Here is a 57,671-nt window from a genome sequence, read left to right as displayed (position 1 = left end):
CAACGCCCTGTACGGCTCCATTTATGGCAACGGCGGTTAGTGTGGCGTTGGTGCAACCGACTCCCGTGGCGATCGCCATTCTTCTGACTTTAGGCTTGGGCTTAGCTTTGCCCTACTTGGTCATCAGTCTCACCCCTGCTTTGCGACGCTTTTTACCCAAACCAGGAGCCTGGATGGAAACGTTGCAGCAGATATTGGCGTTTCCGATGTATGGAGCAGTGGCTTGGTTGGTCTGGGTATTGACTTTGCAAGTCGGCACGAACGGACTAGCGATCGCCCTAGTTGGCATCATTTTGATTGGGTTTGCGGCTTGGCTCCATCAGAAGACTCAAGTCGCTAGAAGCGTTTGGCGGCGGGTTGGATTGGTTGGCTCACTGGCAGCGATCGCGATTGTCCTTACCCTGACACCGCTAGTCAACAGCAGTGTTCCATCCTCTTCATCTACTCAATCTGTTGATCCCAGTAGTGCCAATAGCTCAGTTTGGGCAGCCTACACTCCTAGCCAACTAGACCAGTTGCGCCAATCTAAACAGCCTGTGTTCATTAATTACACTGCCGCCTGGTGTATTACCTGCTTGGTCAACGAACGGATTGCCCTTAGCCAGCCAGAGGTGCTTGCTGCCTTTCAGCAAAAAGGAGTGGCGTTAGTGAAAGCGGATTGGACTAACCGAAACGCAGAAATTACTCAATCACTGAGCAAGTTTGGGCGTAGTGGTGTACCGCTTTATGTCCTTTATCCCAATGGACTAGAGCAAAGCGAACCCGTCATCTTGCCACAGGTGCTTACCCCAGACTTAGTGCGGGATGCCGTTGCAAGTGTTTCTGTGTCATTATAACCAGTGTGAAATTCACCTGTGCTAAGCCCAATTCTAATTGTTATCTTCGATTTCAGTCTATGCCCTGAGTTAACAAGGAAATAACCATGAAATTGAGTCGTTCACAGATTCAAACCCAATTCTTAAGAGTGGCATTAGTGGGTGCCGTTGCTAGTGCATTCGCAGGAGTCAGTGCTGCGATCAGCGCTTCTAAAGCTCAGTTAACCTCCCAACCTCAATCTGCTGCCTCTGTTCGGCTGCCCATGCAAATTGCCGCCGCACCCGTCCGAGTTGGGCAACCTGCGCCCAACTTTACTGCAACTGACAGCAATGGCAAGACGCACCAGTTAAGCAACTTTAAGGGCAAAACGGTGGTGTTGGAATGGACAAATCATCAATGTCCTTATGTTCGTAAACACTACGAGTCCAGCAATATGCAAAAGCTGCAAAAGCAGGCGACTGGAAAAGGAGTTGTTTGGCTGTCGGTGGTTTCTTCGGCTCCCGGAAACCAGGGATTTGTGGATGGCAAAAAAGCCAACGATTTGAGCAAGAGTCGCAAAGCATCTCCAACTGCTGTATTGATCGATGCGGATGGCAAGCTGGGTAAGCTTTACAGTGCCCGCACCACGCCTCATATGTTTATCATTGCGCCAAATGGAACGCTGTCATACATGGGCGCGATCGACAACAACCCTTCCAGCGAGCCTAAGGATGTGGGCACTGCAAAAAACTACGTTACCTCTGCGGTCAATGCCGTGTTAAAGGGGCAAAAGGTTGATCCTGCGGTGACCCAACCTTATGGTTGCTCAGTCAAGTACAAAGGTTAGAAATGAATAGGGTAAGGGCGATCGCCTTAGCTGGTGGTGGGCTCATGGCGCTGACTACTCAGTTAGCCATGAATACCGGTTCGATCGCCCAACTCAGCAACGCTCAATCTAGCACTAGTGAAGCCGCTTGGAAGCTGCTGCAACAAGCGAAACCAGGCTATGTCGTGTTGATGCGCCATGCCGAAGCGCCGGGAACGGGCGATCCCGCCAACTTCCAGTTAAAAGATTGCTCAACCCAGCGCAATTTGTCGGCATCAGGGCGCGCTCAAGCAGCAAAGATTGGTCAAGCATTCCGCGATCGCGCCATCCCAATTGCCAAAATATTTTCAAGCCAGTGGTGTCGCTGCTTAGATACAGCTCGACTGCTCAATTTAGGAGCTGTAGAACCCTTTCCCGCCCTCAATTCATTTTTTCAAAATTCCAATCGGGAACCTAGGCAGACTGCAACTATCAGACAATGGATTAAAAACAAATCCAGTCAAAAGGGCGTGAGCATTTTAGTCACCCACCAAGTCAATATCACAGCACTTACCAACATTTTTCCTCGGCAGGGCGAATTGATTGTGCTCAATACAACTGCCGATGGAACAATTAAGGTGGTTGGACGAATCTAGGGACCTTAGGGCACTGTCCGTCAGAATGACTTGACCAAGCAGTTGCCCTGAACCGATCCCTTGCTTGAAATGGACTTATTTCTTCTTCGTTGTGGTTTTAGTCGCTTTCTTTTCTTCTTTTGCGGGTGCAACCTTTTCCTTAAAAGATTTACCTGCAGAAAACGCCGGAACGGTCGTTGCTGGAATTTTAATCGGTTTGCCAGTGCTGGGGTTGCGTCCTTCTCTGGCTTGACGTTGACGGGCTTCAAAAGTGCCAAAACCAACCAGGGTAACCTTTTCCCCTTCCGCAACTGCTTCCATAATGGCATCAATAACTGCACTTAAAACCGCATCAGCATCTTTCTTGGTGATCTCTGCTTTTGCCGCGATCGCATCAACTAACTCGCTTTTGTTCATAATAAACCTCGTACTGTATCGAATAGCCTGCAGCGATTATAGTGTAGCCATTTCCAAATGAACCTATTCGCATGAGATAGATTAGAAAATTAAGATTAAAGATCTTAATCTATTTGTCTGTATGTCCCGCCATTGCGCAGGTTTAGGCTATCACCCTCCAGTTTTGACACTCAAAGGCGCGATCGCCAAAAATACACGAGATAATTGAACAGCTACGCATAAAGTGCGATCGAAGGAAAAGAGATGGACGTTAAAGCCGCTGTTGCCTACGAACCGGGCAAGCCCCTCGTTGTAGAAACAATTCGCTTAGAAGGACCAAAAGCAGGGGAAGTGTTAGTCGAGATCAAAGCAACGGGAGTTTGCCACACCGACGCTTATACACTTTCTGGCAAAGACCCAGAAGGCTTATTTCCCGCCATTTTAGGGCATGAAGGAGCCGGAATCGTTGTAGAAGTAGGCTCTGGCGTAACCAGCCTCAAACCTGGCGATCATGTGATTCCGCTATACACGCCTGAATGTCGCAACTGTGCCTATTGCTTAAGCCGGAAAACCAACTTGTGTCAGGCAATTCGGACGACTCAAGGAAAAGGACTGATGCCGGATGGCTCTAGCCGCTTTTCTAAAGATGGCACGATGATTCACCATTACATGGGCACCTCTACCTTTTCCAACTACACAGTGCTGCCTGAAATTGCCCTTGCCAAAATTCGAGAAGACGCGCCCTTCGACAAAGTTTGCTATATCGGTTGTGGGGTGACAACGGGCATTGGAGCCGTCATCAACACCGCCAAGGTAGAAGCAGGCGCAAATGTGGTTGTCTTTGGCTTAGGCGGTATTGGCTTAAATGTAATTCAAGGATGCCGCATGGTTGGGGCAAACAAAATCATTGGTGTAGATATCAATCCTGATAAGAAAGCGCTGGCAGAAAAGCTAGGGTTAACTCACTTTGTCAATCCTAAAGAGGTGGAAGGTGATTTGGTCGCTCATTTGGTAGAACTCACCGACGGCGGGGCGGACTATAGCTTTGAGTGCATCGGCAATGTTGATTTAATGCGGCAAGCCCTGGAATGCTGCCACAAAGGATGGGGCGTGAGCGTCATTGTTGGCGTTGCAGCAGCGGGAGCCGAAATTAGCACTCGCCCATTTCAATTGGTTACTGGACGGGTGTGGAAAGGAACTGCCTTTGGGGGGGCCAGAGGTCGAACAGATGTTCCAAAAATTGTGGATTGGTATATGGATGGCAAAATCAACATTGATGATTTGATTACCAACGTGATGCCAATCGAGCAAGTCAACGAAGCATTTGACCTGATGCACAGCGGCAAGGGCATTCGCACGGTTCTGACGTTTTAGTCTCCGTCAGGTTTGCGGCTTAAATTCAAATTAGATATCAACTTATCAGGGCTTTCTAAGCGGCGTTGCTGAATCGGGGATGGAATTTGTAGGGGTTCTTTAACGCCGTCTAAGCTAGCATCAGCCCTCATACCAGTGAATAACTTCATGTCTTCTCCTCATGACCTAATTAGCCAGACCCGATGCTTTGGTGGCATCTTAGGCTTTTACAAACACTTTTCCTCTAGCTGCCGCAGCGAGATGAAGTTTTCGGTCTATCAACCACCTCAAGCAAATTCTCATCCGCTACCAGTCCTGTACTATCTGTCAGGATTGACCTGTACCGAAGAAAACGTGATGGCAAAGTCGGGGGTGCAACAGTATGCGGCAGAGCATGGGCTAGTGCTGGTGGCTCCCGATACCAGTCCACGCAATACAGGCATTCCGGGTGAAACCGATGACTGGGATTTTGGGGCAGGTGCAGGATTTTATGTGGATGCTACAGTTGCGCCTTGGAACCAGCATTACCAAATGTATCGCTATGTAGTAGATGAGCTACCCGCGTTGATTGCTGAACACTTTCCAGTGCAGCCCGATCGCCAGGGGATTTTTGGACATTCCATGGGGGGGCATGGAGCGCTGGTGTGTGCCTTGAGAAACCGCGATCGCTACCGTTCTGTTTCTGCCTTTGCACCGATCTGCGCCCCCATTCAGTGCCCCTGGGGACAAAAAGCCTTTACTAATTACCTGGGCAAGGATTTAACCCCATGGCGCGACTACGATGCTAGCGAACTGGTGCTAACCGCCAACTTTCCGGGCTCAATCTTGATTGACCAAGGGACAGCAGATAAATTTCTTGATAATCAACTCATGCCAGACGTATTTGAGCAGGCTTGTAAAAAGGCTCGACAGCCTCTCGTTCTACGCCGTCAGGCGGGCTACGATCATAGCTATTACTTCATCGCTAGCTTTATTGCTGACCATATTCGCCATCATGCGACAGCACTGTATGCCTGACAGCGTGTGTTGAGCGTAGTCGAAACCATCAACAATGGCTTTAGTATTTACGTTCTTGGGGTTGAAATTGGGTGATGACAACGGGCCTGTATTGAATATCGATGCCTGCGGGAGAATAGTAAGTGAGGGTATGTTTGAGGAAGTTGGTATCGTCGCGATCGGGGTAGTCTTCTCGCGCATGAGAACCCCGACTCTCCTTGCGATTTAAGGCGGAAGTCAAGATCATTTCACCCACAATCATCAGGCTGCGAAGTTCTAAAGCTTCGATGAGTTCAGTGTTCCAGTCTTTGCCTTTATCATCCAACCGCATCTGGCTATAAAGCTGCTGAATGTCTTTCAGCTTGGCAATCCCTTCCTGCATGATTGATTCTGACCGAAACACGCCGCAATACTGGGTCATGCAGTCTTGATATTGCTGCCGGATTTGAGCAATCCGGTAGGTGCCATCTTGATCGATCAACGATTGGATTTGGTCAGTAGCTTCGGTGAGATAGTGCGTTTCATCAAGATCGGGCAATTTGCGGTTTTGCACATAGGCCGCGATCGCGGCTCCCGTTCTGCGCCCATACACCACACATTCCAGCAGGGAATTGCTGCCCAGTCGGTTTGCCCCATGCACCGACACACATGCTGCTTCTCCCGCTGCAAAAAAACCTTCCACCAACTCATCCGCGCTGCCGCGTACCCGACCATCAGTGTTGACCGGAATGCCACCCATAGAGTAATGCACCGTTGGACGAACGGGCATCGGCTCATGCACTGCATCGATTCCCAGCAGGCGATGGGCTTCTTCCCAACAAAACGGCACTCGGCTCATGATCTTTTCCTTGCCCATGTGGCGCAGGTCTAGATAGATAAACGGTCCACCCGCGCTGCCATCCGAATTAATCCCACGCCCTGCTCGAATTTCTCGCGTCATCGCCCGTGAAGTGATGTCACGCGGGGCTAGCTCCATTCGGCTGGGTGCGTAATCTTCCATGAACCTGCGCCCTTCATGATTGATCAGATACGCCCCTTCGCCCCGCACCGCTTCCGAAATCAATACGCCCACTGGATACAGCCCCGTGGGGTGAAACTGGACGAACTCGATATCTTCTAACGGCAACCCGGCTAGTGCCGTCATTGCCAGCCCATCCCCCGTGGAAGCGTAGTCGTTGGAGGTGGTGTTGTAAACGCGCCCGTAGCCGCCGGTGGCAATCATGATGGCTTTGGCACGGGCGATCGCCAACTGCCCGTCTAGCAAGTGATACATGATCACACCTTTTGCCTGCCCATCTTCCAAGATCAGCCGCGTTACATACCATTCGTCGTAAATGGTGACTCCAAACTGCATCAGGTTACAAAAGAGTTCATGCAGAATGGCATGTCCGGTTTTATCGGCGGCGTAGCAGGTGCGATTGTGTGAATGTCCACCAAAGGCGCGTTGGGCAATGCGTCCATCGGCAGCGCGGGAAAATAGCACGCCCATGTGCTCCAAATCAATCACTACATCGGGCGCTTCACGCGTGAGAATTTCAACCGCGTCCTGGTCGGCGAGATAATCAGAGCCTTTCACCGTGTCGAAAGCGTGAGCTTCCCAGCTATCGGTTGGATCGGCATTTTGCAGAGAGGCTGCCATACCGCCCTGTGCTGCCACGGAATGGGAGCGAATGGGGTGGGTCTTGGCAATTAGCCCGACGCTCAACGTCGGATTAGTGCGAACAATTTCCAGTGCGGCGCGAGATCCGGCTAATCCGCCACCAATAATAATTACGTCGTGTTCGATCATGCGAGAAAAGGAGTAGGAGAGTAAGAAAGTCAAAAGTAGGGTGAAAACGACAAAGTTCCCTGCAGAAAATAAGGGAACTTTGGATAGTTAGTGCCTATCGAGTGGCATTGATGACTGCGCAATTCGTGAAACGTTAGCGAAGCTTTCCATAGGACTCCCTACGGGAATCGCTTTCAGTAATGACATCATCCCGTGACTTGAGCCGCTTGCTGACTAGGAGTCGCGATGGGTGTGGTATTTGTGACTTTTTCTATAACAGGGTCAACTTCCGTCAGTTCAATATGATTCAAAAGAGTTGTGACGAATGCAAATAGCAGAAAGGGAATCGTCAATACCAAGATTAGCCCTACGATCGCGATCGCATAAATTGGTTTACTCGCCCCCATTAATGCCATGGCAGCAGACAGACTCAAGAAAATGACCATTAACCAAACAATAATCTGACCATAAATATCACCAAAAGAGAGAGTGCAGTTCATCCGGTACTTTGATAGGTTATTCATAACTGCCTTGAAAGTTTTGTTGTTAGTATTGCTGACTTTAAATCTATTAGCTTCTAAGTTAAGACGGTAACGTCAGAGAGAGAGATTTTTTAAATTTACTTTAAAGCGTTCGCAACATAGCTTCACGTTTCGTGCCAATTTTTAGGTCTAGGAACGTTGCTAGAAGTAAAAATACACATTACGGGTATCGCAGCTTATCAAACTCACCAGCATTGAATTAATCAACATTTAATAATTAGGTTTATGTCTCTTCTACCGTCTTTTGTCATTGTGTTTGATACGAGTGCTCTATTAGTTGGCAAAACCCGCGAGTGGCAGCAATTTTCTCAATTAGGGGAATGTTTGGTGTCTGAGGGATCGCTAGAAGCAATGAATGTCCTCTGCGATCGCGCGCCAGAACCCGCGATTGAAGCCACTGCTCGTGAGTTTGTCCGATTTTATCCCACTAGCGGCTGGCAGGTCAGCTTGGCGATCGCAGAGCATCCTTCCCTAAAACCTGCTGACGGGCATAGCCTCAGCCAACGGGCGCGATTATCCTTGGATGTGTTGAAGTGTGCCTATGGAGTAGCACGCCGCCGTCGCGATAGTTTGGTGATTGTGGTTGCTAATGACCAACCCATGCTGCAAAAGCTCCAAGAATTAAACACAAAAAATCTATATGGAATTCCACTAGCAGCTTTAGTGCAGTGGAGTCGGACTCAGCGCCGCCCTGTTGCTGTCGCCCATTACCTGCAACTGACACGATCGCCTGAAACGGTCGCCACGCTTGCGATTAGCCGCCAAGCTGTTAGCCCTAGATCATCTACTTACAAATCTACAGGTCGTTTAGCTACGGCTCCCGCGCCAGTGGTCTCCCGTTCTGTTCGTAGAACTCCGGCTCGTCGCCCAGCGCACTGGTCGCGTCTATTGGCAAATATCGTGAACTTGATCATAATCGTGACCGTGGGTGCGATCGCCTGGCGGTTTATTAGCCCTAGTAGCTTTAATCCAGTTTGGCAACAGCTCCCAATAGTAGGGAAATAGGTCTTAACGCGATGTGCAACTTTTTTCAACGGTCCTTACCCCAACCCCTATCCCAGAGTCGTAGAGGGGCTAAAATCACTGCCAGAATAGTGTTTCAGGGTGTTTTGCTCCTGCTGTTGGTGGGAAGCGTATCATTGGATTTTGGTGGCGACATGAGCGCGATCGCGGATGGTATGCCGTCTATTAGCCCCATTACCAGTAGTGTGCCTGCAAAGATGAGCACCAAAACAACTGCGAAACTGCCATCAACCATTGCCAACACCCTACGAAAAGAGTTGAGCAAGCAAACTGGCGTTTCGGCTAACAAACTGCAAATGGTGCAATCTACTCCAAAAACCTGGTCAGATGGCTGCCTGGGACTGGCTAAAAACGATGAAATTTGTTCTCAAGCGTTGGTTCCAGGCTGGCAGGTTGTGTTTTCCAACGGCACCCAACGCTGGGTGTATCGTACGAATGCCACGGGAAGAGTCTATCGGCTGGAAACATCAGCCCTTAAATGAATGCTGCTGGATGTTGGCAAGGTAAGGCTATGACGCAATTTGAAAACTGTGAGCAGATTCCCAAGTTACCACCTGAATATTCCCAAACTTATCAAAAGCTAAAGCAGCATGTGACTGAGATAAATCAGGCGATCGCTCAGAGGACTGATGTTGCTAGCCTGAAAGCGTCTGTAGCAGACCTGCAAGTCTTCTTCAAAACACATATTCGGATGCTGAACTCAGATGAGTTAGATGCAGCCTTGGCCCATCAAGTTCAGTCTTTTAACGTGGAAATTGACAAACAACTGCGTTTACTGAGCATGGATGTGATGTTCTTGCAGGCGGCAAAACAGGCATCAACCGCTGACCAACGCCTAAACCAGATGCGCGATCGCCTCACACTCTTGCTGCGATATTGTGACGGCTTGCTAGAGGAAAGATGACGTTGTGAGCAGGGCGATCAGTCTTTATCTTGTTCTTTCACCATCAACTAATGCTCACTCCTTGCGTCTATGCCTTGCCACTCATAGCTTCTGCTTCGTCCTCAAAAGAGTCGCCGCCAAACTCTGCCAGGGTAATCAGGAACCGCAGCGCTTTAACAGTGTAGGTTGCACAGTCGTAAGGCGTACTTTCGTAAAAGTGTCGCCACGCTGCCGCTTTAAATTCGTCGTAGCGGTGACCATGTTCAGGATATTGATCGAGCCATGATAGCCGCACCGCATGACCAATCAACACATCCAGCGCGATGGTTTCTTCAATGTATAGGTCGGGGTTGCGATCTCCAAATGCAGCCAACTCCATCAGCGTTTCAATATTCACCTGGCGATATTCAGGAGCCTGAATTTTGTTTAACAAATGCTCCACCCGTAGGGCAAAGTTTTTTTCACCCGGAGTCATTTCTGCCAGCACAGGCTCACTTTCTAGCCGATTGCGCCGTTCAAGTTTGTCACCAATTACTAAACCTTTACAGTGTTTCAACATATTCCAGACGCTAGGGTAAAAATTTGCAGGCACCCGATTCAGCGACCCGTCTAATTGGCGTTTGTGCAGCCAATATTCTCCCGCGGTTTGGGCTTCAGGATGCTCGGATTGCACTCCCCAGTTAATCTCGTCTTGTTGCTGGGAGACCCGCAGCGATTCTTGCTGAAAAAAGGACTGGTTAATATTGTCGTAGCCTTTAAGTACCTGATATAGCCGCGTCTGAATTTCGTGAGGACTCAATTGCATTAAGCGCTCATAAGCTTCATCTTGGGTCAGTTGAAACTCCCGTGCAAGCTCTGCGGTAATCAGCAAAATCAAGAACCCCACTCGCAGGGTTAGCAAACCATCAAACAAAGCAGGTTCCGCTTTGATAAATAGGCTGAGATAGACCAAAATCTCTTGGGTTAACACGCGATCGCGAATATCTTCCCGGCAAAACTCCCGCAGTTTTTCCATAATTTCCTGGGGCGCTAGGGGGCGCGTGATTAAAGAATCTTCACTGTAGGCACGCCCTACGGCAATCTGCTTCTGTCGCACCAAAATATCCGTCACCACATCCGCAAAATTGATGGTCATCTTGTCATATAAGCCAGCAACCCCCCGCAAAACTGCCCACAACTTTAGGCGATCGGCTTTGAAGTAAACTTCGTTCAGCAGATCTTCTACGCTCACTTTACGGGCTGGCTGACCTAATCCCGTATCAAAGTCGAATCCATGCAGCCGCGACAAACTGCTCAACAGTTCATATTGCTCATACAGATTATCGGACTGGCGCAAACTTTGGAGCAGCGGTGCCACATCGGTTTCAGACTCCAGCTTGAACTCTTGAGTAATGCTGAGGGAAAAATTTCGGTCTGGATTGAAAGCTAAGTAAACTTGCGTGGGAGCCGCATCTTGCACCGAAGTTTTGGAAAAAGAAAAGCTGTGCAAAAAGTCCATCCGCTCCGTGCAGGCAGTCAGCATCAACTGATTCAATCGTCCCAATCTTACCTGCACCCCATTGCAACTTCCTTCTTGAAGTTCCTTGATCAGCATCAGGATGGGCAATCCTTTGTCAATTTCGTCTTCTCCTTTGAGCATGGTGTGGTTTAACAACAGGGTCATAGTGGGACGACCCAACTGATTCCAGTGGCGCTGAATATGAGCAATTTCAGAACGAATTTGACTGACGAGAAAGTGAGGATCGAGAGAAAGGTAAAACTGTTGCTGGTCGAGCAGGGATGGCAAAAAAACCGCGGTTTCTCCCGAAACACGGAAGATGCGAGAAGTGGTCAATCCCCGCAGCCGCCGCCAAGGGCGACCCGTTAGCCCTAATTTATCGTTGCGTCCAATTTGGGTATAGGCATCTGCCAACTCGGTAGCGCGCCGTACTTGAATCGGCTCAATCTGTTTGGGAGTTTGGGTGTCAATTCCGTAGGCCGCGAGCCGAGACTGAAGGGCTTCGTCTTCTGATAACAGGGCAATTTGCACAATCGGCTTCCGCTGTTGTCGCACATGCAAATGGCGACCGAGAGGATCAATATCGCCGACCGATATTAATCCTTCGCTCAACAGTTGCCCTAGAAGATACAAGCTCTGTGCCCATACCAGGGGAATATTTTCATTGGGAAGACGGGGCTGGCTCTGAGGGTTTTTCCGCTCAGGTTCCACCAGGTCGTTAGGCACAAAGTAGAGTTCTGGCAGCAATCCTACGCCGTCTCGCTCCACTACTACCGCTTGCAGTTTGGCTTGATACTCACTGATTTGCATTTGGTCGCCCCGAAAGACGCTATCCAGCAGTAGATAGGTAAAGAAAAGAGGCCATTCACACTCGATGTGTTCAAACTGCTTTAGTTCCCAGGGTTCGTAGTGTAGACGGGTCGTGTCTTCTAAGACCGTTTGGTGCCCATCTCGTAAGAAGCGTTTGCAGCCGTAGCGTCCTTGCAGTTTGTCGATGATTTTGTTGCGAGTGCGATCGCATAATTCCAAATCATCTACTGCAAACGCCGGAAACCCAATGATGCTTAAAGATGCAGCATCCACTTCCTTAGAACTGGATTCTCTAGGCAACAGCGATTCCAGAGTGATTCTGGCGCGGGCGATTTCATCGGGTAACACATGAATCACCGAGGACTGGCCTCCTTTGACCCCGTACAAATTCAGCCCGTTCATTGCTTCTAGGGCTGCCTTTGCCATGCCCACAGAGCTAGCATTTAGCTCTGGATTACCGTGGTTAATTTTGTTGCCTCGCTCCCAGATTCCGTAATCTGGGGTGCGATAGGTTCTACCAATGTAATAAACCAGATTTTGAATGAAATTGACTTCATCATTGTCAAAAATAATGTGTAGCCCCGATGCGGTCATCTGCGCCAGCATCAGGAGAAAAACGGAGGTTGCATCCAATTGCAAGTGCCCCCAAGCATCGTCATCTACCACAACATCGCCTGTTTGGGTGTCATATTTGGCGTGCAGTGCATCTAGTAAGGATTGAGTTTCCTTAAAGGCTTCCACTTTATGAGCTTGGCGCATCATGGCAAACAGTAGCCCTCGCATCAACTTGATGACGCTGTGTTCTAACTCAAATGTGCGTCCGCGATCGTCGTCCACTTTGCGATAGGCGAGTGCCAAGCCCCACACCGCTAAAATGCTATACACGTTGTCTCGCACCCAAGCATCGGTGTAGTCACCGTGAGCGTTGACCGCAGTACTAGCCGGAAGCAGCCCAGTTAGTGGGTTTTGGCGCGTCAAAATGATTGTTTTGATCTGCTCATAGTAATGATTGAGCCGAAGTTGGAGATCAGAAGTTCTCATTGAGATTCCTATACGATCGCGATTGTTTAATTATTACTTAACTTGAAAAGCCTAACTGTAAGCAGCTTGACTGCAAATTATTCTGATTCTTGTCTAATCTTCGCTTGGAATTCACCGTGTTTTTACTGAGATTGCCCTACGTCGTTGAACACATAATCAAGACAAATTAATTTTGACTTCCATGTATAGTCACAGGAGCGAAAGTAAGTTCTGGGGCAGTTGTGAAACCCTGATTTGCTAGCTGAGTGTACCCTGTTCTGAATCCTCAGAATCTTAACCTCTAAGGAATATTGAGTATTTTTGATTGAAAATAGTGGTGCTTCTGCTTAATTTCTTGATTCAGAAAATTCGCCATTTTAGGCCGAAATCTTGCCTCGCTTTTAAACTGTAACGGTTTGCAACGTATAATAGGGTTCATGTCAACTCTAAAGAGACTCTGAAGGGACTACATGCGTGTTGCGATCGCTGGAGGCGGATTGGCAGGTTTAGCCTGTGCAAAATATTTGGTAGATGCAGGTCATACGCCGATTGTGCTAGAGAGCCGTGATGTTTTAGGCGGCTTAGTGGCAGCTTGGAAAGATGAAGATGGAGACTGGTACGAAACCGGGCTGCATGCCTTTTTCGGAGCTTACCCCAATATGCTGCAATTGCTCGACGAGTTGGGCATTTCTGATCGTTTGCAGTGGAAAAAACATCAGCTCATCTTCAATCAGCCTGAAACTGGTGTGTTGTCCTACTTCAACGTTCCTGATATTCCTGCACCGTTTAACGTCATTGTTTCTATCCTCCGCAACAACGATCTGCTGACTTGGTATCAAAAAATTCGGTTTGCGATCGGGCTGGTTCCGGCAGTGGTGCGGGGGCAGCAGTACGTGGAAGACATGGACAAGTATACGATGTCTGAGTGGCTACGCCTCCAAGGGATTGATGAGGGAGTGAACACAGACATTTTTATTGCTGCCAGCAAAGCACTGACATTTATTAATCCTGATGAAGTGTCGTCCACTATTCTGCTCACTGCACTCAATCGGTTTTTGCAAGAGCGCTATGGCTCCAAGATTGCCTTTTTAGACGGCTCACCTACCGAGCGGCTTTGCCAGCCCATAGTGGATTACATTACCCAAGGCGGGGGTGAGGTTCGGCTCAACGCGCCTTTGAAAGAACTTGCTTTGAATACTGATGGTACGGTTAATCACTTTGTGATTCGTGGCTTAAATGGTGCCCCCGATGAAAAACTGACAGCAGACTGTTACGTGTCCGCCATGTCGGTGGATGTGATGAAAGCTTTGATGCCAAGACCTTGGGCAGAGATGCCCTTTTTCCAGAAACTCAATGGACTGGAAGGCGTTCCGGTGATTAATTTACATCTGTGGTTCGATCGCAAGCTTACCCATGTTGATCAATTATTGTTTTCCCGGTCTGACTTGCTCAGCGTCTACGCCGATATGAGCAACACTTGTCGGGAATACGAAAATCCTGATCGCTCCATGCTAGAACTGGTACTGGCTCCAGCAAAAGATTGGATTGATAAGTCGGATGAAGAAATCATTGCAGCAACGATGGATGAATTAAAGAAAGTTTTTCCAAATCATTTGGCGGGTGAAGACCCTGCCAAGTTGTTGAAATCAAAAGTGGTTAAAACTCCTCGATCAGTCTATACGGCAATTCCTGGTCGGCAAGCCTATCGACCCACTCAAACAACCCCGATCGCTAATTTCTATTTAGCGGGTAGCTACACCTTCCAACGGTATCTGGGCAGTATGGAAGGTGCCGTACTTTCTGGTAAGCTGTCAGCGCAGGCGATCGCAGGCGGCTCGCTCGCAACTGATAGTTCTACAGGCAGCAATGCCGAAAAGCCTCTTGTTAACGTTTAGATTTCAAGAAATGCTTGGTAGACTCGGTTAATCTTTATAGCCTTCTCAAAACTCTTGATGAAAACTTTCGTTAAGAGTATATAACTGGCTGATAAGGATGATAAATGTTCATTTTCCAGTAGGGGTAACTGTATCCTTGAACCGCCTTAACCTGCAATGTTCGTCAAGCGTTCCTGGGGACATGCTGAAACTGCCTGATTATTCTCGCGTTAAATCGCTGGCATCCGTTGAGGATTCCTATGAAATGTGTCGCCAAATTACGGCGAAGTATTCCAAAACGTTTTATCTTGGCACAATGCTGATGCCGGAAGAAAAGCGTCGAGCGATTTGGACGATTTATGTGTGGTGCCGTCGTACGGATGAGTTGGTGGATGGTCCTCGCGCCAGTTTTACCACCGATGAAACTTTAGACGCTTGGGAGCAAGAGCTAGAATCTATCTTTGCGGGGCATCCCATTGATGATCTAGATGTAGCGCTAATAGATACTCTGAGCCGATTTCCGCTCGATATCCAGCCCTTTCGAGACATGATCGCAGGGCAGCGCATGGATCTCTATCGCTCCCGCTATGAAACATTTGAAGAACTGAATCTTTATTGTTATCGAGTTGCGGGAACGGTTGGATTGATGACGACTCCAGTCATGGGGTTTGACAGCTCACTTTGCACTACACCCTGGGATCTATATCAAAAAGGCACGGTTGACCCTACTGAACAGGCGATCGCCCTAGGTATTGCCAACCAACTGGTGAACATTTTGCGTGATGTGGGTGAAGATGCCCGGCGGGGACGGATCTATATTCCATTAGAAGACCTTGCGCTATTCAATTACACTGAAGCCGATTTGATGAATCAGGTTGTGGATGAACGATGGCGTGAACTGATGCGTTTTCAAATTCAGCGGGCACGTAAAGTCTACACATCGGCAGAATCAGGCATCAACTCGCTCAGCGTCGATGCTCGTTTTCCGGTGTGGGCAGCGCTAATGCTTTACAGCGGTATTTTGAATGTGATCGAGCGGAATGGCTATGATGTGTTCCGCAAGCGCGCCTATGTTCCGTCTTACCAAAAGATGCTGTATTTACCGATCGCCCGGTTAAGAGCCGCTGTTTTGTAATTGCCGCTTTATTTCAATCTCGTTAATAGGTCTAAAGACGCTATTGAATTGGAGAGTGAAAATCTATAGAAGCAATTCTTTGGTGTTTGTGAGCATAGGAAGGTGGGCACAAAGCATTACTCCTGCAAGTAGAGATCATCTAGCAAGACTGATTTGTACGTCAGAATGAGTAATGGGAATACTTTTATCCCTATTTTTTACTCCCTATTTTCTGAATTAATGGACTGGCAAGAACTTTATGGCAATTGGGTTTTGATTCCCGAGCGCCCCATTGCAATCATTCATTTTCTAGGCGGTGCGTTTGTAGCAACGGCTCCACAAGTTACCTATCGACGATTGCTAGAACGTTTGGCAGCGGAGGGCTATGCTGTGATTGCTACCCCGTTTATCAATACGTTTGACCATGCAGCGATCGCCCAAGCGGTATATCGCAACTTTGACCGAGCCGTGGAGGCGCTTAGTGAAACTCGTTTTCGCAGCCGCTATCTGCCAATTTATGGCATGGGTCATAGCATGGGTTGCAAGCTGCACCTACTAATTGGCAGCCTCTACAAAGTGGAGCGGGCAGGAAATATTCTGATTTCCTTTAACAATTACGCCGCACGAGATGCAGTGCCTCTGGTTGAACAGGTGACATCTGTTTTTGCTCAGTTCACCTCTGCCTTTCCAGATTTTTCGTCAAATCTTTCTGTTGAATTCACTCCTTCTCCCCTAGAGACCAATCAAATTATTTCCCAGCGCTATCAAGTGCCGCGCAATTTACTTGTGAAGTTTAGCAATGACACGATCGACCAAACCAGGAGTTTGACAGAGGTCTTGCAATTACGATTTCCAGCAATGGTGTCTGTTCAAAAGCTGACGGGAAACCATTTAACACCGTTGGGTCCCGACGTAAACTGGAAAACAGGCGATAGCTTTGCGCCGTGGGATGCGATCGCCCAATGGATGCGGCAGGAAGTATATCGAGAATTGCATCAGTTGGAGCGTGTTGTTTTACGCTGGCTCAATCCACTTGAAACTCGATAGTGTGGGCGATCGCATCTGTTAGCCTCTGTTATTGAACATCAATCATTTACCTAGTTAGGTTAAGTCATTTCGTGGGATGCTTCAGAGCCGCTTTCTCAGGAATCATGCTGTTTTTGCTAACCGCTGGACTGTGCTGGTTTTCAGCATATTTGGTACAACTAAACCCCTTGCTCAGCATCTTGCTTCTTTTGCTGGGCAGCTTGGGTGTAGTGCTAGCAGTAGACATCATTCAGGCTCAAATTTTTCCGTAGCATTTCCAGAGTCTTGTGTTAAGATTTTTGAGTCCAATCTCGATATTTGCTAAATCTATGGATTTTGAAGCGGAAACGAAGCAAGGTGGATTAATGGATATTGAAGCAGTTCAAAGAGCATTAAACCGCTCTAGAGCGTCTGTTTATCGCTATGCCAATACCGACGCAAGTGATCCTAATCCACTGTATGATGCAAAACGCTTAAATCCAGAGTTCCGCAAGAACCAAGACGATCTGCTGCTATTTCACCCCAATGAAGTCGCTCGATTTGCAAAAGACGTTCTTAGGATTAAGCAAGTCACTATCGAGGTGCGAGAAATGCCCAAAAACCAGACCCAAGAAGTGTTAGAAGCGATCTTGGTAGAGTTGCAAGGGATTCACCACTACTTAAAAGAGCGATCTTGAACCGTATAGATATTTGCATCAAGGTACTGATGAAAATATGACAATAAACGATCTGAATGATACCAAATTAAATTGGAGTAGTTACAGATCAGATAAACTGAGGAATGTAGAGGTGAGAGTCTAATCATGGCTGGTGTCAGCGCAATCGTAATTAAAGAAAGTCTCGAGGAGTTAGGCACCCGCTTGCGAACGGTTGAACAGCCGATAGTTAAAGAACGATTGCAAGTGTTGTACTGGCTCAAACGAGCGCAAGCACCGAGCATCAGCCAGATCGCGGTTGCAATTGGCAGGCATCGAGGCACGGTGCAAAAGTGGTTAGCGCTGTATCGAGCACAAGGATTAGAGGCATTGCTGGTGGTCAAGCCAACGCCAGGAGGAGGCAACCGGATGATTCCAATGTGGGCAGAAGTTGCCTTAGCAAAGCGATTGCAGGAACCGGACAATGGGTTTGACAGCTATGGGGAGGTGCAGCAGTGGCTCTTGGAGAGTTTAGGAATAGAAGCCCAGTATCATGCGGTCTACCAGATGACCCGTTATCGGCTCAAAGCCAAGCTAAAAGTGGCTCGTCCCCAACACCTCAAGCAGAACCGAGCACAACGAGAGGCATTTAAGCAAACCTTGCAGACGACCTCGATTTGTTGAGCCAATACGCTCGGCAAGTGCGCCAGGATAAACGACCTATTCGCTATTTTGCTGGGGATGAGAGCCGCTTTGGGCTGCATACCATTATCGGGCGTTTGATTACAGCCTTTGGAGTGAAACCCATTGGCTCATGGCAACGGGTGTTCAAAGCATTCTGGCTCTATGGCGCTGTGGAACCTGCCACCGGAGAATCCTTTTTCTGGCAGTTCTCCCATGTCGATACCGAGTGCTACCAATGCTTCTTGGATGAGTTCTCCAAGGCTTACCCCGATAGTCTCAATATCCTGCAAGTGGATAACGGACGGTTCCACAAAGGCAAAGCGTTGATTGTGCCACAGAACATTATCCTGGTGTTCCAACCGCCTTACTGTCCGGAGTTAAATCCAATTGAGAGGCTATGGGAATATCTCAAGGCGGATCTCAAGTGGGTTTCGTTCAAAACGCTTGACCAACTGCAATCCAGAGTAGATCAACTCTTATCCCAGTTAACCCCTCAAGTGATTGCTTCTCTCACGGGCTACCCCTTTATCCTCAATGCACTATCTGTCATTGAAACCATTTAAATTGGTATGACATACGTTTCCAGTTCTTAAAAACATCAAAAATCCGAGCAATGCACACTTAAATTATTAAATCTAGGAATGTGATGTACTAAACTTAGAGCAAATCGCGCACGTCGATAACTTTGCCTGTAACGGCTGCGGCGACGACCATTGCCGGACTCATGAGTAGAGTGCGACCAGAGGAAGAACCTTGGCGACCCTTGAAGTTTCGATTAGAGGAAGACGCGCTAAGTTCGCGACCTTGCAGTTTGTCGGGGTTCATGGCAAGGCACATAGAGCAACCTGCTTCGCGCCATTCAAAGCCTGCAGATTCAAAAATAGTGTGGAGTCCTTCGGCTTCGGCTTGCGCTTTCACCCGCTCTGAACCGGGAACGACAAACGCTTTCACACCAAGGGCAACGTGGCGACCTTTGGCAACTCTAGCGGCTTCACGTAGGTCAGAAATCCGTCCATTGGTGCAGCTACCAATGAAGCACACATCCACTTTGGTGCCCTGAATCGATTTACCGGGTTGCAAATCCATATAGCGGTAGGCTTCTTCAGCGATCGCTCGTTCTGATTCTGCCATCTGATCGGGAGTTGGCACCTGTTCCGTCACACCAATGCCTTGACCGGGCGTAATACCCCACGTGACAGTGGGCGAAATCTCGGCGGCATCGAAAACAACCACGTCGTCATAATCGGCATCGCGATCGCTGGCAATGCTGCTCCACCAAGCGATCGCGCTGTCCCAGTCGGTTGCTTTTGGGGTAGCGTCTCGCCCTTGCAAATAGTCAAAAGTCACTTGATCGGGGTTAATATAGCCACACCGCGCACCGCCTTCAATAGACATGTTACAAACGGTCATCCGTTCTTCCATGCTCATCTGCTCAAACGTGGTTCCGGCAAACTCGTAGGCATAGCCCACGCCACCTTTCACTCCTAGCTGGCGGATAATATGCAAAATCACATCTTTGGCATACACTCCGGGACTCAGCGCACCATTGACTTCAACACGGCGCACTTTTAACTTGGCAAGAGCAAGGGTTTGTGATGCCAACACATCGCGGACTTGACTGGTGCCAATGCCAAAGGCGATCGCACCGAATGCACCGTGAGTAGACGTATGACTATCTCCACAGGCGATCGTCATGCCGGGTTGAGTTAAGCCTTGTTCTGGCGCAATTACATGGACAATGCCCTGATTGCCAGATCCAACGGTATAAAACGTAATGCCATTCTCTTTGCAGTTTTCTTCCAACGACTGCATCATTTCTTCAGCGAGAGGATCTTGCAAGGGGCGATCGCGATTATCTGTAGGAATAATGTGATCCACCGTGGCGATTGTGCGAGCGGGAAATAATACCTTTAAATCTCGTTCCCGCAGCATGGCAAACGCTTGAGGACTGGTCACTTCGTGAATTAGGTGTAGCCCAATAAACAGTTGAGTTTGCCCCGAAGGAAGCGTTCCAACCGTATGTGCATCCCAGACCTTATCAAACAACGTTCCCCTGCTCATAACCGTCCGCTACAACTGAATAATGTACTCAATGACAAGCTCTTGATTTTATCAGTTAATTTAAGAATTGGTGGGTGAACATGTCTTTTTAGATGACAACTCAATTGTTTAAACAGCGCAGTATTGCTTAAACAAGCGATTGCCTACAGATTCTTAGAATCAGTTAACCTTTGAGCCGCCTGGGTAATCACTTCATCAGCCCCTGGTTGAAGCTCCGGTTTTTTTGTGTACCACCAAGCCCAAGCAATTAAAATGGCTTGGAATGGCAGCCTAAACCAATACAGCAGAGGGTAGTCAGGAACACCATCAATCGCAATGCTGTTTATTGCTTGATTAATGTTGGCTGGAAACACTGCAATGAATAACGCGATTATTCCCCATGCAGCCAACACGCTGACCAATGGAACTAACAAACCAATGCCGCCAAGAATTTCAAAAAAACCGCTTATGTAGACTAACGCCAATGGATTAGGAAGCTGAGGAGGCACAATTTTAACAAACTGCTCTGTATGGGTGAAGTGAGTAATTCCAACAATAGTTAATGAGGCTGCTAAAACAACTCGAAGAATCTCTTTGCGTATCTTGTTTGGATGAATCATAAATTTCTATTACCAAGAATTGTCAGAGGAACCAAAATAATATTGATAGTTTACTTGAAATATCCAATCTACATCTAGAGCTAGGCTCTTTCTAACACTTACAGGCTTTTTAAGGAGAAAGTAAAAATGCAAAAGTTGACTTTTGTATGTTTCAAATACGAAAAAACTTTTGTCGATTGAGTAAGCCCAGACTTTAATTAAAAGAAATCATCTAACTAAAGTTACATTTGGCGATCCCTCTACACCTTATATTCCTCTAGAAAGAAGCAAGAAACATCAATTTAATCCATGCTTTAGATAGCTTACATACTTATAAAAAAAACTAAATCATGACTTATACAATGGACTCTAATCCCAATATTGTTGGTGCTTTTGGCGATCAGAAAATTGCAGAAAAGGCTCTTGAGGCATTAGAACACTCTGGTTTCCCGGGAGAGCAATTTTCTTTAGCATTGCAGACCCCGCCCGTTACCGAGACAAAAGCAGGGAAAAACGCCGGAAAAGGGGCGATCGCTGGTGCACTTTGTGGTGCCATGATTGGATTTATTTTGAGCTACGCTAAGACTAATTTTGCCGAAACAGTGACCAGCGACAGTCCCATTAGAAATTTAGTGGGGCTGGTGCTGATTGGAAGCTTGATTGGTGCTGCTGCCTTTGGCTTGATGGAAGCCATGACTGGCGTAAACGTTGTTAAAGAGAGTGATGAGATATCTGCTTTAACGCCTAGTTTTCTAGTGTTTGCTAAAGATTTGCAGCCAGAAGAAGTGGCAAAAGCTAAAAAAATTCTGATGGAGCACGGCAGTCAAATTCAGGAGTAGTTTTTGCTAAAAACGCTTTGTTTTTTAATGTGGAAAACTCTCCCTTGGGTAGCGTGAGATCCATGCCTAGTGTTGATGGTTTGAACCGTTTGAGTCAGCAATACTGAAGATAGTATCTGCTACCGGAGAGGTCTATTGTCTACCACTGCGATCGCGCTTTCCACACTCGTTCAGCCCATTCAGCCTGCTCCGCGGTTATGGATGCCAGAGCAGGTTTTGTTTACTCCTGCCGCCTTAGAAGAGCCTTGGGGACAACAAATTCTTTCTAGAGTGCAGGCGTTAGGCTTACCCATTGAGAAGCTACTCCGCAATCGACTGGTAGGTTTGCGGGGAGACAGCGAACGAGAGACCTACGACATTTCTAAGCGTACTCTGGCGATCGTCACAGCTCCGCCCAGCAACTTTAAGTTGAGTCCGATTCCACCCTCTGCGGACTGGCAGTTTCACTTAGCAGAAGGATGTCCCGCTCATTGTGAATACTGCTATTTGGCAGGCAGTTTGCAGGGACCACCCGTGATTCGCGCTTACGCCAATATGCCACAGATTTTAGCTGGTTTGGGTGCTTATGAGCAGTCTGGACAGGCAACTTCATTCGAGGTGAGTTGCTACACCGACCCCCTTGGGATTGAGCATTTGACAGGCAGCTTAGCGGAGTGCATTCGCTACTTTGGTACGCGTGAGGCTGGCTATCTTCGCTGGGTTTCTAAGTTTGATGGCGTGGATCAGCTACTTGATATTCCTCACAATGGGCGCACTCGCTGCCGATTTAGCGTTAATGCTGCACCTATTTCCAAGCGCTTTGAAGGAGGAACTGCGACTGTGCCCCAACGGCTACAGGCGTTGCGAAAATTGGCCTTACCGCGATCGCGCGGTGGCGGTGGCTATCCGGTTGGGTTAGTGATTGCCCCCATCATGGCAATGGAAGACTGGCAAGATCATTACTCTCAGTTATTCGACTCAATTAGCGCTGCTTTAGATTTTGACTGCGACCTCACCTTTGAGTTAATTACTCACCGTTTTACACCCGGCTCTAAAGAAGTGCTGACGGGTTGGTATCCCTATAGCCAGTTAGATATGGATGAATCAAATCGGAGTGTAAAGCGTAATAAATTTGGCGGACTCAAGTATGTGTATGACACTGACACAATGAAAAGCTTGCGCCGATTTTTTGAGACTGAGATCAACAAGCGATTTCCTCAAGCCAAACTACTGTATTGGACATAAGGAAGTGCGGAGTAAGGAGTTATGGGTACGGAGTGCAATTAGAATTGATACATTGGACTCCGCACTTTTTAACTCCGAACTATCTAAAAAGTTGTTGCTACTTTGAATTGCTGAATGAATCTACTCTTTTTCAGAAAAAGTCCAGGTTAGAATTTTAATGGGTGCTGATTGTAGTGCTTTGACGAGTGCATCATTGTTATTAAACTTGAGTTCTGATAAGCAAGAAGCTTCTACATTGACGGTAAATTCTTCTTCAAACGGCCATGGCTCAATAGTCAGATGTCCATTGCTAAGCTGACGAATGTCATATCGCTGATTATCAATGCCGCTGGTAATCTCCAGCGATCGCTGATCTTCGGGAACTTGGTTTTGTGCCAAGATCAGCGATAGGCGATCGCACCACAGCATAAACTGATAAGCCCGTTCTACTTCATCCTTTTCAACACCTAACTCTTTACTCCACTTCTCCTGATTTTCCACCTGCTCATTTAAGAACTGATCCCATTCTTTAGAGCTTCCCCATTTATCTTGACTAAGATAAGAGATGTGTTTGGAGGTCAACAATGTAACCCAGCGACCACGATAGCGAGCGTCTAAAAGATGCTGTCGGAGTGGCTCAGTTGAATCTCCCCGACCCAAGGTAAAATCTAGCGGTGCGCCAGCTTCGGTCAACTCGTCGCCTTCCCATTCTTTTTCGAGATCGTCATGGTGAGAAATCGCGGCAATAGTTTCATAAAAGCGTTCTGGCACATTATCTCTGTGCCAATGTCCAGCAAGTTCGGCGGCTAGTAGGGCGTGGGCACGATGATAAATCACTTGCCAACCATCTTGAGTGAGATTAACAATCATTCAATGACTCCGATTTGCAAAATAAATAGTGGAACCTAACGATTGGCTGTTATGTAGGCGATCGCGAGTGGGGTAACTGCCTGCTCTACTTGAGCCATGACAGCACGATCGCCAGCAGTCCAAATTCTGAGATGACCAAAGATGCAAGGCTGTAGAATCCCCCACAGCAGACCATCCTGATGCAAATGAGCATGAATTAAGGCACGGTGTCCAAAGTTTTTTTGCTCAAAGTCGCGATTCACGATTTGTGGATCGGCTGTTTCCACATCTTCTACATAGACCGACGGTTTAGCTTGTAGAGCAGCGGTAAACAGTGGATCTTGAGACAACGATTCTGGTTCAGGTTTCCAGTCGGCATCTAATATTTGAGGAATATCGGGTGTGCGTTGCCAGCAGAAAGGTACTTTGCCAAGCTGATTGTGAGGGTTGCGTAAGTAAAGGAAGCAGCGATCGCACTGCAAAATTTCCCCTAAAACAGGCAACAGCGCTGCAAAAATATTGTCTGGAGTCGCTTCAGATTGAAGAATAGCCTGCAATTGAAGATGTAATTGACTAACCATAAATTCCCTTGGAAAACCCCTCCTTTCCAAGCGGGAAAGAGGGGACTTGTGAGCAATAGGAAGGTTTCGATTTTGAATTATCAGGAAGGGGCAGGTATTGTTTAGTCCACAACTCCTAGCCCCTGCTCCTGATTTAGGATGCGCCGAGCGATCCTGCGTAAGCGGAGGCTATGGCAGAGACTAATGCGGTAAGAAATAGCCACCAAGCAGCCGTTGCAGCAGCCTTGCGAGTTTCTTCCATTTGGCGCTGCGTTTGCACCTTCACATCTTCTAGGCGACGCTGCACTTCGGTTTGAACGAATTCAGCGCGTTGAAGCACATTGTTTCGTGCGCCTTCGATTTGGTCGATAATGCGATTTGCATCTGCCTCAGAGATGTCGTCACGAGAACTCATGATGGCGACAAGCGTACCGCGATCAAAATGACCTAACCGATTGCGCAAGGCATCAAAGCCCGCTTGGGGGTCATCAAACAAGGTGCGAACATCAGTCTTGATGCTTTCATAGTTTAGCTCTGGGCGATCGAGAGAGTTAAGATAATCGCGAACGCGACCAAAAATCCGATCAATTACTTCCTGCATGCGATATTGCACCAGGCGCATTTGATCCATCAGTTGATCGCGGGTTGACTCAACCTGGGCGACAACGCGCTCAGCTTCTTCAGGGGTCATATCTTTGCGCTGAGAGAGCAATGCAATCAGCGTAGACCGATCAAAGCGAGACAAGCGATCGCCCAAATTTTGTAGCCCGGCTTTAGGCGATTGGGTCAGCAGAGCCAAGTCGCGCTTAATGCCTTCAGGACTAAGTTCATCCTTATCTGTATTGCGGAGATAGTCCTCTACAGTGGATTCAAAATCCATAACTCGCTGTTGGGTTCGTAGTGCCAATCGGCGTGGCGAACGAATGACTCCGCGAATGGCTTCTTGCACTTGATCAATCGTTTGATTGACTTGCTCTTTGCTCAAGTCTTGTCGCTGGCTAAGCAACTGCACTAGAGTTTCGCGATCGATCTTTGACAATCTGCGACGGAGGGCTAGGGTGCCTTCTTTAGGATCATCTAGCAGTGTTTTTAAATCTCGTTGAATACCTTCGGGGTTCAGCTCTTCTAGATTTGTTCGACGTAGATAATCTGCGATCGCAGTCTGAGTTTCGTCTACTTTTCCTTTCACATTGTCCGCAAGGATGCTAGGTGAGTGAGTAAAAGTGTTCCAGTTCGATTCCACCTGATCCAATACTTGATTGACTTCTGATTCATTCATGTCGTCCCGTTGACGCAGTAGCTGAACCAAAGTGTCACGATCCATTTTAGAAGCTCGACTTCGCAGGGCAGCAAAGCCGGACTGGGGATCGTTCATCAGTAGCTGCAAATCGCGTTTGATCCCTTCAGGGTTCAACTCTGATTTGCCAGTGTTTTTCAGGTAAGATTCCAAACGCTGTTGAGATTCCGCCATTTTTTGCTTGGCTTGCTCATCCACTGATTTGGCATCAAACAACACGCGATCGCGGGTCGATTCCAGTGCGTTTAAGATTGGCTCTAAATCCTCTGGCATCGTATCTTGCCGCTTCAGCAAAATTTGTCGCAGAGTTTCGCGATTATAAGTAGATAACCGTGTTGTCAACGCATCTGCGCTTGTATTGTCATCTCGCAAAAGTGCTGTGAATGCTGGCAGAGGTTCATTAGAACGCAATTGATCTAGCGGGGTAAGCGTCAGATAAATATTGACTCGCTCTTGTAAGTCAGTTTCAACCTCAATTTCTTTAGCGGCTAAGGCTCCTGCCAACACATCGCGCCGAGTCGCTTCGAGTTGGTCGGCAAGCTGCTGAATTTTATCTTGAGTGAAAACGCCACGAGCAACTAGCTTATCGACAAAAAACGAGCGATTCAGCTGCATCAACTGTTGAGCAATTTCTCCAGGATCGGCTTGTGGATCAAACAAAATCTCGCGAAATTCTTTTTCAACGGTTTCCCGGTTCATTTGCCAGGAATACTTGGTTTGTAGATATTGCTCAACGTCATTGCGGATGGGGCTATAGGCAGAATCGCCGCCTCCTTTTATCTGCGCGATCGCCTGACTGCCTTGAGCTACAACTTTCTCAGGAGCTAGCTTCAATTTATTCAGAATTTGCTCAACGTTCAAGTCTGACAGATCAGTGCGTCCGGCTAGCAACCCAGCGAGCGTAGTTATGCCTGATTGCACCGTCATCTTTAACCCGCCAGGTGCAGCATCCTGCTGAGGTGTCGGCTGTCTTTGCGCTGCCAATAGCTGATCCAGTTTGGCGTTTAGCTCTTTAATCTGAAGCTGTCCAGGCTGGGTAGACTGCAAATACTCAGTGACTTCTGCTAAAGGATCGCGTTTCGATCTCTGCCCGATTGTTTGCTTCCACACGCCTTCCAATAAATCAGCGATTCGGTTCACGTCACTTTTTGAAAAGTCAGTGCGCTTGCTAACCAAATCCACAAAGGTTTGACGATCAACTTGACCCAAACCACCGCCCTCTGCCAATGCCGCAATTTCGGGATCGTTCAATATCCCTTCAAAATCTTTGCGAAGTTGAGATGTATCAAACTTGGGTAATGGCAAACCCTTAACATAACTCTCGACTGATTCTCGAATGCTATTAGGGTCGATCGCAGAACCCAACTCATTCCGAACAGTGGCGGCAACAGCTTCGGCGGTTGAAATTACCTGTTGTTGAGCCATTTTGCTGCCAATGGCGGATGTCGCTGCGCCTAACACACTCTGAAAACCAGAGGTGGCAGCGTTGACTACGGAACCAACCAATGAGCCAACGGTGCTAGAACTCACCCAAACTAAGAGCGTGAAATATGCAGCCCAAATAACCAGACCAATGATTGCACCCAATCTGACATAGTCTGTATTTGAATCCGATCTTGTAACGCCTAAAAAGCCCAGCTGCACGGCTAGCCAGCAAGCAATAAACAGGGCGATCGTTACCGTCAGGAGTGTCCAAAGACCAACACCCGTACCGATTGTGCGAACAGTCGAACCGCTGCTGCTATCAGAATGATGGTCATTTGAACTAGAGGATCGTCCAAGATAAGAAATGCCAGCCGCAACGGAAAGGTTCGTTAGCAGAAGTTGCATTGCAAAAGCTAACAAGATTCCAGAAATTAAAGCAGTAAAAAAATGTGAACCTGTAAACAGGGACGGAGCCACTAATGGTGCAGCAGTGCCCGGTGTAACTGGCACTTGGGCAATCCAAAGCTGAGTTAGCTGATTTATAGATAGTGGCATGGGTAGAAATGTAAGTTGAATCATATCCTTTCCTTCGAGTGCCAGTAAGCTCTGTACAGGCTGCCAGTTCTATAGACTGTGACTGTGCGGCTGTTAAAGCTGGAAATACCTCCACAGACTAAGAATCCTTATTCCCAAATAAAATTACATCTCCCTTTCGGTTGAAATCAGCGAAACACTATGCCCTAGTCCTTTCTCAGCGCGGCAACAAAGCCTCTTTTTTCTCGTGATATTGCTGGTGATAGTCTTCTGCCAGCCAGTACTTCCCTGCGGGTTTAATCTGAGTAACGATGGGCTTATCGTATGTTCCAGACTGCTGTAAATCATGCACAGAGCGTTTTGCTGCTGATTCTTGGGCTGGGGTATGAAAGAAAATAACGGAGCGATATTGCTCGCCACGATCAGCGCCTTGACGATTCAGACTGGTCGGATCGTGAATACTCCAAAATAAGTTCAGTAAGGCTATGTAGGGCGCGATCGCTGGGTCATACTCCACCTGCACCACTTCAGCATGTCCGGTGATGCGAGCGCAAACATCTAGATAAATTGGGTTTTCAAAATGCCCACCCATATAACCAACAGACGTTTTTGTCACACCTTTAACCTGACGAAAAGCGGTTTCAATGCCCCAAAAACATCCGGCTCCAAAGGTTGCTGTTTCCATACTAGTGTTCAGTCAATCAAGAAGTGACGAGTAGAAGGAGTAAGATTGAGTCAGTCCTTTCAACGGTGCTGGTATGGTTAAAAAGTACATCGTTAACTTAAACGAAACAGAACGGCAGTCTCTCGAACAACTGGTCACGACCGGCAAACGAGCTGCCTACACGATCAATCATGCGCGGATTCTTCTGAAAGCGGATTGCAATCAACCGAACGGGAGTTGGCGTGACCAGGACATCAAAGATGCCTTTGACATTAGTTTGCGAACGATTGAGCGGGTGCGGCAACGATTTGTCGAAGAAGGTCTGGAAGCTGCGCTTAAAAGCCGTCCGGGTGGAGGACGAAAAAGAAAGTTGGATGGGGAAAGTGAGGCACATTTGATCGCATTGCGATGTAGTGAGGCTCCCGAGGGAAAGGGGCGCTGGACGTTGCGATTATTGGCAGATCAAATGGTGGAACTGGGGTATGTCGAACAGTTGAGTCATGAAAGCGTGCGACAAGTGCTGAAAAAAACGAACTGCAACCCTGGCGGCAAGAGTGCTGGGTAATTCCACCGGAGCAAAACGCAGAGTTTGTCTGGCGAATGGAAGCAGTGCTGGACCTGTATCAAACAGCTTATAACCCCAACGTTCCAGTGGTTTGCATTGATGAGGCAACCAAGCAATTAGTCAAAGAAACCCTCGTTCCCATGCCAGCAGAGCGGGGACAACCGGAACGGGTCGATTATGAGTATGAACGCAACGGCACAGCGAACTTGTTTATGGTGAGTGAACCGATGGTGGGATGGCGGCGGGTGGAAGTGACAAAGCAACGCACAGCCCTCGATTATGCCCACTTGCTCAAAACCTTGGTCGATGTAGATTATGCCCAAGCCGACAAAGTGATCGTCATTGCCGATAATCTCAACACCCATTCACCCGCTTCACTTTACAAAGCCTTTGAGCCAACCGAAGCGCAGCGAATTTTGAGCCGCTTGGAGTTTTGTCATACTCCTAAGCATGGCAGTTGGTTAAACATGGCTGAAATTGAACTGAGTATTTTGAGTCGTCAATGTTTGGATCGTCGCATTCCTGATATGGATGTGCTCAAGCGGGAAGTTGCAGCTTGGCAGGACAACCGCAATCATGAGGAAACCTGGATTGACTGGCGCTTTGCGACGGCGGATGCCAGGGTGAAATTAAAGCGGCTTTACCCGTCTATTAATAATTGACTAAACACTAGTTGTGGTCAAAAAATAGTGTTGTCTAAAAAATGGTAACGCTGATTTTCGTTGTTCACAGAGCTAATGCTGTTACGACACTCTAGATTTGTTCCTCAACGTAAACACGCTTCACCGCTCTATGTTTGTCCCAATTCGGATAACCGCTCAACTCAGATCGGCTGACCACAAAAAGTGGGCTTACCACGACAAATCGTGAGGTTCTCCACACCAGATTTATTCATGTCAGTTTGAGATGATGAATTTGTGAGTTAAAGGGGATTAAATGAAAAACAAATTGGCAGTGAAAGCCTTATCAAACGTGGTTTTTAATTGGTATCGCAACACAATGCGCCATCCCAAATGGGGCCTGTGGTTGATTTTGGGAAGCCTAGTTTATTTGTTAAATCCCTTTGATGCAATACCAGATTTTTTGCCCATTGTTGGCATGATTGATGATGGCTTGATTGCAACCGTGCTCGTTTCGGAAGTTTCTCAGATAATGAGCGATCGCCTCAAAGCTCGGAAAAACAAGTTTTCAAATAACTCAGTGATTGATGCTGAAACACCTGCCATTGATGTTGAAAGTGTTTCTCTCAGTTAGTCCAGATTCAATCATTGTCTAGTCATCTACAAATGACAGCTTTTACAAGTGACAACTTTCTCATCCACTACTTTTATATCTTTGAAGGAGATTTCTCATGACTACTCTAATGACAGAAAAAATTACTGCTGATTTGCAGAAAGCAAAAGCTGAAGGCGGCTTGCGAGTTGAAAAAATTCGCGAGATATTTAAAAATGCTGTAGCTCAATCGATTGCGGAAGTAAAAGGCGGTTCGGGTGAAGTTCGCACGATCGCAAAAGACAGCATTGCAAGCGTGATCGACATCCTGAATAAAACAGGCAACAACACCCAAGCAGATGTGAACGCGTCGGTTGAGGGCATTGTTGAAGGCATTCAAGATAGCAACCATAGTGCGGCAGATATTGGGGGCGCACTGGCAGAAATTGAAGCTTCTGGCAATCAAACCTCTGCGGATATGCAATCTTTAATGGCAGCGGTGTTGAATGCTGTAAAACGCACTCAGCAATATGCACTGTTCATGGAGCGCTACGCTGAAGTTAAAATTCGCCTTAATTCGGTTGATGCTCAACTATCAAAAAAATATGGCGATCGCTATCAGCAACTCAAGCAACAGCTTGAAAGATTCTGGGATCTTGCAAAAGTCTGGTTTGGTAAAGCGAAAGCAACAGTCAGCGCTCCCGACCCAATACAACGGATGCAAGTAGAACTAGGTGCCAAGATGGCTGAAAAAAGTGAGAAATGAAAATTCAATCAGTCTGAGATTGCGTAGAGGTTTGGCATTTGAGTAACGATCTCAGAACTCGTACACTAGTTATCTCTGAATGTCAAACCCAACACTCTTCATACGCGGCTCATTCCCATGAGGTACAGTAATGCCATACGTACTGCAACACCACTGGTGACCTGCTGGGAAATCAGACTGAACTGAGGATCGTCCATCAGGTCAGAGTTGATTTCTACACCGCGATTGACGGGACCTGGATGCAGAACTTTTACAGTAGGATGGCAAAACTTTAGGCGCTCGCGAGTGATACCAAACTGATGATGATATTCCCGTAGGCTAGGCAATAGATGATTGGTCATCCGTTCTTTTTGCAACCGCAGCGTCATCACAAAATCTGCATCTCGCAAGGCTGGCTCTAGCGACCAGTGCAAAAATAGCTTGCGATCTAGGGAGGAGGGTGAAGAGTGAAGAATGTTTCCGTCGGCGGTCACGAAGTCGGCAAATAGTTTGGGTAACAGCGTTGGCGGTCCTGCAAGGTGGACTTCGGCTCCGCTAGCAGTGAGGCTCCAAATGTTAGAACGGGCAACGCGGGAATGTAAAATATCTCCGACGATCGCGATCTTTTTGCCCTTCAGTAAAGACAGATGCGGTTTTTCGGGATCGAGCAATGTGCAAATTGTGAACAGATCCAGCAGTGCTTGAGACGGATGTTCATGCAACCCATCTCCTGCATTGAGAACGCTGACTTTCACATCCAAGCGATCCATTTCAGCGGCGATCGCTTGGGGTACTCCCGCCTCTTTATGGCGAATAACCATCATATCGGTGCCCATTGCTAGATAGGTTTTTGCCGTATCTAAAATGGTTTCGCCTTTCGTCAGCGAAGAACTGCCCGATGTAAAGTTCAAGATATCAGCCGATAGTCGCTTTGCGGCTAGTTCAAAACTGCTGCGGGTGCGAGTAGACGGCTCAAAAAAAAGATTTGTGACCACCTGTCCTTGCAGAGTCGGCACTTTTTTGGTGCGCCGCGATAAAACTTCCTGAAAACTGACCGCTGTTTGCAGAACCGTATCATATTCCAACGGTGTAAAGTCAGCCAAAGAAAGGATATGCCGACGATCCCAAGTACTACTAGCCATGCCAATGGATGAAAAGGGAACGCCTTCAGCGTACATGAATTGGTTCGTCGCGGACGGATTCTCATCGAGCAACATACACGCCCGTTTTCTGAAACATAAAGGATATCCCTCTTCCTTCACGCTCACCAGCCAGTTTCAGGAATATGTCAAAAACAGCAAATTAATTTGTTTGCGAATAGATCTCAAACATTCAAGAAAATTCAGGGCAAGAATGTGAGTAAGAGTCTAGCCATAACACCGCTGCCACCAAGATTTTTTTAGATTTGGAAACAGTTGAGTTGCAATGCTCAGCAATTCATTGATAACCTCAACGGGTGATAGAAGTCCATTGACGATAATGGCATTTTCGTCCGGCTGAATTGGTTCAAATGTAGCGATTTGGCTGCGAAGCATTTCAAGTTGCATATAGTGATTTGCTCGTTGGCTCAGTCGGCGCTCCAATTCTGCTTCGGGTACATTGAGCCATACGAGTTGAACCCGTTCCTGAGCCGTCAGTTGTTTTCGATAGGACAGTTTGAGTGCAGAACAGGTGAGGACCGTTTCGCGTTTGAGGGCAATCGCCCGTTGAGTATCGTTCTCTATTTCTAAAAGCCACGATCGCCGATCGCTATCTTCTAGGGGAATATGTGAAGTCATTTTGACGATGTTGGGCAGCGGATGACGGCGATCGCCTTCCAAAAAGTCGCATTCTAGCTGTTGAGATAGCAACCGACCCACCACCGTCTTTCCCGATCCAGCAACTCCAATCACAATCCACACTAATGGACAGGGGTGCATTCATCTTTTCCTTCGCGATTGCCCTACTCTAGCTTCAAAAACACGCCGCTGTGCTGAACCCCAGATTCCATGCCGTAACTGCTCAGACTTAAGGATTGCAGATGGTTAAATAAGGGTTTTCCAACCAGTTCAATGATTTTTAGGATAGGAAATTGGCGTTCTAAAACCGCCTTCCCCTCTGTCCAATCGAGATAGACATAGCCATTGTTGGGTTGCAATAAGGGCGCTATCGCCTGTTCAAAGCGATCGCTGTTTTTCAAAGAATTGCCTCCCGTCTTGAGCACTCGATCCATTGTTTCAATCGAAGTCGTAAACAGTTCATAATTGCCAACGGTTGTATGAACGCCCTGAACTTCTGCTTGCAACGTTTTTGCCTGATTTTTGCCACTGCTTGGGGTGAGACGAGTCCAGGCAGAAACCATTTGATCACCCAAAGGCAGAGAACCGACGCTCAACCCTTGAGTTTTTGCGAGGTCATCTAAATGAGCGATCGCCTGTTTATCAGCTTCTCCAGTGGGTCGCTCTGCAATGAAAATCCAATCATTGGTCGGTAAATTTGGAGTACGGCGAGAAATGGGTTGCCTTTTGCTTTTTGCGTTGGTGACGGGTTCGACCGTGAAATTCGGCAGTAAACCCAGGGCGTAATCGCCTTTCACCCAGTCAAATACGTCTTTTTCTAGGTCAAGCTGCCAGCGCGATCGCACAGCATCTAAAGGTTGGTCTAGCAGTTTAGAGAGCACCTGATAGCCTGCCAAATCCTTACTAAGACTGCTCCAAGTGCTATCTAAATGAGTGCCCAACAAGGAGAACAGGCTAGCAGCAGGCAAATATTGTAGTGCTGCTACAGGTTGAGTTAAGGAAGGCTTGCTAGTTGAACTGCCATCAGCCGTTAACAAAGCGGTATCTGCCATTAAGCCCAGTGGATTTAGTCCTAAGGCGATCGCCAGGGTTGAATACTTCGGTTCAATGACTGCCTTTTTCATATCTAAAACATTTGCAGCTTGAGCCTTTCCTGTTGCTTTGACAGTTGACTCAAGGGTCGATCCTTCTAGCCAAGCGGTCAGTTGGGGCAAGTTGACTACGGTTAACCCAATTCGGGGCTGCGTTAATGTATCAAGCGCTTGAGCGTAGGGTTTGGCATTGTTTAGGTTCAAGTCCACAGCTTGCACATTGGTAATGGCATCACGCAGCACCTTAGGATGATTGGCAAACAGGACAAATTGGTCGCCAACAACGGCACTGGCGAGAGCAGGGATAGGAAACAGATCATCGGGAATACTATCAAAGGCTTTTCGCTTATCCTGCTTTAATTTCTCTTCCGCGTGTTTTTTTCCGGTTGGCACAGCGGCATAAATTAACTTCACGCCCTGATATTGTTCAAATGTCAAATCATTTCCCGCGATCGCCCTTTTTTGCCAAAACAACTGCAAAAATTCCCGTGATCGCTCTGGATCTTTTGTAGAGATCGCTAGCAAATAGCCTGGTTGTTTGCCGTTTAACAAGTCGCGATCAAAATCCAATGTGGTAACGGCGATAGTGATTTCATCGCCAAGCCACGGTTTCACATCCCGCTCATACTCCAGTCCGGTGTTTGCCAACAGGCTTCGTTTAAATTGAGTTAACTCTTGCCGCGATCGTCGCCGTTCTTGAGGACGAGCCACCACCTGCCAAAATTGCTCCAGTTTGTCTGGGTTAACTAACAGCGACACCATGGCTGGCGCTTGCTTTGACACAAACATGGCAGCATTGGGGATATTCTTCATACCCTGACTCAACAATGCCAGTGGACTTTGCGCCGCAATCCAATAAAATTCACCCGCCCCCAGCAGCAAAAACGCAAACACGGCGATAAGCAGACCCGAAAAAAAAGAACGAAGCTTCATGGTGATCATGCTGCTGGGTAATGGCAATAACAATCCAGCATCCATTATTTCAGCACATCGCCCTTTCCACCCATTAACGATAATGAAGAACACTATGCAAAAAGATGATACAAATTTTGACCCATTGCGCCTGTCAAAGCAATCTTATGCCCATCCGATCACGTCGTCTGACTACCTAACATATCTTCTAGCGTACAAGCTTCTGCAAATGTGAGTTCGCTAACTGCCAGCACGTAGGAACCCCGCTAAAATCAAACTGGCATCACGATGATCCGGATTTTTCCAAGGTTAACCAATGATTTCCTACAAAGTCTCCAAATCGTTTCCATAATGCGCTGATACGCCAAAAGGAACGGGGTTTTTGGGTGAAGAGCAGGCTGCATCTTCTATCCCATAGCAGGTAGGTATCTGTGCCAATGCGTTTGTCCAGCAGCAATGCCAACAATTGGTAAAGTGAAAACACAATCGTGTCAACCATCTTCGCTCTCTAAACAACAGAGGCATTTAGAGAGCTGAAACAGCGATTCTCACGATAAGCATTTCGCCCCGTAATTTCGCCCTTCATAATTCCCCATTCAATTTAGTTGACAAGTGAGATTAGGGAGGTTATCTTAGTAAAGCGGTCGAAACGGGGGAGCGAGAGCGACTCTGATTAAAACCGCCAGGACCTAGACATAGTAATAGTTTGAAAGCCACGAGAGACATAAGAACCTCGTCAATAGATAATAGTTTAGGGGGTTAAAACCCTAAACAGTTTGGATGGATAAGGGATCTGTATAGGTCTTTTATTTTGATATAAGTAGAGCTACAAACTCCAATCAACTTGAGAGAGTTGGAATAACATGGAGAGTTTGATCCTGGCTCAGGATGAACGCTGGCGGTATGCTTAACACATGCAAGTCGAACGAAAGTCTTCGGACTTTAGTGGCGGACGGGTGAGTAACGCGTGAGAATCTGCCTATAGGTTGGGGACAACAGATGGAAACGTCTGCTAATACCCAATGTGCCGAGAGGTGAAAGCTTTAGTGCCTGTAGATGAGCTCGCGTCCGATTAGCTAGTTGGTTAGGTAAGAGCTGACCAAGGCGACGATCGGTAGCTGGTCTGAGAGGATGATCAGCCACACTGGGACTGAGACACGGCCCAGACTCCTACGGGAGGCAGCAGTGGGGAATTTTCCGCAATGGGCGAAAGCCTGACGGAGCAATACCGCGTGCGGGACGAAGGCTTTTGGGTCGTAAACCGCTTTTGTTAGGGAAGAAGAACTGACGGTACCTAACGAATCAGCATCGGCTAACTCCGTGCCAGCAGCCGCGGTAATACGGAGGATGCAAGCGTTATCCGGATTTATTGGGCGTAAAGCGTCCGCAGGTGGTTTATCAAGTCTGCTGTTAAAGCGTGGGGCTTAACCCCATATAGGCAGTGGAAACTGAGAGACTAGAGTACGGTAGGGGTAGCGGGAATTCCCAGTGTAGCGGTGAAATGCGTAGATATTGGGAAGAACACCAGCGGCGAAGGCGCGCTACTGGGCCGAAACTGACACTCATGGACGAAAGCTAGGGGAGCGAAAGGGATTAGATACCCCTGTAGTCCTAGCTGTAAACGATGACAACTAGGTGTTGCGCGTATCGACCCGTGCAGTGCCGTAGCTAACGCGTTAAGTTGTCCGCCTGGGGAGTACGCACGCAAGTGTGAAACTCAAAGGAATTGACGGGGGCCCGCACAAGCGGTGGAGTATGTGGTTTAATTCGATGCAACGCGAAGAACCTTACCAGGGCTTGACATGTCGCGAATCCCGGTGAAAGTCGGGAGTGCCTTCGGGAGCGCGAACACAGGTGGTGCATGGCTGTCGTCAGCTCGTGTCGTGAGATGTTGGGTTAAGTCCCGCAACGAGCGCAACCCTCGTTTCTAGTTGCCATCATTAAGTTGGGCACTTTAGAGAGACTGCCGGTGACAAACCGGAGGAAGGTGGGGATGACGTCAAGTCAGCATGCCCCTTACGCCCTGGGCTACACACGTACTACAATGCTATGGACAAAGAGTTGCAAGCCAGCGATGGCAAGCTAATCTCATAAACCATGGCTCAGTTCAGATTGCAGGCTGCAACTCGCCTGCATGAAGGAGGAATCGCTAGTAATCGCAGGTCAGCATACTGCGGTGAATACGTTCCCGGGCCTTGTACACACCGCCCGTCACACCATGGGAGTTGGCCACGCCCGAAGTCGTTACTCCAACCGTAAGGAGGGGGATGCCGAAGGCAGGGCTGATGACTGGGGTGAAGTCGTAACAAGGTAGCCGTACCGGAAGGTGTGGCTGGATCACCTCCTTTAAGGGAGACCTCCCGCTAGACCAAGCTTTTGATAGCAGGGTTTAGACGGTCAACCTAAGGTCGGTCGAGGTCTATGTATTAAATGGCTTTCAAACTATCTAGGTAAGGGATATGGGCTATTAGCTCAGGTGGTTAGAGCGCACCCCTGATAAGGGTGAGGTCCCTGGTTCGAGTCCAGGATGGCCCACCATCTTGTTGGGGGGTTTAGCTCAGTTGGTAGAGCGCCTGCTTTGCAAGCAGGATGTCAACGGTTCGAGTCCGTTAACCTCCACTCCAATTCAGCATCTTATTTCAAGAGTGTTTATACCTAAGGGTATTTATTCTAGTTGAGAGAGCCTGCTGGATTAAAGTCCAGTTAGAACCTTGAAAACTGCATAGTAACTTGTCAGGTAGGAACAATAGATAGTGATTTGTTTTTGATGAACACATCAAAAACTTTGATACTAGATATTGATTCACAGACACCAATGTGTAACTTAAGAAAGTTAAAGATAGTGGTCAAGCTAATAAGGGCTCATGGTGGATACCTAGGCACACAGAGGCGAAGAAGGACGCAGTTACCGGCGATACGCCCCGGGGAGTTGGAAGCAAGCATTGATCCGGGGATTTCCGAATGGGGCAACCCTACATACTGCCACCTGAATCTATAGGGTGGCGAGAGCGAACGCAGCGAATTGAAACATCTTAGTAGCTGTAGGAAGAGAAAACAAACGTGATTCCCCTAGTAGCGGCGAGCGAAGCGGGAACAGCCTAAACCAGTAAGCATGCTTACTGGGGTCGTGGGACAGCGATATGGAATCTAGCGGTTAGACGAAACAGTTGAATGCTGTACCAGAGGAGGTGAAAGTCCTGTAGTCGAAAACTTAAAGATACTAGCTGAATCCCGAGTAGCCTGGAGCACGTGAAATTCCGGGTGAATCAGCGAGGACCACCTCGTAAGGCTAAATACTACTGTGTGACCGATAGTGAACCAGTACCGCGAGGGAACGGTGAAAAGAACCCCGGAAGGGGAGTGAAATAGAACATGAAACCGTGAGCCTACAAGCAATCGAAGCACGATTTAACGTGTGACGGTGTGCCTGTTGAAGAATGAGCCGGCGACTTATAGGCACTGGTAGGTTAAGTCGAGAATGACGAAGCCAAAGCGAAAGCGAGTCTGAACAGGGCGTTAATCAGTGTTTATAGACCCGAACCCGGGTGATCTAACCATGTCCAGGATGAAGCTTGGGTAACACCAAGTGGAGGTCCGAACCGACTGATGTTGAAAAATCAGCGGATGAGGTGTGGTTAGGGGTGAAATGCCAATCGAACCCGGAGCTAGCTGGTTCTCCCCGAAATGTGTTTAGGCGCAGCGGTAACGATTATAGCTGGGGGGTAAAGCACTGGTTCGGTGCGGGCTGCGAGAGCGGTACCAAATCGAGTCAAACTCTGAATACCCAGTGCACACGTTGCCAGTGAGACGGTGGGGGATAAGCTTCATCGTCAAGAGGGAAACAGCCCAGACCACCAGCTAAGGTCCCCAAATCATCGTTAAGTGATAAAGGAGGTGGGAGTGCATAGACAACCAGGAGGTTTGCCTAGAAGCAGCCAACCTTAAAAGAGTGCGTAATAGCTCACTGGTCAAGCGCTCCTGCGCCGAAAATGAACGGGGCTAAACGATGTACCGAAGCTGTGGATTCGAAAGAATGGTAGGGGAGCGTTCTGTTGTAGTTTGAAGCATCAGCGAAAGCAGGTGTGGACGAAGCAGAAGTGAGAATGTCGGCTTGAGTAGCGCAAACATTGGTGAGAATCCAATGCCCTGAAATCCCAAGGTTTCCTCCGGAAGGCTCGTCCGCGGAGGGTTAGTCGGGACCTAAGGCGAGGCCGAAAGGCGTAGTCGATGGACAACGGGTTAATATTCCCGTACTTAGTTTAGATTGTGAAGAGGGACGGAGAAGGCTAACACAGCCGGATGTTGGTTACCGGTTCAAGCGTCCAAGGCAATGAGGAACGGAGAAAACGTTCTGAGCGGAGGCGCGAGTACGAGGGGATACGTCCTCGAAGTGTGTGATGTCAAGCTTCCAAGAAAAGCTCTAACCACGTTAATCTAAACTGACCCGTACCCGAAACCGACACAGGTGGGATGGTTGAGAATACCCAAGGGCGCGAGATAACTCTCTCTAAGGAACTCGGCAAAATGACCCCGTAACTTCGGGAGAAGGGGTGCCACCGAGAGGTGGTCGCAGTGAAGAGGCCCAAGCGACTGTTTACCAAAAACACAGGTCTCCGCTAAGTCGCAAGACGATGTATGGGGGCTGACGCCTGCCCAGTGCCGGAAGGTTAAGGAAGTCGGTTAGCGCAAGCGAAGCTGGCGACTGAAGCCCCGGTGAACGGCGGCCGTAACTATAACGGTCCTAAGGTAGCGAAATTCCTTGTCGGGTAAGTTCCGACCCGCACGAAAGGCGTAACGATTTGGGCGCTGTCTCGGAGAGAGGCTCGGCGAAATAGGATTGTCTGTGAAGATACGGACTACCTGCACCTGGACAGAAAGACCCTATGAAGCTTTACTGTAACCTGGAATTGGGTTCGGGCTTTGCTTGCGCAGGATAGGTGGGAGACGTTGAAGCAATTCTTGTGGGGATTGTGGAGTCAACGGTGAGATACCACTCTGGTGAGGCTAGAATTCTAACCCTTTGCCGTTATCCGGCGAGGGAACAGTTTCAGGCGGGCAGTTTGACTGGGGCGGTCGCCTCCTAAAAGGTAACGGAGGCGCGCAAAGGTTCTCTCAGGCTGGTTGGAAATCAGCCGTAGAGTGTAAAGGCATAAGAGAGCTTGACTGCGAGACGAACATGTCGAGCAGGGTGGAAACACGGCCTTAGTGATCCGACGGCGCTGCGTGGAAAGGCCGTCGCTAAACGGATAAAAGTTACTCTAGGGATAACAGGCTGATCTCCCCCAAGAGTTCACATCGACGGGGAGGTTTGGCACCTCGATGTCGGCTCATCGCAACCTGGGGCGGTAGTACGTCCCAAGGGTTGGGCTGTTCGCCCATTAAAGCGGTACGTGAGCTGGGTTCAGAACGTCGTGAGACAGTTCGGTCCATATCCGGTGCAGGCGTAAGAGCATTGAGAGGATTCCTCCTTAGTACGAGAGGACCGGGAGGAACGCACCGCTGGTGTACCTGTTATCGTGCCAACGGTAAACGCAGGGTAGCCATGTGCGGAGCGGATAACCGCTGAAAGCATCTAAGTGGGAAGCCCACCTCAAGATGAGTGCTCTCATGGGGTAACCCAGTAAGGTCACGGGCAGAACACCCGTTGATAGGCTCTAGATGGAAGTGCAGCAATGCATGTAGTCAAGGAGTACTAATAGACCGAGGGCTTGACCTCAGATCGTTGGTGTTGACAAGTACTATGCAGCCTTTAAGGTTTTAGTTATTACATGATTTCCTGGTGTCTATGGCGTAGTGGAACCACTCTGATCCATCTCGAACTCAGCTGTGAAACGCTTCTGCGGCAAAGATAGTTGGACGGCTGCGTCCTGCAAAAATAGCTCGATGCCAGGTTTATAAATGAAAAAGGTCTGAACAACTTTAGTTGTTCAGACCTTTTTCATGAAAGGCAAAAACTTAATTGTGCTAGAGAACATTATCCTGGTGTTCCAACCGACTTACAGCGATTTTCAAGTGAATAGACCGCAGTGATTGAACCAGCCGAGCGCGTCATTTTCGGTGATGTAGTGGACCGCCTCCGTCATAGCTTGGTCAAGGGCTGGGTCAGTACGAGCTGCTTTGGAACGTAGAAATTGCTTGAGTTTCGACCAACACAGTTCAATGGGAGATAAGTCTGGGGAGTAAGGGGGTAAGAAGACCACCTGTGCTTCCACCGCTTCAATAGCAGCTCGGACCGAGTGGGCATGATGAACTTTCAGGTTGTCCATGACCACAATTGCCCCTATCCATAATTGTGGGACTAACACATCGTTGACGTATAGCTACAGACAACAGTGTTAGGACACAGCATCTTTCAGGACCGACTCCATTGCTTGCCGTAAAGAACTAAAGCTAGACAAGCTGTTGCGAATACGACTTTTCAGCCAGGCCCAACACTTTTCAATCCGATTGAAATCTGGAGAATAAGCGGGTAAATATAACAACCGACACCCTACCGACTCCACCAATTGAGCAACCCGTCCCCCATGATGAAACGTGGCATTGTCGAGAATCAAAACCTTCCCAGGCTTAAGCGTTGGCAGCAAACACGTTTCTAGCCAGATTTCAAACACGACTCGATTACAAGAGCCGTTCACGGTAAAAGCAGCACTCAGTTGGTGCTCACAGTAAGCCGCAATCATATTGATTCGTTGAACCCGTCGCCCTGACTTGAGTGCTTCAAATCGCACACCGGGTTCACACCAACCATATCCATAATCCTCTCGCTCATCCATTCCCGATTCATCGATGTACACCCGGTCGGATAAAGACACTTTGGCTAGCTGCTCTAGGAACTCTGCTCGTTTGTGCTCATCGCGTTCAAGGTAGCCATAGGTCTTTTTTTTCGACTCAAGCCCAGTTTGTGTAACGCCCTGGAAATTGTGCGAACACTGAGTTGGTCTTGCCACAACTCGACCATTTGCGCTTGGGTTGTGCCCCCATGCTGCTTGGCAAATTTGGCAAACTTGTCCCAATCGGTGATTTTGCTGGTGGTTCGATGGGGACGAGTTGTTTTGGCTTGGTAGTCTCCAGTTTCCTTCTGTCGCTTCAGCCATAGATTGATCGTGTTGCGACTGAGTTGAAACACTTGGGCGGCTTCACTCTGCTTCATGCCGTCTAATTGGATGGCATTGATCACCTTTTGTCGCAAGTCGTAACTGTATGCTTTTGCCATAGATGCACTCACCCTCGTAGGATTGGGGATACCTCTCAGTCTATGTCCTATTGGTCCTGGCAATAGCTATAGCTTAAAAATGCTGCCGTATCCACACTGCCCTTCAGGGTCATAGAGGCAATCAACCCATCGAGACTCAGTGCCCCAATCACAGAAACGTTCGTTCCTTGATTGCGAGGAACCCCATCGACTGCTCGTTGTCCTCGAAACGCTCGTGCAAACAAGCGCACCATGCCCAGATGAATGCCGGCTTCGTCAATGAACACCAAGTTGCGCACATCCACCTGCTCTAACCAACAACGGTATTCATCTCGCTGCTTGCGTACTCCAGGAGAATCTTGCTCACTCGCGTACAGTGCACCAAGCATTGGGTCGTACCCGTATGAGTGGAGCGTGATACGGGCCATGAGACTGCGTTGTTATCGAATCTGGGCTAGGAATATCTACTCTTACCATTCTGCTTGCAACTTGGTATCAGCAAGTGTGTCGCTGCCGCTGGAAAATTGAGCAACTGCACCGCCAGAGCAAACAGGTGATAGGGCTAGAAGCTTGTCAATGCCGCAAAGCCCCGATGCAACGCAACCACATCGGTTATGCTGTCCTGGTTTGGGTACGTCTTAATGGATTAGCAATGCAAGCAGGACCAGTAATTTATCAACTCAAACACGGATTGCTGGACAATTACCTGTGCCACCTAGTCAAACATCCATCCTCAAGCGGACATGGATAACCGCCTGAAGCCCTGCAGAATCAGCAAGAAAACGGTTTATCATCGCTGTGAGGTTGGAGTCGCAATCGCTTTCCCAAAGATAGGGGCTGAAAGATTAATTAGATAAGATGACGAGGCAATTGCGCTCCAGTCGTAATTGCTCTCCCAGAGATCTGGGGCTGAAAGCTATCGAGTACAAAGGAGTTATGACAAAAAGAAGCGATCGCAGTCGCTCTCCCAGAGATGGGTAGTTGAAGCGTAGCTTCCGCTCCCTCATAACTTGTAATTGCTTGACATACAACATCGAAAACAGTCTCAACTGGAGCACTGAAAGGAGCACTCGATTCGTAATTGGTACTAAACGACTCGTCTTAAGATGAAACGACATTAATCTGTGAATAGTACGTTTTTGAGAAATTGCGACACTAATTTACGAAAAACGCAAACCTAGACAAAAAATGAGCCAAAACGACACTAATTTGCGAACTGCGACATTTAATGTGCGAACGTACAAGTACAAAGCCGATGGCGGGATTTGAACCCGCGACCGCTCGATTACGAATCGAGTGCTCTACCACTGAGCCACATCGGCAAACAAGCAACAACCACGAATTATAACAGGCTTAGGAGATCAGAGGATGCTTGGTTAGTAGTTAAGTTGGTTAGTAGTTAAGGTAATGATGGAGAGGTAGAGTCTTGCTGATAGTTGTTTCTATAACTACTTAATTTGTGCGTCTTCTCAAACAGTCAAGAATAGTCACATTCACAACCTAAACGACGGTTCAGGTTTCAGGATTACGGACAACAGTTTGTTGAAGAACTGACTAAAAGGTGATTGACCAAACCACCAACTTTTTTCGGCTACACGATGCGATCGCGTCTTAGCTCAAAAAGAAAAATCGCCCTCATCAAAAAAGTGATTCCTTTTTCAACTGGGGATTGCCCAACTCAACAGAGATCGCACTCTAGTTACAGCGAATATCCTACGAGAGATCGCAACTCAGCAGTAAAGATGTGAATACGTAGAATAAACGCTTTAGAGGTTTTGGTGATAAATAGAGATCGTCATGCTGCCTACCATAGAACTATCATCATTTATTTCAATTCTGCTAATGGAATGCTTATACTTCCTTGCTTGGTAAAAGTAGGGAAGCTCCATACATAGTCTCGTTGGAAACCATCCGTACCTAGAATATTAAAACAGGAGACTGTATGGCAGTGTTTCAAGCACACCAAAATTCGGTCTGGTCACTTGTTCAAAACCCAAATCATGAGGTGCTTCTAAGTGGAAGTCAGGATGAAACCATTCAGGCTTGGAGCCTTGAAACTGGAACTCACCTCAAAACGCTGCGCTGTCCCCGTCCTTATGAAAACATGATGATTACAAATGCGACCGGTTTGACAGAAGCACAGAAAGTAATACCAAATTAAATTGGAGTAGTTACAGATCAGATAAACTGAGGAATGTAGAGGTGAGAGTCTAATCATGGCTGGTGTCAGCGCAATCGTAATTAAAGAAAGTCTCGAGGAGTTAGGCACCCGCTTGCGAACGGTTGAACAGCCGATAGTTAAAGAACGATTGCAAGTGTTGTACTGGCTCAAACGAGCGCAAGCACCGAGCATCAGCCAGATCGCGGTTGCAATTGGCAGGCATCGAGGCACGGTGCAAAAGTGGTTAGCGCTGTATCGAGCACAAGGATTAGAGGCATTGCTGGTGGTCAAGCCAACGCCAGGAGGAGGCAACCGGATGATTCCAATGTGGGCAGAAGTTGCCTTAGCAAAGCGATTGCAGGAACCGGACAATGGGTTTGACAGCTATGGGGAGGTGCAGCAGTGGCTCTTGGAGAGTTTAGGAATAGAAGCCCAGTATCATGCGGTCTACCAGATGACCCGTTATCGGCTCAAAGCCAAGCTAAAAGTGGCTCGTCCCCAACACCTCAAGCAGAACCGAGCACAACGAGAGGCATTTAAGCAAACCTTGCAGACGACCTCGATTTGTTGAGCCAATACGCTCGGCAAGTGCGCCAGGATAAACGACCTATTCGCTATTTTGCTGGGGATGAGAGCCGCTTTGGGCTGCATACCATTATCGGGCGTTTGATTACAGCCTTTGGAGTGAAACCCATTGGCTCATGGCAACGGGTGTTCAAAGCATTCTGGCTCTATGGCGCTGTGGAACCTGCCACCGGAGAATCCTTTTTCTGGCAGTTCTCCCATGTCGATACCGAGTGCTACCAATGCTTCTTGGATGAGTTCTCCAAGGCTTACCCCGATAGTCTCAATATCCTGCAAGTGGATAACGGACGGTTCCACAAAGGCAAAGCGTTGATTGTGCCACAGAACATTATCCTGGTGTTCCAACCGCCTTACTGTCCGGAGTTAAATCCAATTGAGAGGCTATGGGAATATCTCAAGGCGGATCTCAAGTGGGTTTCGTTCAAAACGCTTGACCAACTGCAATCCAGAGTAGATCAACTCTTATCCCAGTTAACCCCTCAAGTGATTGCTTCTCTCACGGGCTACCCCTTTATCCTCAATGCACTATCTGTCATTGAAACCATTTAAATTGGTATGACTTTGAAAGCATTGGGCGCGATCGATGAAATGAAGGCAATTGAACCCAGCACTTTCTAACTATTACTTACCCATATTGCGCTTTAGCTGTTCCAGTTCTTCCTCCGCTTCCCAGCGGTTAAACTGCTGATCTAACGGATCTTTACCGCCACTACTATTCATATAGGTGGGGTTTTTGCTCCAGTTTGCGCTGCTGCTCACTCCCGCTTGAGTCGCTGTGCGGTTGACTTGCGCCTCGCTCACTTTTCGTTGAACTTCTTTACGACGCTGTTCAACTTTTTTCTGTAGTTCTTGCGTCTGCTGAAAGCGCTCTTTTAGCATTTCCAGTTGACCCCATTTTTGATTACCTTGGCGCAGTAGGTCAGCTTCTCGCACTTCAGCAGGTTCAGCCAAATCGACCCGACCTTTAGCTTTGGCTTTTTCAATACGGGCGTGCCAAAGCTGAATTTCTTGGGCGATCGCCAAGATTTCATCCTGCAAGGTTTTTTCCTTTACCTTTAGGTCGGTCATCAGCTTTAGGGTTTCTTCTTCTTGATCCCGCAGCTTTTCTTCCAGCACCATCAGTTCCAAGTGCGGATTATCGCGCAAAAATTCTTCTAGGCGCAATTCTAAAAACTGGCTGAAATCATCAAACACGCCCATAATCAAGACTCCAAAGGGTGGTTAAAAGGGCAATCAGTTGATAGACAGGGGCGATCGCCGATTGGTAAATACACCGACCCCAATCACACTGTATCTATCCCGCTAAAAACTAACAACTTATCCAACGCACCTTAAAAATTTTGCCCAACGAACACTGATCTCACTTCGCCATTGCGCCGAATCATTGCCTGTTCTTTAGACACTTCTACAAGCGACCAGCCAGAGGAGCCGATGCTCTCGCCAATACCATAGCGCTGAGTGACACCGTTAATTTCAAACAGCGCCACAGAGCGATCGCCCAGCTCTAGGACACCTGCCAGCCGCCGGGGAACCCCAGGAGTGATTGGGCTAGCTGCTGTTGCAACTGGCTTGCGGACAGGCGCATTGTATTGGGATGCGGCTGAAGGTGCAACACCCGGTAAAGGAGTCACTGAATTAGGTGGCTTAAAGTTTGATGGAAACTGATAGACGGGAACATACACTCGCCCCAGCCCGGTGGTGGCACGGTCGGGTGTGAGGGAGGTAGGAGTAATGGGTTTTTGTATGGTGACTGTGGGCGTGCCGGAAGTGGCTGCACCTGCCGTGGCTGCACTTGCCGTTGCCGTGGAACCGCCTTGCTGCGATCGCTGATCAATGGATTGCAGAGCTTTTTGGGCGTAATCCGAAAACTGATTTTGGGGCGCAGATTCCGGAGTGACCGCTGTCCCTGCGGTAGGCACGGATGTCACTACCTGCGGACGACGAGACTCTTGATAGAGCAACCACAGCGCCAATGACACAACGACTGCAACACAGCCGACAGCCAGCAATAGGCGATCGTATACACTGCCAGGGGGGCGATGATCGTGGGGCAATGCAACTGCGCTGGCTGTAATGGATGCCGTTTCAGGCACCATAGCGGTTTGCTCACCCGTTGGGCTAACAGACAATGAATCTAACATTGCCAAAGCAGAACTTGACGATAGCTCTTCTGGTGGCGCGATCGCAGCCTCAAAAGGCGGCATAGCCAAAGCTGGAGCGACTTCAGGCTTAGGTGATAGATCGGCCGGTTGCGATAGCGAAAGCGCTGAATGGTCAGTTCGCTGCGACTCACCATGCAAAAGCTGCTCCACATCCTCGAACAGGTCGTCCATCAGGCGATCGACATAAGAATTTGACGAAAAACCTCCCGTCTCCTTGGCGTCAGCCGCCGCATCGGAAGAATTCGGCGAGACTGGATTCGTGCTGGCATCCTGAAACATAGGCTGCTCGTAAAAAATGAATGCTCGAAAGAAGTATAGATGACGAAATCACTTTGGGAACGATTTCCGCTCAGATTGAAAGCAATTTTATAGAAATATTCATGATGCACCCTGCCAATTGCCAATTGCTTAAAAATAGAACTCTTGCGTGAATCAAGAAGAGAGCGAAAGTTCACAGTTGATGATCGCCGCAATCAGGTTGAAGCGCAACCCGAAGCGCTTGCGTCGATTTCGATACCGTTCAGCGAGAATCCGAAAAATCTTGAGCTTGCGGTTGACATGCTCAGCGACTACTCGCAATCGGGCTAGATTTCGGTTGTGCTGACGCTCAGCTTTGCTCAATTTGCCTTTACGGGGCTTTTTGGTTGGAGTGCAACTACAGGGGTGTAGCTTTGCCATACCCTGATAGCCTCTGTCCGCTAAACACAACTGCTCCGGCAGCATCGGCAGGCGATGGAGCTTGAACAAGCGAAAGTCATGGACTCGCCCTTTGCCAAAGGCTGTGCAGATAATCTGTCCAGTCGCTTGATTGACTACCACTTGAGCTTTTAGGGTATGCCGCTTTTTCTTGCCGCTGTAGTAGCCTCGCTGTTTTTTTGGGGACGCTCAATGGGGCTTTCAGTCACATCCACTGCCACTACGCTCCAAGTACTGGCATTCTGGTAGAGTTGCTTTTTGCCGGGTAGCCGAAACTGGTCTGAATTGGTCAATAATCCTTCCACCTTTTGAATCAATCGACATACGGCTGACTCGCTCATCCCCCACGTGGTGGCGATATGAAACTGTGTCCGGTATTCTCGCCAGTATTCAAGTACGACCAACAATTGGTCTTCTACGCTTAATTTGCACTGTCCACCCCGTTTTCCCCTGCGGTCAAGATCGGGACGCAATATTGCTACCATCTGCTCAAACGTTTCAAGGTGAACCCCACATCGACGTTTGAAAGCTCCGGGTTTAAGTTGGCTAAGTTGCTCGTAGGTCATAATATCCTCCTCCTTGACCTAGTTCTAGCTGCTTACATACATTCACGCAAGAGGTCTATTCTCAAACAACTAATGGCATTTCTTTCAGTCTGAGGGTGCGTCAGTGTTGGAATGCTGGTTGGTACAAGCTGGGATTGAGGTAAACGCTACTTTAGCCCGTAATCCACAATCAACGTTTTGACATTATAGATGGAGATAAATTCTGCCACGGTTTCAATCCCCGTTTGGTTGAGCAACCCCAAGCAGCCAATTGTTCCTGATCCACCTGGAATCATGCGATCCGCATCGCGATGAATGCCAATGCCGCTGCGCGATGTGGAAAATTGCGGTGTAACTGGAATAAACGTATTTCCCATTGCAAGAGGCAACCCTACGCCCCGATCAATTTGACCGATCGCATAGATTCCTTGAGGCAAGGGTTCCCGCGAACCCGATCTCGATTCACTTCCTACCCGAAAGGCTTGCTTCTGCGGCTTGCCAGACACCGCTTGCAATCGTTTTACCACTTCTCCCTCACGCACCAAATCCACATTTAGAATGCGTTCTCCAGTATTCGTAAATTTGGAACTTAGGGTGACGTGCAACGATGCTGCTTGAGGCTGAACCCAACTTAGCTTGGTATGTGTCGTATCTTTTGGGGCGTTTTCTGCGTAAGCTAACGTCGTTACGGGGGGGATAATCCCATGGATAGACAAAATAGTTGCGATCGCCAATAGTTTTCCTTTCATCTCTATTCCCCTTAAACACTCCAACCGTGAGTAAAAATTCGCACGACAATCTTTCGCCCACTGAAAGTTTCAGATAGGGTACAAACCGCCAACCAAAAAGACCTAGAGCAACCCTCTAATTGAGAAAAAGCTGGGTAAGCTCCGACTTCTTTCCGGTGCGAGTGTCGTGATGGTGACTACATTCTGCTACTGCAACTTTCCGTAGAAGTGGGGACACAGCTTGCAATAGGCTTAGCTTGCAGTATTTGATGGGAGCGTGAGTTTTATGCAGCTATTTTTACTACGCGATCGCTTTTTTTGTTCGCTTATTGGGATTCAAGAACTGTATTCGCAGTTTGTAACTCGCGCTTTTCTATATCGACTAACCCAGTAATACTGCGTCTTGAATGCGCGATCGCCCTTTGAGCAAGTAGGTCGTCATGTCGCCTTTGCCTTTGATGGGAATCGTGCCACGTTCATCAAAGCGATAGGATTGCTTTAAGCAATCGTAAGTTGTTTGCGTCACCTGAATTTCGCCTGGAATGCCACTAGCCTCCATGCGACTCGCCGTATTTACCGTATCGCCCCAGAGGTCATAGGCAAACTTTTTTAAGCCAATCACCCCTGCCACAACTGGTCCCGTATGAATGCCGACCCGAATGCTGAGGGTGTATCCAAGTTGGTCATTCAATAGGCCAAGAGACTGCTGCATTTCGAGTGCCATGTCGGCGATCGCGGCTGCATGATTGGCTCTCGCTTCTGGCAAACCTGCCACCACCATGTAGGCATCTCCAATCGTCTTAATCTTTTCTAGGTTGTGTCGGGCGGCAAGTTGGTCAAACAATGAAAACACCTGATTCAACAGGTTCACCAATGCTTCGGGCGGCATTTGGGCAGACAGTTGAGTAAAGCCGACAATATCGGCAAACAGCACCGTCACTTCAGCGAAATTATCTGCAATGCTGTCAGTCTGGTGTTTTAGTCGCTCTGCGATCGAGTGAGGCAAAATATTGAGCAACAGGCGCTCCGATTTTTCTTGCTCGACAACCAGAATTTGACGCGCTTTGAACGCCGTCCGCGCCAATCGCTCATACATAAACACGGATAGATTACAGACAAAGCAAAACCAAAACAGGGTCAGGTAAGTTTCTTCGGGCAAATCAACCGTAGTTCCAGTGGTTGCAGTGATGCGATTGCCCCGAACTAAGTTCACTCCTACGTAATACAAAATGATGCCTAGTTGAGCCGTCAAATGCAGTCGCCAGCATACTGGAATAACAGCAGCTAGGGCAAAAAACGGCATCATCCAAAGGTAGTAATTGGTTTCAATTTGTCCACGTTGGGTCAGCAAAATGTGAAATGTTAATGGAACGCTCCAGGCAACGCCGAGAAAAATCAGCGCTAGATGTCGTCGCCCAAATCGGGTTTGCAAAAGCGCTAAACAAATCAGCAATCCAAGCGAACTAACTGTCGAAACGGTGAGCCAAAAGTTGTTGAAGCGATCGCGATCAAATAGCGCACTGGATAGATCAAACGGGAGAAAGCTAAGGTGATACAGCAGCCATAGCCCAATAGCAATTTGCAGTCGCTTTAGCAAAAATTGCTGCTGCCATTGCTCATAACTAGCGGCACCGGAGTCGCCCGGATTTTCAAACAGTGCTTGAATCCATCGCCGCGAGCGGAAGCGTTGGCTAAGTTTTGGTGCATCCTGATTCATGGTTGATTTGCCCCTGCTTTTTCCCATTTGTACCAGAGTGCCTTAAACAAAGGCGATAACTACTGAGAGTCACTAAAAGATGACCTGCGTCATGCGATCGCGTCTCTGCCGTTTTGATCCTAATAAAACCATGAGGAATAGGGAAATAATCGCTAGACCCATCAAAAATAGCCAGGCAAACTCTAAGTCGGCGATTGCCAGCCTGTGTGCACTGAACCTGCGGCATGATCAATTTTTTGCACCCTTTCCAACAGCACTTCTCACCTTTCCACCTCCCACTTCAATGATGAATCTCTCGAAAAGCTCTCTGAAGATAGATGTCGTGATCGAAAATGCTTGCTATAAATAAAGTAAGAATTTTTAACTAAATAGAATCACTCGTCAAACGATTACGGGGCTATAGTTATTCACTTCATGCCTCTTGAGATATTCACAGTCCACTTATTTTGGTGGGGCTACACTTATTTTGGTGGGGCTATTTGCTCAAGCTACAAACTTTGAATAGGGCTATTTGATGAGTTCTTTCCTTTAGTTGCCACTTCTTTTAACAGGCTTGTCATCGCTTCGTTCTATTTTGCAACGCCTCTGGATGATGGAGTCAAACTAGAGATATGGTTTCGCATCATTCAACTTCACATTCTCCTGAGCCTAGCTATGTCCCATCAATCGATACAAATTGACCCTTTGGATAGTCCACATCCAGTTCCTTGGGGATGGGTACTAGCAACTCTTAACACCAGTAGCGCAAGCAATTTATCGGGAATTTACTGCTATCGTAGCCAATCGCTGATTTCACCTGGCCAAGATTATGCTGCTTATAGCCGGATTCAAATGCAGGTTGAGCCCGAGTATTTTCGCAGTCACGTGACCAGTGTATTGTTTCTAGAAAATCTACGAACTGGCGATTTGCAAGCAATTACTCCTGCATCCCCGCTGGCAGACAACCCATTTTTGAATACGGGTGCAGATCTAGAAGGGCGAATCTCGATCGCAATTCCGGTGTCTTGGTCTGAGTCAGGCGATCGCCTGTTGGCACGAGAATTTGAGTCCTTTTTTGGGTCAGACATTGCCTCTGACTATGCGGTGATTGTGAATCAATCTCGCAATCGGGTAAACACAGTAGCTCCCACCAAAATTGACTATACCAATGCAGTCTTACTGGGTTGGAGCCAATTTCAGCCGGGGCGAGTTTTGTTCAGAGCGGGCATATTGGGAGACGAAAACTGGCAACAGTGGACGGTGGATACCACTGGACAAACTACTATGGCTAAGGGCGATCGCCCAGTTACTTATGGACAGGTTAGCAGCAGCGTGTGGACTGGTCCTCAAGTACAAACCCAGTAGATCCCTTAATCGTCAATATTAAGTGTGATTGCCGCTCAGCATGATTGCTCATCGCCAGAGATTGCTTTTCTTGTCATTGGCAACTTGAAATACAAATGTCCTAATTTTCTCTTTCTACTATCCCCAAAATGGGAGAAAAAACTGTTTAGCTGGGTTAGATGATTGCATATCAGGTCTTAAGTAGCCTGACTTTTGTATCCTTCACGATCAACGTTGCGAATTGTTTGATCGCGTGGCTACTACCCTTTCAATGCTAAACAATTTGTCAATTGGCAAATATTTTTTTATTAAAACTATGACAGCTAAAACTTCAAATGGTATTTCCTCTAAAGCTATGACGTTGAATCAGTCGGCTGTAAAATCGAAAGCTCCTAAAAATAAGCAGGAAAAAGACAAGGAAAAAAAAGATAAGAAGAAAGATAAGAAAAAGAAATTTAAACTTAAGCACCCTAAGCTGAAAGCGCTGTACTATCCCTCAGAAGGAGAAGGTAGTTCTAAGCTGTCGAGTAAATTTTATGAGAAAGAGCTTGCTCGACTTCAAATCGAACTGGTGAAAATGCAGTATTGGGCGAAACATACGGGCACTCGTATTGTCATTTTGTTTGAGGGGCGGGATGCAGCAGGCAAAGGCGGCACCATTAAGCGAATTACTGAACAGCTCAATCCTCGCGGCTGTCGGATTGTGGCGCTGGGCACGCCGAGCGATCGCGAAAAAACTGAGTGGTATTTCCAACGATACGTGGCTCATCTTCCCGCCGCAGGCGAGATCGTCTGTTTCGATCGCAGTTGGTATAATCGCGCAGGGGTAGAGCGTGTAATGGGCTTCTGCACCGACGCGCAATATCAAGAATTTATGCACACTTGTCCAGAGTTTGAGCGGATGTTGGTTCGCTCCGGCATCATTCTGCTGAAGTATTGGTTTTCTGTCAGTGATGATGAGCAGGAACGCCGTTTTCAGTCTCGCACGACTGATCCGGCTCGCCGTTGGAAACTGAGTCCCATGGACTTAGAATCCCGCGATCTCTGGGTGGAATACTCCCAAGCCAAAGACGCGATGTTGTCCCACACCAATATTCCCGAAGCGCCCTGGTTTACTGTAGAAGCAGATGATAAAAAACGCGCTCGGCTCAACTGCATCAGCCATTTCCTGAGCAAAATCCCCTATGTTGATATGACTCCCAAGCCGCTAGAATTGTCGCCCCGCAAAGCCGCTCCGCAAAATTATGTGCGTCTACCCCGCAATGAGCAGTTTTTTGTACCGCCAATTTATTAGTGCGCAATACCCGAAAGGCATATTTCGTCGCTATAACTGTTCTTACAACACAGTTTAGAAAGATTCAACCAAGTATGCTCTCTAAGCACAACACTCTCGGAGAAAACTAACGATGACCCACGAATTGCGTGTTCAAGCCGTTTCTCAAGTTACCGATCGCAAGCCTTTGCCACCCAAAGTTCCTCAACGGTTGGAAGCACTATGGGCAACCGATGTTTTTACCCTTAGCAAGATGCAGGCAAGTTTGCCTAAAGACGTATTTAAGTCTGTTAAACACACGGTGAAAACAGGTGGAAAACTAGATGTTTCTGTAGCCGGTGCAGTTGCCGCCGCCATGAAAGACTGGGCTACCTCCAAAGGTGCGCTCTACTATGCCCACGTCTTTTATCCTATGACCAACGCCACTGCTGAAAAGCATGACGGATTTATCTCTGTGCAAAGCGATGGCTCAGTCATCACTGAGTTCACCGGAAAGGTTTTGGTACAGGGAGAACCGGATGGCTCATCGTTTCCCAATGGTGGTTTGCGATCCACCTTTGAGGCGCGGGGCTACACCGCATGGGATGTTACCAGTCCTGCCTATGTGATGGAAACCGATAACGGTGTGACCTTATGCATTCCCACTGTTTTCATTTCCTGGACTGGAGAAGCCCTCGATAAGAAAACCCCGCTGCTGCGATCGATCGCAGCCATGAGCAAAGCCGCAGTCCGGGTATTGAAGCTTTTGGGACACACAGATATTGCCCCAGTCAACTCTAGCTGCGGCGCAGAACAAGAATACTTTTTGGTGGATGCTCATTTTGCTCATAGCCGCCCCGATTTGTTGTTGACGGGCAGAACGCTGTTTGGCAAACCCGCCGCTAAGGGTCAGCAATTTGATGATCACTACTTTGGTGCCATTCCAGAGCGCGTCCAAGTCTTCATGCAGGACGTAGAAGAGAGAATGTACCGCCTAGGCATTCCCGCAAAAACCCGACATAACGAAGTAGCTCCCGGCCAGTTTGAAATTGCACCTTTCTTTGAAGCGGCAAACGTTGCCAGTGATCACCAGCAATTGATTATGACGTTGCTTAAGATGACAGCAAAGAAACATGGGTTTGTTTGCCTACTCCACGAAAAGCCGTTTGCTGGAATTAACGGTTCGGGTAAACACGTCAACTGGTCAGTGGGTAATGCCACTCAAGGCAACTTGCTTGATCCGGGCGACACCCCCCACTCAAATATGCAGTTTTTGCTATTCTGTGGTGCGGTGATTCGGGGCGCTCACAAATATGGTCCATTACTGCGTGCGGTGGTTGCCACTGCTAGTAATGACCATCGTTTAGGTGCGAATGAGGCTCCTCCAGCGATTATCTCGGTCTACCTGGGGTCGCAGCTTGAGAACGTATTTAAGCAAATTAGCGCGGGTCAGCCAGAAAGCTCTGATCATGCTGGAGTGATGGATTTGGGTGTGGATACGTTGCCTAGTTTTCCTAAAGATCCGGGCGATCGCAACCGCACCTCTCCTTTTGCTTTTACAGGCAACCGCTTTGAGTTTCGAGCCGTTGGGTCTAACCAATCTGTATCGGGTCCCTTGGTGGCAATGAACACGATATTGGCAGATTCCCTTACCTGGATTGCTGATGAAATGGACGGCAAAATGACGGCTGGAATGGATCTCAATGGGGCTGTCCATGCCGTTTTAAAAGAGGTAATGGACAAGCACAGCGCTGTCGTATTCGGTGGCAATGGCTATTCAGAAGAATGGCACAAAATCGCCGAAGAGCGGGGTTTGGCAAACCTGCGAACTACTGCGGATGCCTTGCCCGTGCTTAAAGCTGACTACATCGAAGAGTTGTTTGATCGGGTTGGCGTACTGACTCCGGTTGAACTGGAAAGCCGCTTTGATGTGTATGCCGAGCAATACATTCTGGCGATCGAAGTGGAAGCGAAGCTGGTAATCAGTATGGCAAAAACCATGATTTACCCCGCTGCTGTTCGCTATTTGTCTGAATTGTCTAACGCGATCTCTAATCTCAAGGAGATTGGCATTGCCCTAGAACAAGAAACCGCTGAAAAAGTGGCGGGTCTAACCAAATCCATGACTGATATGGTCAGCAAACTTGGCGCTGCCCTAGATAAGCACGACTTTGCTACCGCAGAAGAACACATGCAGTATTCCTCCCAAACCATCCGTCCCTTGATGGACAAGGTGCGGGAATACGCTGATGCCTTAGAAGGTGAAATAGCAGACGATTTTTGGCCCCTACCCACTTATCAAGAAATGCTGTTCGTGAAATAATAAATCGCCTTTTTAGAATGAGGGCGGGCTCAGTTAGGGAATGAATGGCTTATGCCACTATTTTCTTGGCTGAACCCGCCCTTATATTTTGTCAACTCTGACTTTGTCTTACTTGGCTCCGTCATGACCCAGAAATATCCGCAGCAAATGACTGTTTGATTGCGCTTACCGCCAGACGGTACAGGACAATATTGAAAGTATTTTAATGATTCTCTGGTTTTTGTCGTATCTCTGTTGAGCAAGTTTAATAGCATAAGCGCTTTTCCTAAAATCATAATCAGGAACACTTAAGTAAAGATCAAAACGCTATCACAGTCTGGGCAATGACTGCGTGTCGCTCTCAAAGTCTCGAAAAAACCGTTGTCATTGCTTGTAATGCGGAATCGATTTGGGCTAGAAACACTGAAAGCTAGATAGCCAATTCGCTGAGGTTGACGGTCTTGATTTGTAATCAGCGCAATAAAGAAACAGCCACCCGATGAGTCTAGCCCCGTGCCAATCGGGGCGAGGTCGCAAAATCTTTCGCAGTCGAGTAACCTCATTCATAGGATTTCAACATTAAAATGTAGCGACTCTCATGAACCCCTTCCCTTTCCTTCACACGCTTTTGTTCTGGTCTGAGGTCAAATCTTACTGACTCATTTATGAACGACTTAATTGTGTTGCCATAAGCTCTTAAGCTAAGAATATCTATAGTCAATTGAACTAATGTAGCTTTAAGCAAACTTATTGAGTTTCCTTTTTGAGTTCAACACAATATAGAATCAACTTTGCATCGTGAAAAGCTGGGAAAATATAGAAAACTTCTCTGGAAAGGATATAGGACTGAGTTACGTACCCAACCTGCGCCAGTATTGTCGTGATGATTCTGCGTTTGATGAATTGCAGCAAATACTTTTGTCTGCGGAAGTAGAACGTCATCGCCTTCAAGCACATTTGAAAACAATTCAGCATCAACAGCAAACGCAATTTGATCAGCTTAGATTTCAAGCCTCTTTACTCAATCAAGTTTGCAATGCAATCATCGCCACTGATTTGCAAGGCTGTATTACCCATTGGAACTTTTATGCGGAGAAGCTTTACCAATGGCAGGCAGAAGAGGTCTTGGGGAAAGAGATTCTTGCTGTATTAGAACCCATGCAGGATCAGGCGAATGGACAAGCGATCGCTCGTCAAATGGTCAGCCAGGTGTTTAAGGCGGAATTGTGGGAAGGGGAGCTTATTGTTCACCGCAAGGATGGTTCTCAGTTCTGGGCTGAGGTGAAAAATACGTTGCTGCGAGACGATCGCGATCGCCCGATTGGCTTTGTCGGCATTTCTGTAGATATCAGCGATCGCAAACAAGCCCAAGCTGCACTTGCTCAGCAGGCTGCTATTCTGCATTCTCAAGCGAAGTATCGCAGCATTTTTGAAAATGCCACTGAAGGAATTTTTCAAACTTCACTGGATGGGCATTATCTCAGCGCTAATCATGCTCTTGCTAGTCTTTATGGATATACATCGCCCGAAGAGTTGATTGCCCATTTAACAACCATCGAGCAGCAACTGTATGTTGATCCGAATCGACGGGCTGCGTTCTTAGAGATCATGCAGCAACACGGCTCGGTTTCTGAGTTTGAGTCCCAGGTCTATCGCCGCGATTCCCCTAAGGATGGTTTCGCGGATCGCAGCATTATTTGGGTTTCAGAAAATGCTCACTGTGTATATGGTGAGACTGGAGAAATCCTTTATTACGAAGGAACCGTTTCTGATATTACCCAGCGCAAACATGCTGAACAGCAATTGCAGCAGCAAGCCGATCGCGATCGGCTACTAGGGGCGATCGCTCTCCAAATTCGCCAATCCTTGGATCTAGAAGAAATTTTGCACCGCACCGTGGATGAAGTCCGGCAATTTTTGCAAACCGATCGCGTCTTGGTGTATCGCTTTGATGCCCAGCATGGGGTGTTGGTCGCTGCTTCCGTAGATCCCGACTGGTCGCTCAGCAAGCAGCACGACGCGCATCAAAGCTGGCATCAAGATAACCATGCCCTTGATGAACAGGGACAACTGTATGTTATGCACGATGTTACTCAGCAGAATTTGTCCCCAGACTATCTGGTTTTTATGCAGCAGATCCAGGTGCAAGCCAAACTAGTCGTTCCTCTCTCTCAAGGTGAGCAGATCTGGGGAGTGTTAGCAGTCCATCACTGTCGTGCCATTCGCGAGTGGCAAGCCTTTGAAATCGATTTAGTGCAAAACCTGGCAGTCCAAGTGGCGATCGCGATTCAGCAAGCCCAACTTTTTAGTCAGTTGCAACATCAAGCCCAACGGGAACAGGTGCTTAACCAGTTGGGGCAAGCAGTCAATTCGAATCTAGACCCTGACAATATTTTGCAAGAAATTGTTGATCGCACAGGCGAAAGTTTTGGGGTCGATCGAGTGTTGATCCTCACCATTAATGACACCATTTGTGCGCGCAAGGAATGGTGCGCTGACCCAACCATTCCGTCCCTCATTGACCAAGCCTTTCCTGTAGAAGATTGGACTGACTTAGCAGATCCAAACTCTGAGTTTAATCAGGGTCGGACTTTCTATGCCTTCGATATGACTCAATTGCTGACAACACCTGGACGGCAAACTCATATCAACGACGGACAAACCCTGTCGGTTTTATGTGCGCCAATTTTTATTCGCGAAAAGCTGTTTGGGGCGCTCAGTTTGCACACCACAACTTGCTATCGCACCTTTACCCCTGAGGAAGTGCAATTTTTGCAACGCATTTCTGACCAAACCGCGATCGCCCTCTACAACGCCCAAAGCTATGAATGTCTAGAG

Annotated in this window: 50 protein-coding genes, 3 tRNA genes and 3 rRNA genes (2 of these 56 running past the window's edge); 32 read left to right on the top strand and 24 right to left on the bottom strand. The window is 47.9% G+C overall.

Going from position 1 to position 57,671, the window contains the following annotated elements; translation table 11 throughout:
* The 3 genes from JOY44_RS10515 to JOY44_RS10505 all read left to right on the top strand — a co-directional run.
* Window positions 1–836, top strand: partial view of a protein-disulfide reductase DsbD family protein gene (locus tag JOY44_RS10515; RefSeq protein WP_171573507.1) — the 3' end only. Its footprint begins 1,411 nt before the window's first position; 836 of the gene's 2,247 nt are visible here — the last part of the coding sequence; its start codon lies off the left edge, out of view; its stop codon occupies window positions 834–836.
* 86 nt (window positions 837–922) lie between these two features.
* Window positions 923–1,642: a thioredoxin family protein gene (locus JOY44_RS10510; protein WP_197985117.1), complete on the top strand. Its 720-nt coding sequence runs from the start codon at window positions 923–925 to the stop codon at window positions 1,640–1,642.
* A gap of 2 nt (window positions 1,643–1,644) precedes the next feature.
* Window positions 1,645–2,256 (top strand): histidine phosphatase family protein, encoded by a 612-nt coding sequence (locus tag JOY44_RS10505; RefSeq protein WP_197985116.1) that lies wholly within the window; start codon window positions 1,645–1,647, stop codon window positions 2,254–2,256.
* A 75-nt stretch (window positions 2,257–2,331) separates the two neighbouring features.
* Here the strand turns inward: JOY44_RS10505 and JOY44_RS10500 are convergent, their stop codons facing one another.
* Window positions 2,332–2,652, bottom strand: coding sequence for an HU family DNA-binding protein (locus JOY44_RS10500; protein WP_171573506.1), 321 nt, complete (start codon window positions 2,650–2,652; stop codon window positions 2,332–2,334).
* A 243-nt stretch (window positions 2,653–2,895) separates the two neighbouring features.
* On the opposite strand from JOY44_RS10500, the gene JOY44_RS10495 reads away from it, so the two are divergent.
* Window positions 2,896–4,005 (top strand): S-(hydroxymethyl)glutathione dehydrogenase/class III alcohol dehydrogenase, encoded by a 1,110-nt coding sequence (locus JOY44_RS10495; protein WP_171573505.1) that lies wholly within the window; start codon window positions 2,896–2,898, stop codon window positions 4,003–4,005.
* Here JOY44_RS10495 and JOY44_RS10490 read toward each other — a convergent pair.
* On the bottom strand, window positions 4,002–4,154 hold the full coding sequence (locus tag JOY44_RS10490; protein WP_171573504.1) for a hypothetical protein: 153 nt from the start codon (window positions 4,152–4,154) through the stop codon (window positions 4,002–4,004). The genes JOY44_RS10495 and JOY44_RS10490 overlap by 4 nt on opposite strands.
* Between JOY44_RS10490 and fghA the strand changes: the two genes are divergently transcribed.
* Window positions 4,153–5,001 carry an S-formylglutathione hydrolase gene (gene fghA / locus JOY44_RS10485; RefSeq protein ID WP_171573503.1) on the top strand — a complete coding sequence of 283 codons (849 nt, stop codon included), beginning with the start codon at window positions 4,153–4,155 and terminating at the stop codon, window positions 4,999–5,001. The genes JOY44_RS10490 and fghA overlap by 2 nt on opposite strands.
* Window positions 5,002–5,041: 40 nt before the next feature.
* Here the strand turns inward: fghA and JOY44_RS10480 are convergent, their stop codons facing one another.
* The gene (locus tag JOY44_RS10480; protein WP_171573502.1) at window positions 5,042–6,769 is read right to left on the bottom strand and encodes a succinate dehydrogenase/fumarate reductase flavoprotein subunit; all 1,728 of its coding nucleotides are present in this window, start codon (window positions 6,767–6,769) and stop codon (window positions 5,042–5,044) included.
* 185 nt (window positions 6,770–6,954) lie between these two features.
* Window positions 6,955–7,272 carry a hypothetical protein gene (locus tag JOY44_RS10475; RefSeq protein ID WP_171573501.1) on the bottom strand — a complete coding sequence of 106 codons (318 nt, stop codon included), beginning with the start codon at window positions 7,270–7,272 and terminating at the stop codon, window positions 6,955–6,957.
* Between the two features lie 243 nt (window positions 7,273–7,515).
* On the opposite strand from JOY44_RS10475, the gene JOY44_RS10470 reads away from it, so the two are divergent.
* Genes JOY44_RS10470 through patD form a run of 3 tightly spaced genes read left to right on the top strand, consistent with a single transcriptional unit; the run spans window position 7,516 to window position 9,217 of the window.
* Window positions 7,516–8,295, top strand: coding sequence for a PIN domain-containing protein (locus JOY44_RS10470; protein WP_171573500.1), 780 nt, complete (start codon window positions 7,516–7,518; stop codon window positions 8,293–8,295).
* 11 nt (window positions 8,296–8,306) lie between these two features.
* The gene (locus tag JOY44_RS10465) at window positions 8,307–8,795 is read left to right on the top strand and encodes a hypothetical protein (RefSeq protein WP_197985115.1); all 489 of its coding nucleotides are present in this window, start codon (window positions 8,307–8,309) and stop codon (window positions 8,793–8,795) included.
* 29 nt (window positions 8,796–8,824) lie between these two features.
* Window positions 8,825–9,217, top strand: a complete 393-nt coding sequence (patD, locus tag JOY44_RS10460; protein WP_171573499.1) for a heterocyst frequency control protein PatD — start codon at window positions 8,825–8,827, stop codon at window positions 9,215–9,217.
* Window positions 9,218–9,284: 67 nt separating this feature from the next.
* Here the strand turns inward: patD and JOY44_RS10455 are convergent, their stop codons facing one another.
* Complete coding sequence (locus JOY44_RS10455) at window positions 9,285–12,545, bottom strand: glycoside hydrolase family 15 protein (protein ID WP_171573498.1); 3,261 nt, start codon at window positions 12,543–12,545, stop codon at window positions 9,285–9,287.
* A 449-nt stretch (window positions 12,546–12,994) separates the two neighbouring features.
* On the opposite strand from JOY44_RS10455, the gene pds reads away from it, so the two are divergent.
* From pds to JOY44_RS10425, 6 genes are all read left to right on the top strand, one after another.
* The gene (gene pds, locus JOY44_RS10450) at window positions 12,995–14,419 is read left to right on the top strand and encodes a 15-cis-phytoene desaturase (protein WP_171573497.1); all 1,425 of its coding nucleotides are present in this window, start codon (window positions 12,995–12,997) and stop codon (window positions 14,417–14,419) included.
* A 181-nt stretch (window positions 14,420–14,600) separates the two neighbouring features.
* Entirely contained in the window at window positions 14,601–15,533 is a 933-nt protein-coding gene (gene crtB / locus JOY44_RS10445) for a 15-cis-phytoene synthase CrtB (protein ID WP_171573496.1), read from the top strand.
* A gap of 219 nt (window positions 15,534–15,752) precedes the next feature.
* The gene (locus tag JOY44_RS10440; protein WP_171573495.1) at window positions 15,753–16,559 is read left to right on the top strand and encodes a DUF1350 family protein; all 807 of its coding nucleotides are present in this window, start codon (window positions 15,753–15,755) and stop codon (window positions 16,557–16,559) included.
* A 308-nt stretch (window positions 16,560–16,867) separates the two neighbouring features.
* Window positions 16,868–17,215 (top strand): resolvase, encoded by a 348-nt coding sequence (locus JOY44_RS10435; protein ID WP_171573494.1) that lies wholly within the window; start codon window positions 16,868–16,870, stop codon window positions 17,213–17,215.
* A gap of 126 nt (window positions 17,216–17,341) precedes the next feature.
* The gene (locus JOY44_RS10430) at window positions 17,342–17,857 is read left to right on the top strand and encodes a helix-turn-helix domain-containing protein (RefSeq protein ID WP_171573477.1); all 516 of its coding nucleotides are present in this window, start codon (window positions 17,342–17,344) and stop codon (window positions 17,855–17,857) included.
* Window positions 17,854–18,420 carry an IS630 family transposase gene (locus JOY44_RS10425; RefSeq protein WP_171571904.1) on the top strand — a complete coding sequence of 189 codons (567 nt, stop codon included), beginning with the start codon at window positions 17,854–17,856 and terminating at the stop codon, window positions 18,418–18,420. Before JOY44_RS10430 ends, JOY44_RS10425 begins: the two co-directional genes overlap by 4 nt.
* Window positions 18,421–18,514: 94 nt before the next feature.
* Here JOY44_RS10425 and leuC read toward each other — a convergent pair whose 3' ends face one another.
* Window positions 18,515–19,918, bottom strand: coding sequence for a 3-isopropylmalate dehydratase large subunit (leuC, locus tag JOY44_RS10420; RefSeq protein ID WP_171573493.1), 1,404 nt, complete (start codon window positions 19,916–19,918; stop codon window positions 18,515–18,517).
* 143 nt (window positions 19,919–20,061) lie between these two features.
* Window positions 20,062–20,517, bottom strand: a complete 456-nt coding sequence (locus tag JOY44_RS10415) for a DoxX family protein (protein ID WP_171573492.1) — start codon at window positions 20,515–20,517, stop codon at window positions 20,062–20,064.
* 329 nt (window positions 20,518–20,846) lie between these two features.
* Here JOY44_RS10415 and JOY44_RS10410 point away from each other — a divergent pair, with 329 nt between their 5' ends.
* Together JOY44_RS10410 and JOY44_RS10405 are read left to right on the top strand one after the other, a co-directional pair.
* Window positions 20,847–21,335, top strand: a complete 489-nt coding sequence (locus JOY44_RS10410) for a hypothetical protein (RefSeq protein WP_171573491.1) — start codon at window positions 20,847–20,849, stop codon at window positions 21,333–21,335.
* A gap of 135 nt (window positions 21,336–21,470) precedes the next feature.
* A complete protein-coding gene (locus JOY44_RS10405; RefSeq protein WP_197985114.1) occupies window positions 21,471–22,559 on the top strand; it encodes a spore photoproduct lyase family protein in 1,089 nt (362 codons plus the stop codon).
* Between the two features lie 120 nt (window positions 22,560–22,679).
* Here JOY44_RS10405 and JOY44_RS10400 read toward each other — a convergent pair whose 3' ends face one another.
* From JOY44_RS10400 to msrA, 4 genes are all read right to left on the bottom strand, one after another.
* Entirely contained in the window at window positions 22,680–23,408 is a 729-nt protein-coding gene (locus tag JOY44_RS10400; RefSeq protein ID WP_171573490.1) for a DUF3891 family protein, read from the bottom strand.
* Between the two features lie 35 nt (window positions 23,409–23,443).
* A complete protein-coding gene (locus JOY44_RS10395; RefSeq protein ID WP_171573489.1) occupies window positions 23,444–23,968 on the bottom strand; it encodes a GAF domain-containing protein in 525 nt (174 codons plus the stop codon).
* Between the two features lie 133 nt (window positions 23,969–24,101).
* Entirely contained in the window at window positions 24,102–27,248 is a 3,147-nt protein-coding gene (locus JOY44_RS10390; protein WP_171573488.1) for an MFS transporter, read from the bottom strand.
* Between the two features lie 172 nt (window positions 27,249–27,420).
* Window positions 27,421–27,888, bottom strand: coding sequence for a peptide-methionine (S)-S-oxide reductase MsrA (msrA, locus tag JOY44_RS10385; RefSeq protein WP_171573487.1), 468 nt, complete (start codon window positions 27,886–27,888; stop codon window positions 27,421–27,423).
* A gap of 73 nt (window positions 27,889–27,961) precedes the next feature.
* Here msrA and JOY44_RS10380 point away from each other — a divergent pair.
* The 3 genes from JOY44_RS10380 (at window position 27,962) to JOY44_RS10370 (ending at window position 30,410) form a co-directional block, all read left to right on the top strand.
* Window positions 27,962–29,094, top strand: a protein-coding gene (locus JOY44_RS10380) for an IS630 family transposase (protein WP_171573486.1) whose coding sequence is annotated in 2 segments (ribosomal slippage) — window positions 27,962–28,391 and window positions 28,391–29,094 — 1,134 coding nt in all. Because the reading frame shifts where the segments join, the coding sequence is not laid out codon by codon here.
* A 274-nt stretch (window positions 29,095–29,368) separates the two neighbouring features.
* The gene (locus JOY44_RS10375) at window positions 29,369–29,686 is read left to right on the top strand and encodes a YkvA family protein (protein ID WP_171573485.1); all 318 of its coding nucleotides are present in this window, start codon (window positions 29,369–29,371) and stop codon (window positions 29,684–29,686) included.
* 97 nt (window positions 29,687–29,783) lie between these two features.
* Window positions 29,784–30,410 carry a hypothetical protein gene (locus tag JOY44_RS10370; protein ID WP_171573484.1) on the top strand — a complete coding sequence of 209 codons (627 nt, stop codon included), beginning with the start codon at window positions 29,784–29,786 and terminating at the stop codon, window positions 30,408–30,410.
* A gap of 98 nt (window positions 30,411–30,508) precedes the next feature.
* On the opposite strand, the gene JOY44_RS10365 is transcribed toward JOY44_RS10370, so the two are convergent.
* The 4 genes from JOY44_RS10365 to JOY44_RS10350 all read right to left on the bottom strand — a co-directional run bounded on the left by JOY44_RS10365 (window position 30,509) and on the right by JOY44_RS10350 (window position 34,669).
* Window positions 30,509–31,606: an aspartate carbamoyltransferase catalytic subunit gene (locus tag JOY44_RS10365; RefSeq protein ID WP_322091344.1), complete on the bottom strand. Its 1,098-nt coding sequence runs from the start codon at window positions 31,604–31,606 to the stop codon at window positions 30,509–30,511.
* Between the two features lie 150 nt (window positions 31,607–31,756).
* Window positions 31,757–32,308 (bottom strand): gluconokinase, encoded by a 552-nt coding sequence (locus JOY44_RS10360; protein WP_171573483.1) that lies wholly within the window; start codon window positions 32,306–32,308, stop codon window positions 31,757–31,759.
* A gap of 23 nt (window positions 32,309–32,331) precedes the next feature.
* Complete coding sequence (locus tag JOY44_RS10355; protein WP_171573832.1) at window positions 32,332–34,191, bottom strand: DUF3352 domain-containing protein; 1,860 nt, start codon at window positions 34,189–34,191, stop codon at window positions 32,332–32,334.
* Window positions 34,192–34,453: 262 nt separating this feature from the next.
* Window positions 34,454–34,669, bottom strand: coding sequence for a hypothetical protein (locus tag JOY44_RS10350; protein WP_171573482.1), 216 nt, complete (start codon window positions 34,667–34,669; stop codon window positions 34,454–34,456).
* Between the two features lie 361 nt (window positions 34,670–35,030).
* On the opposite strand from JOY44_RS10350, the gene JOY44_RS10345 reads away from it, so the two are divergent.
* From JOY44_RS10345 to rrf, 5 genes are all read left to right on the top strand, one after another.
* Window positions 35,031–36,518: ribosomal RNA gene (locus tag JOY44_RS10345) — 16S ribosomal RNA — on the top strand.
* Window positions 36,519–36,631: 113 nt separating this feature from the next.
* A tRNA-Ile gene (locus tag JOY44_RS10340) sits at window positions 36,632–36,708 on the top strand.
* Window positions 36,709–36,716: 8 nt separating this feature from the next.
* Window positions 36,717–36,789: transfer RNA gene (locus JOY44_RS10335), tRNA-Ala, on the top strand.
* Between the two features lie 225 nt (window positions 36,790–37,014).
* A 23S ribosomal RNA gene (locus tag JOY44_RS10330) occupies window positions 37,015–39,886 on the top strand.
* 59 nt (window positions 39,887–39,945) lie between these two features.
* Window positions 39,946–40,062: ribosomal RNA gene (gene rrf, locus JOY44_RS10325) — 5S ribosomal RNA — on the top strand.
* Together the 16S, 23S and 5S rRNA genes with 2 tRNA genes alongside form the textbook arrangement of a ribosomal RNA operon.
* A gap of 116 nt (window positions 40,063–40,178) precedes the next feature.
* Here the strand turns inward: rrf and JOY44_RS10320 are convergent.
* The 3 genes from JOY44_RS10320 to JOY44_RS10310 form a co-directional block, all read right to left on the bottom strand.
* Window positions 40,179–40,475, bottom strand: coding sequence for a transposase (locus JOY44_RS10320; RefSeq protein WP_171573481.1), 297 nt, complete (start codon window positions 40,473–40,475; stop codon window positions 40,179–40,181).
* Between the two features lie 30 nt (window positions 40,476–40,505).
* Window positions 40,506–41,383 (bottom strand): IS630 family transposase gene (locus JOY44_RS10315; RefSeq protein WP_242541715.1). Its coding sequence is split into 2 segments (ribosomal slippage): window positions 40,506–41,051 and window positions 41,054–41,383, totalling 876 coding nucleotides; the frame shifts between segments, so codons are not numbered across the junction.
* Between the two features lie 47 nt (window positions 41,384–41,430).
* The gene (locus JOY44_RS10310) at window positions 41,431–41,751 is read right to left on the bottom strand and encodes a transposase (protein WP_171573480.1); all 321 of its coding nucleotides are present in this window, start codon (window positions 41,749–41,751) and stop codon (window positions 41,431–41,433) included.
* A 113-nt stretch (window positions 41,752–41,864) separates the two neighbouring features.
* On the opposite strand from JOY44_RS10310, the gene JOY44_RS10305 reads away from it, so the two are divergent.
* The gene (locus JOY44_RS10305; RefSeq protein ID WP_171573479.1) at window positions 41,865–42,113 is read left to right on the top strand and encodes a hypothetical protein; all 249 of its coding nucleotides are present in this window, start codon (window positions 41,865–41,867) and stop codon (window positions 42,111–42,113) included.
* Window positions 42,114–42,612: 499 nt separating this feature from the next.
* On the opposite strand, the gene JOY44_RS10300 is transcribed toward JOY44_RS10305, so the two are convergent.
* Window positions 42,613–42,684, bottom strand: a tRNA-Thr gene (locus tag JOY44_RS10300).
* A gap of 620 nt (window positions 42,685–43,304) precedes the next feature.
* Here JOY44_RS10300 and JOY44_RS10295 point away from each other — a divergent pair.
* Genes JOY44_RS10295 through JOY44_RS10285 form a run of 3 tightly spaced genes read left to right on the top strand, consistent with a single transcriptional unit; the run spans window position 43,305 to window position 44,657 of the window.
* Window positions 43,305–43,523: a hypothetical protein gene (locus JOY44_RS10295; protein WP_171573478.1), complete on the top strand. Its 219-nt coding sequence runs from the start codon at window positions 43,305–43,307 to the stop codon at window positions 43,521–43,523.
* 55 nt (window positions 43,524–43,578) lie between these two features.
* Window positions 43,579–44,094 (top strand): helix-turn-helix domain-containing protein, encoded by a 516-nt coding sequence (locus JOY44_RS10290; RefSeq protein ID WP_171573477.1) that lies wholly within the window; start codon window positions 43,579–43,581, stop codon window positions 44,092–44,094.
* Entirely contained in the window at window positions 44,091–44,657 is a 567-nt protein-coding gene (locus tag JOY44_RS10285; RefSeq protein ID WP_171571904.1) for an IS630 family transposase, read from the top strand. Before JOY44_RS10290 ends, JOY44_RS10285 begins: the two co-directional genes overlap by 4 nt.
* A 72-nt stretch (window positions 44,658–44,729) precedes the next feature.
* On the opposite strand, the gene JOY44_RS10280 is transcribed toward JOY44_RS10285, so the two are convergent.
* The 5 genes from JOY44_RS10280 to JOY44_RS10260 form a co-directional block, all read right to left on the bottom strand.
* Complete coding sequence (locus tag JOY44_RS10280; protein ID WP_171573476.1) at window positions 44,730–45,308, bottom strand: TIGR04376 family protein; 579 nt, start codon at window positions 45,306–45,308, stop codon at window positions 44,730–44,732.
* A gap of 131 nt (window positions 45,309–45,439) precedes the next feature.
* Window positions 45,440–46,549: a hypothetical protein gene (locus JOY44_RS10275; protein ID WP_171573475.1), complete on the bottom strand. Its 1,110-nt coding sequence runs from the start codon at window positions 46,547–46,549 to the stop codon at window positions 45,440–45,442.
* Between the two features lie 153 nt (window positions 46,550–46,702).
* A protein-coding gene (locus tag JOY44_RS10270; protein ID WP_415881100.1) for an IS5 family transposase occupies window positions 46,703–47,532 on the bottom strand; the annotation gives its coding sequence in 2 pieces (ribosomal slippage) (window positions 46,703–47,142 and window positions 47,142–47,532; 831 coding nt in all).
* A gap of 146 nt (window positions 47,533–47,678) precedes the next feature.
* The gene (locus tag JOY44_RS10265) at window positions 47,679–48,260 is read right to left on the bottom strand and encodes a hypothetical protein (RefSeq protein WP_171573474.1); all 582 of its coding nucleotides are present in this window, start codon (window positions 48,258–48,260) and stop codon (window positions 47,679–47,681) included.
* Between the two features lie 361 nt (window positions 48,261–48,621).
* Window positions 48,622–49,956 (bottom strand): adenylate/guanylate cyclase domain-containing protein, encoded by a 1,335-nt coding sequence (locus JOY44_RS10260; RefSeq protein WP_171573473.1) that lies wholly within the window; start codon window positions 49,954–49,956, stop codon window positions 48,622–48,624.
* 654 nt (window positions 49,957–50,610) lie between these two features.
* Between JOY44_RS10260 and JOY44_RS10255 the strand changes: the two genes are divergently transcribed.
* The 4 genes from JOY44_RS10255 to JOY44_RS10240 all read left to right on the top strand — a co-directional run.
* Window positions 50,611–51,300 (top strand): hypothetical protein, encoded by a 690-nt coding sequence (locus JOY44_RS10255; protein WP_171573472.1) that lies wholly within the window; start codon window positions 50,611–50,613, stop codon window positions 51,298–51,300.
* 295 nt (window positions 51,301–51,595) lie between these two features.
* A complete protein-coding gene (gene ppk2, locus JOY44_RS10250) occupies window positions 51,596–52,573 on the top strand; it encodes a polyphosphate kinase 2 (protein ID WP_242541738.1) in 978 nt (325 codons plus the stop codon).
* 112 nt (window positions 52,574–52,685) lie between these two features.
* Window positions 52,686–54,854 carry a glutamine synthetase III gene (locus tag JOY44_RS10245; protein ID WP_171573471.1) on the top strand — a complete coding sequence of 723 codons (2,169 nt, stop codon included), beginning with the start codon at window positions 52,686–52,688 and terminating at the stop codon, window positions 54,852–54,854.
* 777 nt (window positions 54,855–55,631) lie between these two features.
* A protein-coding gene (locus JOY44_RS10240; RefSeq protein ID WP_171573470.1) for a GAF domain-containing protein crosses the window boundary here: on the top strand, window positions 55,632–57,671 show its 5' portion. 1,173 nt of this gene lie beyond the right edge of the window; 2,040 of the gene's 3,213 nt are visible here — the first part of the coding sequence; the start codon lies at window positions 55,632–55,634; its stop codon lies beyond the right edge, outside the window.

Origin of the sequence: Leptolyngbya sp. Cla-17, from assembly GCF_016807185.1 — a bacterium.
Taxonomy (GTDB): Bacteria; Cyanobacteriota; Cyanobacteriia; order Leptolyngbyales; family Leptolyngbyaceae; genus ULC077BIN1.
This window is presented reverse-complemented; position numbering and strand designations above follow the sequence as displayed.

Coding starts and splice junctions, on each gene's coding strand:
- JOY44_RS10480 (WP_171573502.1), bottom strand. CDS start 6,769: ATGATCGAACACGACGTAATTATTATTGGTGGCGGATTAGCCGGATCT.
- JOY44_RS10510 (WP_197985117.1), top strand. CDS start 923: ATGAAATTGAGTCGTTCACAGATTCAAACCCAATTCTTAAGAGTGGCA.
- patD (WP_171573499.1), top strand. CDS start 8,825: ATGACGCAATTTGAAAACTGTGAGCAGATTCCCAAGTTACCACCTGAA.
- JOY44_RS10435 (WP_171573494.1), top strand. CDS start 16,868: ATGGATTTTGAAGCGGAAACGAAGCAAGGTGGATTAATGGATATTGAA.
- leuC (WP_171573493.1), bottom strand. CDS start 19,918: ATGAGCAGGGGAACGTTGTTTGATAAGGTCTGGGATGCACATACGGTT.
- JOY44_RS10290 (WP_171573477.1), top strand. CDS start 43,579: ATGGCTGGTGTCAGCGCAATCGTAATTAAAGAAAGTCTCGAGGAGTTA.
- ppk2 (WP_242541738.1), top strand. CDS start 51,596: ATGACAGCTAAAACTTCAAATGGTATTTCCTCTAAAGCTATGACGTTG.
- pds (WP_171573497.1), top strand. CDS start 12,995: ATGCGTGTTGCGATCGCTGGAGGCGGATTGGCAGGTTTAGCCTGTGCA.
- fghA (WP_171573503.1), top strand. CDS start 4,153: ATGTCTTCTCCTCATGACCTAATTAGCCAGACCCGATGCTTTGGTGGC.
- JOY44_RS10350 (WP_171573482.1), bottom strand. CDS start 34,669: ATGGTTGACACGATTGTGTTTTCACTTTACCAATTGTTGGCATTGCTG.
- JOY44_RS10475 (WP_171573501.1), bottom strand. CDS start 7,272: ATGAATAACCTATCAAAGTACCGGATGAACTGCACTCTCTCTTTTGGT.
- JOY44_RS10360 (WP_171573483.1), bottom strand. CDS start 32,308: ATGCACCCCTGTCCATTAGTGTGGATTGTGATTGGAGTTGCTGGATCG.
- JOY44_RS10505 (WP_197985116.1), top strand. CDS start 1,645: ATGAATAGGGTAAGGGCGATCGCCTTAGCTGGTGGTGGGCTCATGGCG.
- JOY44_RS10295 (WP_171573478.1), top strand. CDS start 43,305: ATGGCAGTGTTTCAAGCACACCAAAATTCGGTCTGGTCACTTGTTCAA.
- JOY44_RS10355 (WP_171573832.1), bottom strand. CDS start 34,191: ATGAAGCTTCGTTCTTTTTTTTCGGGTCTGCTTATCGCCGTGTTTGCG.
- JOY44_RS10470 (WP_171573500.1), top strand. CDS start 7,516: ATGTCTCTTCTACCGTCTTTTGTCATTGTGTTTGATACGAGTGCTCTA.
- JOY44_RS10245 (WP_171573471.1), top strand. CDS start 52,686: ATGACCCACGAATTGCGTGTTCAAGCCGTTTCTCAAGTTACCGATCGC.
- JOY44_RS10280 (WP_171573476.1), bottom strand. CDS start 45,308: ATGGGCGTGTTTGATGATTTCAGCCAGTTTTTAGAATTGCGCCTAGAA.
- JOY44_RS10375 (WP_171573485.1), top strand. CDS start 29,369: ATGAAAAACAAATTGGCAGTGAAAGCCTTATCAAACGTGGTTTTTAAT.
- JOY44_RS10400 (WP_171573490.1), bottom strand. CDS start 23,408: ATGATTGTTAATCTCACTCAAGATGGTTGGCAAGTGATTTATCATCGT.
- JOY44_RS10265 (WP_171573474.1), bottom strand. CDS start 48,260: ATGAAAGGAAAACTATTGGCGATCGCAACTATTTTGTCTATCCATGGG.
- JOY44_RS10455 (WP_171573498.1), bottom strand. CDS start 12,545: ATGAGAACTTCTGATCTCCAACTTCGGCTCAATCATTACTATGAGCAG.
- JOY44_RS10390 (WP_171573488.1), bottom strand. CDS start 27,248: ATGATTCAACTTACATTTCTACCCATGCCACTATCTATAAATCAGCTA.
- JOY44_RS10495 (WP_171573505.1), top strand. CDS start 2,896: ATGGACGTTAAAGCCGCTGTTGCCTACGAACCGGGCAAGCCCCTCGTT.
- JOY44_RS10430 (WP_171573477.1), top strand. CDS start 17,342: ATGGCTGGTGTCAGCGCAATCGTAATTAAAGAAAGTCTCGAGGAGTTA.
- JOY44_RS10370 (WP_171573484.1), top strand. CDS start 29,784: ATGACTACTCTAATGACAGAAAAAATTACTGCTGATTTGCAGAAAGCA.
- JOY44_RS10260 (WP_171573473.1), bottom strand. CDS start 49,956: ATGAATCAGGATGCACCAAAACTTAGCCAACGCTTCCGCTCGCGGCGA.
- JOY44_RS10490 (WP_171573504.1), bottom strand. CDS start 4,154: ATGAAGTTATTCACTGGTATGAGGGCTGATGCTAGCTTAGACGGCGTT.
- JOY44_RS10255 (WP_171573472.1), top strand. CDS start 50,611: ATGTCCCATCAATCGATACAAATTGACCCTTTGGATAGTCCACATCCA.
- crtB (WP_171573496.1), top strand. CDS start 14,601: ATGCTGAAACTGCCTGATTATTCTCGCGTTAAATCGCTGGCATCCGTT.
- JOY44_RS10500 (WP_171573506.1), bottom strand. CDS start 2,652: ATGAACAAAAGCGAGTTAGTTGATGCGATCGCGGCAAAAGCAGAGATC.
- msrA (WP_171573487.1), bottom strand. CDS start 27,888: ATGGAAACAGCAACCTTTGGAGCCGGATGTTTTTGGGGCATTGAAACC.
- JOY44_RS10440 (WP_171573495.1), top strand. CDS start 15,753: ATGGACTGGCAAGAACTTTATGGCAATTGGGTTTTGATTCCCGAGCGC.
- JOY44_RS10275 (WP_171573475.1), bottom strand. CDS start 46,549: ATGTTTCAGGATGCCAGCACGAATCCAGTCTCGCCGAATTCTTCCGAT.
- JOY44_RS10415 (WP_171573492.1), bottom strand. CDS start 20,517: ATGATTCATCCAAACAAGATACGCAAAGAGATTCTTCGAGTTGTTTTA.
- JOY44_RS10465 (WP_197985115.1), top strand. CDS start 8,307: ATGTGCAACTTTTTTCAACGGTCCTTACCCCAACCCCTATCCCAGAGT.
- JOY44_RS10365 (WP_322091344.1), bottom strand. CDS start 31,606: ATGTTGCTCGATGAGAATCCGTCCGCGACGAACCAATTCATGTACGCT.
- JOY44_RS10310 (WP_171573480.1), bottom strand. CDS start 41,751: ATGCTTGGTGCACTGTACGCGAGTGAGCAAGATTCTCCTGGAGTACGC.
- JOY44_RS10410 (WP_171573491.1), top strand. CDS start 20,847: ATGACTTATACAATGGACTCTAATCCCAATATTGTTGGTGCTTTTGGC.
- JOY44_RS10395 (WP_171573489.1), bottom strand. CDS start 23,968: ATGGTTAGTCAATTACATCTTCAATTGCAGGCTATTCTTCAATCTGAA.